Below are 52,531 nucleotides of genomic sequence, written 5' to 3'. Positions count from 1 at the left end.
CATTCTTGTAGGCATAGTATCTAACGCTGATGCCCAATCTGTTAACAATCCAATGATATCTGTATCAGCTTTAGTAAAATCAGCTGTTGCTTGATGATCTTCTGGCACTCCATAATCTACGATTAAATCAAGTTCGTTTTCATCAAGTGTTACAGTACCATTTGCCAATACTTCCATACGCATCTTTTCAACACGAGCATTTACAGAGCCAACCATTGAATCTATATCGTTGTATACTTCTTTTTCTAGATAACTTTGTTCTTCTGCGGTACGAGGGTTGCGTAAAGCAATAAGATCCTTTTCTTTTAATTGGATTTTACGCTTAATAAATGCTAATTCTTGCGCACTTTTTGACCCTACACGAGATGCGATTTGCGCCTCTGTGTCAAATGCATGCACACTAGCAATTGTAGGGATTTTTGAGCCTGCTTTTAAAACATCAAACTCTAACCCTTGCACTTTACGAGCTGGGAATAATGACTCCCCAAGTAAAATTGGTGCTTGTCGTCCGTTTACATAATCTAATACATTTTTTTGTGAAAATAATTCTGCAATATTTGCCATTTGTTTATTCCTCCTATTTTATCCTTATTGTCCGCCACTTGGTGCAGTAGGTAGTGCTAACATTTTCCCTGTAGCATCATATAACTTAATTTCACGCATTGCTGTTTGTGCTGCATCCGTTGGTTTAACTGGTAAACGCTCAATCAAGATATGCCCTTCTACAATCACTCCAACAGGTTGCGGACCACTAGAAACATCTACATCGTTTATCGTAATACCTTCTGCTGTTGCATCATTTTTAGGGTAAACAGAACCAGCTGGCAATACGCCATCCACCACTCCTGCATGTGTATCATCCACTTGTTTTGTGAAAGATAAGAAAGTAGCACTTTTTAAAATATTAATATCTTTGTACGTTTGAGTTTTCTTTACATAGACCATTTAAATTCCTCCTATTTTGTTGCCCAAGGATCAAACTCAGGCTTTTTACTTTGATTGTTTATTGCTTTTGCCATTTGAGCACCACGAGAAAGAGTAGTTGATGTTGTGCCATCCATCGGCAATTTAGACCCTAAACGTTTTTCAAAATCCGCTTTGATGACTTCTCGTTCTGCATCGATTAATTCAATAAACGCTTTTACGCTCTCTGATGTGGCTTCTGCGCTTTCTTTGACAACAAACGAAAGAATACCCTCGCTAGCTTGAACACCTTTGTCAGCAAGCATAGAAGTAGCTCTTTTTGCCATTTTTGCTAGAGTCTTCTCTCTTCTTAGATTATCGACTTCTTCTTGCAATTTCTGTTTCTCGTAATCCGTTTTTTCTTTGTCGTCCATTTCAGCTAATTTCTTTGCCTCATCCTGTTCTTTTTGCTGTTCTGCCTTCCATTTAGCAAATTTAGCATCAATGATTTTGTTGACGTCCTCATCCGAATATTTTTTATCAGATTCGTTCGTCTCTTGCTCATCTTTTGCTTTTTCAACAATTTCGCCGTTAGTGGTGTTATCCGGATTATCACCACCACCGTTAGATCCTGTATCTTCCGCAAAAAACTGCAAGTTCATTCCTAATTTCTTTCTTTTCATGATAATCGTTCCTTTCCCATATCTTTTAACGTGGATAAATGCTTGCACTTCCATAGCTTTTAATGTCATCAATGCTTGGACATAACAAAAGTTAAATTACTAAGATTTGATTTCCCAATCTTCTGCAAATATATCTCCAATACTTGGCACCCACATCGCATGAGTTCCATCGGCATTTTTGATTTGTAAATACGGATTGACTTTAAATAAATCACCTTCTGATAAATCCCAAGCTTCAGCAGTCTGCTTGTTACAAGAGATACCTTCTGGATACCCTTTTTGGCGAACTATAAACATTCCTCTTCCGTTCCAACCTGTGCGGAATACTTTTTTTCCTTCTTTTAAGAATGGCAAAATCTGTTCGAATTTCATTTAAATTTCCTTCTTTCTTTTCTTACAATAAAAAACCTACTGATCAGGCAGACTTAATCTTGTTCATAATGTATTCCATCAATTAACTTAGATTTTAGTGCGTCGAGAATACCTATTAGTTCTAATCTATTGTCTAGAGAGTAACCAATCACCAGTTCATCGTTTTTATTAATTCCTACAACAGCTATCTGCTCAAGTTCAACTGTTTGTAAATCTTCAACGATAGCTTCTACTGACACACCTCGTTCTTTTTCTTGTCTTGCAGCTGAAAGGTTCATCATAATCCTTTACCCTCCAAATACTTCTCGAATTCATCCCGATTAAAATACGGCGCTGTGCTACATCGGCAATTAGGATGTATTGGTGCCACGTTCACTCCAACTTCAAACTTATCAATAGATATCGGTTCTGTTGATACAGCTTTACAAATTGGACAAGCTGTTGCTTCCCTAATAAAAACGAACTTATCTATCTTGTTAGACGTATAGGATTGTTTCTGCACTTCGGATTGGACTCTTGCTAATTCAGTTCGAGCCAAACGCTCTGCTTGATTTTTAGCAACATCAAAAGGTTTCCTCAATTGCCTAGCTATTTCACGAGGGTTTGAACCTTGAACAATTGCTTTTAACAAAAGTTTTTCTAAAGCTGTTCTTAAATCTACTTGAATAATTCCCCAAATACGATCACTAAAGTAAGCATTTTTGTATGACCCATTAACTATGGAATCAATTTTGCTTTTGTAGTCTCCAGTGACATTTCCTAGAATCCCTGATTGTCTGTCAAATTCGCTTCTTGCTTCCGATGATAGGTATTCTTCAAATATTTTCTGCAACGTATCACTAGAGGCTGTTAATTCCAGTAATAAGTTAGAGCGCAAGAGCTCTAAGCGATTCAGTTTCATTTTAAGGTTATAGATTTTCAATTCTCGATTCGCTTGAGGGGAGAAGTCTTTTTCCTTGACATACTTCTTAGCCTTTGTTTCAAATGCTTTGACATCCATTTCAGAAACTCTTTTTCTAGCATCTTGTATTGATATGCCTTCTTTGCTCGCATACCTTCCTAAAAAACCATCGATTTCCTTTTGGATTTCTGTAAGTGTATCAACATACAGGTTTTCAATCTCTTTCGCAATTTGTTTATCAGTTTTTTTACGAGCATTAATATTTTTTTCTTCTCGATCTTTCCAATAATTAATCTGGTTGTTCTTCGTCATCGTTCACATCAACCTCTTTTTCAGGTTCTCCATCATAGACCCGATTAACACTATCATCAGTTTCTTTCTTGATTCGTTTAATTTCTGTTTCTGCTGGAACTCCAGTCAATTTAGCAGCCATTTCACACAATGTTTCATCTGATACAATCCCGACCATGCCAGCAATAACTTTCATGATCTCCTCATCAGATTGTGGAACATTAGGAGTAAATAGGATTTCAATTTCATTAACTTTGTCATACAGTGACTCTTGTTTCTTATCTGCAGACATAAAAATAGACTTTACTTTGTCAGCAAAGCCTTGCGGTTTATTCAAATTGTCTTTTAGTGACCAGGAGTGGGTAAGCAATCTCAGACGTCGCATAATAGCTTTTTTAATCATGCGTTCTTTGTTCTTGCGATCGTTATCATTTCCCCAGCCTTTAAACCTAAATCCAATACCAGATTGATTACCACCCATATTTTCATCCGTAAAGTCAATTAATGATGTAAAACGTAACATGTCAGACACTAACCGATCGTTATAAGCTTCTGTTCCTGCTGTATCGTATTCTTTTTTGAGATAGTAAGCATCAGGTTCACTTCCTGTTTGTCCCTCGCCATAATGCTTTTTATCCCCTAAAACTAATACTCTTGCTTTAATCATTGCGTTTAGGACTTCTAACTTAGTATTTTTTCCCTCTTCATCCGCTGCCGTTTCTGGATTACCTTTAATTACCAAATAAGCCTCTGATGAATCCTGTTGAAAGTTGGCCATAGATGATTGAGACAAATCATAAGCATCAATATTATCCAAAACTTTTTCAAAGTCTCCCAATCGTTCCTCATTATTTACCCATTCGTTAATTTGAACGGTATTAAAATAGGTTTGATCGTGATCATAAAGAGTTAAGTTATCGTAATCCTGTTCTCTTGACCCAAACTGATATAGAAAACCGTCATTTGCGTATATATCTACATAACTTGTTGTCTCATCATTAAACTCAACATCATAATAATTTACACCACAAATAGAATTAGCATTTTTAGTTGTATCATAGATAACAAACGTACATTCCGGATTGAACTTAATTAATGTTTCTTTTCCATATTCATCACGACCTACATACTCATAGGCTCTTCCTAAAGCGAGTAAATCGTCTGCCATTAGTTGGTTGTGATAGTCTTCGTTTGATTGACTAGCAAACTCATTAATTTTATTAGCAATTGTTTTTTCTCCGCTATACTTTAAAGGATTTCCCAGTAGTACACCTTTTTTAAAATTTACAATAAAACTTGCCCAATCGTTAGCAATCTTATTATCTGCCCTGTCAGCACTTTTATCTTCTGTAAATTTAATATTATTTTGTGCTAACGAATACCGCTTTAACTCCTGTAACCTTGGAACTTGCTTTTCTTTGTGATGACGGATAAATTTAACGATCATCTTCAGCATATCTTCGTTTTCGAAGTCGATTACTTCTTCTGCATAACCGTCAGTTGAGCCCATCAATCTTTTTGGTAATTTATTTACTGGTAAACGGTAGACTTTATTTGCTTCTTCATCAAACCTTGAACCGTTCAAAAGTTTCTTTTCCATTTAATCACCTACCTAATCCTAATTTCTTGAATGTATCTATCGTTTTCTTGACGTTTATTGGTTCTGGTTGTTTTTTCATATCCTCGCTAAACGCATAACGTGTTGCATCAATCGTATGATTGTCTTTATCCTCAAGTCTCGGCTTAGGATTCCCATCTTTATCTGTTTGATAATCAATGTTTTCAAACTCTCGGGCAATGTTTGGTGTTCTTAGTGGATCGATGCATATGAAATCTAAATCATCTAACCATTCCTCCCCGTATTCCACTGAGTCGGGACCTTTCTTAACACCAGTTATCTTTTTAATACCATGTTCATTTACTAACTCAGCAATAGATTTAGGCTCAGCAGAATCAGCAAACATCCTATCTGACTGGTAACCTTTATCGCTTAATTTCTTAGAAAACTCACGATTGCTGATTTTAACACCATATATTTCATCAATTGCATAGATGCCATTTTTCTTCTTGTCATAATGCCAGCGCACAAAAGCCAGTGGATCGGTAGCATAACCGAAATCGACAGCATTTCGGATGTTATCAAAGTTAGCCACCATATCATCTGTGATTGATCCAGCTTTGACTTGTAAGTTATCAAACGGTACTACACCAGAGCCAATCGCTTTACCATCATATTCCCATTCAGCACGTCTATGATTGCGTTCCCTAGTCGCTTCTACCTCATTGAGAAACTCTTTAGATATATAAGGATTGTCTCTATAAGTAGAATGATGTACGAATGTATTTTTAGGTTGAAAGCTTGTCTCGTACTTTTTATTAACCCATGATTGTTTTCTTTTCGGCGGGTTATAGCTGTAGAAAAACTTATAAAAAAGACCATCTTCTAATTCTCCACGTAGCAGAGAGTTAGTGATCGTCGTTACTTCATCTTCATTCTTAAATTCCGCTAATTCCTCAATCCAGCCTATGGCAAATGGAAACCTAGCATCTTTTAACGATTTAATTCGTTCAGGATTCTGCGCTCCTCTGAAAATCATGTAATTACCGCGAGGTATATAAGTTATCCTCAATGGTGACTTATTAAACTTAAATAGATGAGTAACTCCTTGTTGCTCAATAGCCCACTTCATTTGCTCGTAGAGTGATTGTTCAAGCGTATTGTCAACGTAACGAATACCAACTGCATTTATGGCGTAGCGCATTAATAACTGCGTGATAATGTGTGCGATGTCAGATGACTTCCCTGAACCACGACCGCCTTTGCAGATAACGTTTAAAATATCCGAATTGAGAGTTGCTCTCCAGACTGAATGAAATCGTTTAGGTAGCAACTCGGATAGCTTTTTAACCATCGTCATCACCACTTATATCATCGACGAAGGTCGGAGCTTCGGAAATTTCAACTTGCTGCTTGTCAATAAATGCAGCATTGATTTTATAGAAGTGTTCTAGTGCCTGGTTCCGTTCTTTAAATCCTGCTGAATACTCGTTTATTTCTTCAGCGATTATTTCTTTAGTATCAGGATCTCTTTGTCTAACAACGAACGACTGAGGCTCACCTTTTGCGATTGATGCTGTGATTGCCAACGCTTCTTCCATCGTTAAATGACGCTCAATCTGAACCTCTTTTAATTTGTTTTTGATGTACTCAGATACCTTTCCACCTTTTTCCACCAATTTCTCTTGAGCATTCTTTGCATAGTTTTCTTTGTAACCAGCTTTCAAAGCTGATTGATAAGCATTCCCCGTGATGATGTACTCATCAGCAAAAGCCTGTTGTCTTGGATTTAATCCACTCATTTTCCATCACCACCTTTCTTTATAGTTGATTATGATATACTTACTACTGGAATACTTTGTTTGCATGCCGTAGGAGGCATCATCATATTAGATATACTGTTTAAAACTTTATCCATGATTAATATACTGCATGATATCTATCACCGTCATAAGGATAAGCAGTATAAACCAAAGCACAAGAAAAGGAGATAGCCGTCAAGCTGTCTCCTTGTTTGTTTTATAATTCAATCAGTCAATAAAAATTCTTGATTCTTGTGAACAGCTTTAATAGGTGTTTCTGCTGCTTGATTATTTGTTACATCAAAAACTACATTTAAACTTTGTTCTTGTTCCGGATTTAGTTCTGAACTAAAATAAACATTGTTACCGTTTGCTACCCTAGACCTTTCACTTGATGGTTTGAAAGTTTGATCACCTATCTTAAGATTAAAAGGGTAACCAGTTGTAGTTTGGGGATGATTAGAAATATTTTTAAATCTCACCTTTAAAATAATATCTGATCTCTCACCGTAATCTCTTTCTTTAATTTTGTAGCTATCAATAGTATAGCTTATACCATCCAGAGTAACTGACTCGCTTATCTTCACAGGAGAATTACTTCGCGGATTTTCAAAAAGTAACCAAATTATTAACAAAGCTATTAACCCAAAAACTATTTTTAAAATTCTTTTCTGTTTTTCGCCTTTCAAATAATCACCTCGAAAGCATTATATCAGATTTATATAATCTTATTCAATTAATGTTAAAACACCCACAGGCAAGAATGAAATAAACTCTATGAGGGAGAGTATTCACCATCCTTATTTTTAGTTTTTTGTTGTTAGCCTGTGAGTGATTATAAACTACCTACAGCAGTAATCAGCTCTTGTCATAATTTGGGAAAGATGTGTGTAATTCTTTGCTATAGGTGGTTTATCTTAATATTTCATAATATCAATATACCATTATCAATGTACCATTGTGGGGCATCATTTGGACATTTACAATTTATTAAATATAACATCGACCCCAAACACCATTATAGATAAGTCTTCTACACCTTTATCTTCCCATCTTTTTATTGTGCGGCGGTCTACATCGTATTTACTGCCTATAAGCTCGTCGGACATTGAGTTAAATCTAAAATATTTATTTGCCAGTACATCATATTTTATTGGGTCTAAGATTTTGTATGCCTCTAAAGCTCTATCGACATGATTCATCAATTTTACAGTTTTGGCTTTATGTTCTAGTAGCGAATCAAGATCAAATCTCCAATCGCTCCATAAAGTACCTAATTCTGATGAAACTTGTTCGTCTACGATCTCACAGTGTTTCTTTAATTTATTGTAGTTCCGAAGAAGCATTCTTGTGTTGTGATAAGCGTTACTCACTAATCTTCGCTTCTCATCTTCCCTATCCTGTCTAGCGAGGTTATTAATTTCTTTTGCAAGTGTTTTTAATTGCTCTTCTGATAATTCTGTAATTTGATTCAATTCGCTACCCCTTTCTATCTAAATAGATTTTCTTAATATCTAACACATAATCTTTTATAGCAATTACAGCACTTCGATTACCTTTGATATATTCATTGTCTTTATATGCTTTTTGCAACTCAGTAATAGCGTCTGAACAATCATCTAAATGCAGTTCTAACATTTCAAAAATTTTAGTCATTAGTTTCCGCTCTATATTAAAAGCAATATTAACTCCTGCAGCAAACGACACAACCACTAACACTACCATCACAAAATAAGTCGTCATCTATTTCCCTCCTGCATTATTTAAATAGTCCACCAAACGCTTGCTGCCTGCTCATGGTGCCGTTGCGTTTGTCGCCTTTTGTTTTAAAGTCTGGTTGTTTAGGTAATTCATGCCACTGGACTTGATCTACTGTCCCGCTGCTTAAAAGACGGGCTACCTTTTCACTCGCTTGTGTTGCTGTCATACCTGTATATATTAGATCACTCATTACCGTTGGGTATCTATCTGGATATGGTCCGTACATCGTTATCCCTCCTGTACTTTAACAACTTTCTGAACCGCTTTGCACTCCATAGCCCACTTGATAGCTGCCTTTCTAGTTGACTGTTCAAGTGTCAGTGTCCCAAAGTCACCCTTGTGTGATTTGCAAATTAGTTTGTAAGTTTTCATACCTCTACCACCTCGCTATGTCTACACAGCAAAGAGTCTTGTTTCCAAATCCCGCCATTCTCAATCGCCACTTGATGTCTGTCGGCTTTGGGGAAATACAGGATCACACAATTCTTACCGACAGACTTTACTTCTAGTAGTTGACCAGTATATTTACGTACCCCTGTTCCGATATATTTTACTTTTTCGCCTTTTTTAATCATCGCTTACCTCCTCTAGCTTTCTGCCGCACATTGGGCAGAATTCGATATTCGTCATGATTGCCCCATAATCGTTATGGAGAAATAATTTACCATCACTTGTTGCATAAACTTTTACTGTGTCCTTTAAATCTTCGCTTTCATCAAACTTAATCAATGGCTCGTTGTCTATAAAACTGTTACCTCTACAATACTCACACATCAGCTATCACCTCTAACTTCACAGGTACAATTTTATAATCTTTCCCGCATCCTCTGACCATAAAATCAATCTCTGCGCTTTCTATATGTTCATAGGTTAGCGCACGATCAAAACTTGTTCGTTGTTTTCTTGGATCACATCTATAGTCTGTGCCACAAACCCGTTTCTTTGTTTTTTTGTTTCGAATTGCGTACATCAGCTATCACCTGCTTTCATAAATACAATCCAATGAGTTTTCGCTCTTTTGTTGCCGTAAAGTGGTTCGTAATCAATCACCTTTAAAATCTCAGCTAGTTTTATCTGGTCCTCGTTCCACTTAAAAACAAGTGTACCGTTAGTCTTAAGTACTCTCATACACTCGTCAAAACCTTGTTTGATATCGCTTTTCCAATTCGATTCGTCAAGCTTTCCATATTTCTTGGCCAACCAACTACTTTCACCCGCTTTGATTAAATGTGGTGGATCAAATACCACATGATAAAAGCTATTATCATCAAACGGCATGAACCTAAAGTCTGCTACCACATCAGGCTCAACCTTTAATGATCGACCATCGCAGAGAGTATCATCTAGTTGTCGGTTATCCATGTACAGGACATCTTTATTTTGTTTGTCATACCAAAACATACGACTGCCACAACAGGCATCTAGTATTTTTTTCATCAGCTATCACCATCCAATCTAACAGCAACCGTCCTCTTGCCTTTGTCTCGTTTTTTCAAATGTTTATCGAAATAATCGATCACAAAGCCAATCTCATATGAGTTAAATTTTTCGACTGACACCATATTGATTGGATCACCTGAACTATTATCTATTAAGTAAATCGTGTAAGAATACAAATTACCGTCTGTAGTAGAACCGTTTTCTTTTTGGTTTACTGCATCTATTTCGACATGAGTTTTATCTGTATTGTATAATTCAATGAGTTCGTACATCTTTAATCACAAAGGAGTAAAAAGCTTTTTAGTGTCGGCCGACAAATCTCCACTCCTTTCTTGAATTAATATTCAGTTGATGCTAATAAAAATGGTACTTCTGCTAACGTTTTATCCTTAAAACGATTTTCGAGTTCTTGTTGCATTGAGTATCTGTAGTAGAATTCAAAAGTCTTAGTAATCATTACTTCTTTGTCTCCTGCTTTTAACGGCTCATGCAATTTATGAGTACGCCCAAAATTCAATCTTAAATAGTCTAATTTCTCTTGATCACTAACATCACTATCTTGTTCTGCTACATATTTTTTTGTTCCATCAATTACAAATGCAGTGACTCCACATTCCTCATCACCATATTCATTTTTTGACCATTGCATAGCTTGTTCTTCGCTGACTGCAGCTACTAAGTCGCAATCATCTACTAGATAAATATTTACTCTTGATAAATTTGCTTGCATTCCTACTCATTCCTTTCGTTAAATCCAGTTAAAAACACATTGCCATTTTTACGTTGTATTTTTTCATATGTTCCAATGAGCTTGCCATCAATAATTAGACTCTTTGATTTGTCAGTATAAGCACATTTATAATAGAGTACAGACAACTTTGCGCCTTGGCACTCATGACCTTTACGCATCGCTTTACTAACTGCTTGCTTAGTCGCTCCTAAAAAGTCCGCAACTTGTTGTTGATTTTTAAATATCTTGACTTCGGCATCTTTAACTACTTTTATTTGATTCGCCATCCTCTACCTCCTGAAGTTCTTCGGCAAATGCCGTATTTTTATCACTGATCGTTACCATGTTTTCTGTTCTGCCATACATTGGATAGTAAATAGCGGTTTTTATTGCTTCATCTTCATCATAAGCATCTATTTCAATAACTGTTTCACTTTTTAAAGTAACTTTATATTTCATGATTGCAACCTTGCAGTTCTTCGGCTGTTTGGATTAATTCAAAATCTTTATACTGGAATTCTCTAAAACTGTATTTTTGATATTTGAAAATAATAATCAGCTCTTTCCCTCTGATTTCAACAATTTTCCCTTTTGATCCGTCAGAGTGAAAAACTTTATCCCCCACCCGAAACTCATCCAACTTACGCCCTTTAGCAGCAAACTGCTCAGCACGCTTAAACGTTGCTATCTGTTCGGCGGTGGCTGGTTTAGCTTCTTTCGCAAAAGTTGAATCTAAATTAAATGCACCCTCTTTTAATTTATAAAACCATGTGTCCAATTCTAAAACTTTGATAGTCCCATCATTAATTTCAAGCGCTTTAAAGATAAAGTTCGCCTCTTCCTCTGCGTAATACTCCCCAACCTCAAATGTTGGTTGGTGGTCTGACTGACCTTTTATAGCATTAAGCTTATGCAGTAAATCAGCTTTGCCTAATCTCAAATAAGGTATTCCATTAGTTTCACCAGCAGGCGCCATGCATTCAATTTCAAAAATCAAATCGTCTATTGTTGTTTTCTCTGTCATTGTGATTCCTCCTTATACAACTCAATCCCCATCACTACATAATTATCTGGCAACGGAAAATCGGGAATGTAAGTGACTAAAACCTCTGCCTCATTGCCTGTGTATTCTCCATCCTCGAATTCTTTCAGTATTAAGTGATCACCTTCTAAAAAATTTCGATCATTGACACGGATTTCAAATTTCTTTTTACCAGATACCACATCTCGATAAAATACTGGTGCGATTTTTAGGTAGTGAGTTTTCATATTTTGTCCTCCTCTGCTGGTACAGCAAACGCCCAATACCGCTTGTCATGATTTTTTATCTCTTGTTCAGTCAATCTCGCCGTATTACCTGAGTATTCCGCATTTGACGATCCAAACCAAGTGTCCCCACTTACTTTGCCTTTCCTTAAATAATATGTTTTTATATGATTCCCCTCGTTAAACGGCAACTGGACATAATACAACTGCTCTTTTTCCACGGTGTAGCCGATCAAGTCCATTTTTGCTATCACTTCTTGAGCGTTAGCTCTTTCGTTAGCGTGGCGACCTTGGCAATTGTCATACCATTTGCGCACCCTCTCGTCCTTATCTACCTGAGCTCTGCTAAATTTAGCCTCTAAAGTGTCATACTTGTGTTTCTCGTACCAATCGGCTATATATTGTCTGACCACTACCTTGTCCTGTTGTGTCGGTAGTCCGTTAACTTTGACGTGATCGATTAACGCATCAATTGTTTTACCAGTTAAATTTCCCAATGTGCCGACTTTGTCTGATAATTCACTGTAATCCTTAAGAGATTTTGACAATTTTTCGCACTCTTCTTCGGTCGCTTGGGTTGGTAGTGATGATTTGAGTTGTTGCATATCCGATAAAGCAATATTGATAAATAGCCCAGATTGGTTTGGGTAGCAACTACTTTTTTCGTCTTGACGTTCCCAATATTTAATTTTTTCGTCTATCAATTCCTCAATCTTTCCCATGTGTTGTGTCCTCCTTCTGGTAAATGCTACTAAGCAAGTCAAATATTTCATCATTCGCTTTTTCTTTATTGATCAAAATTCTAAGCAACATTTTACTCAAGTTATAAAGTTGTTCGTTTGAATAATCCGTATTTTCTAGCTTGCATAGCATCGCTTGATATTTTTCAACGCTAATCATCTACTCCTTAAAACGGTAAGTCGCCATCTGAAATGTCAATTGTCGATCCTGTGCCGCTAAACGGATCATTCTTATATTCCAAATCAGGTAAATCATTTCGACTATTATTTTGCGATTTAAACGTGTTGTTTTGATTTGATGAATAATTACCCTCGAACTGGTTTGAAACGCCTGTATTTTGATTCTGTTCACTCTGAACGACATTCTGGCTATTTCCACCAGGAAAACTAAACGATTGACAATTGATTTCTGTAATGTACTTCTTTTCACCTTGTTGGTTTTCGTAGTTTCGTGTTTGAATTGACCCAACAATCAGAATCTCATTACCTTTCCTAAAATGATTCGCAACGGTTTCTGCTTGCTTACCCCAGAAAACAATATTGATCCAGTCAACACCATAGTTTCCTTGACTATCTGGAAAGTTCTTTTTAACAGCAATACTTGTTGTCGCTACTGCTTTCCCCGATTGGGTATATCTGAGATCAAAGTCCTGACCTAATTTTCCTTGTAGTACAACATTGTTAATCATCAATACCTACTCCTAACTTGATTTCGTTTTTGAAGGCTGTCACGATGTCGTCACACGCTTTTCTGTATTCCTGTATAGTTTTTATCGTAACTTCATCTGAAAGCGTGTAGTCACGCACTATGCCGTTCAAAGCATGTTCTAGCGTTCCGTAGTACCCAACGAAAGCCAGTGAATCTTCTTCCTCTTTCGTTTTTCTAACGTTTCCTTCTTCATCTCGTCTCAGCTTGTTTACCACTATTTGCGAATTATCACTTGTAATTCGATAATCCTTTACTTTCATATCGATCATTTAATTCCCTCCATTTTCTAATCAATCCCAAAAGACAGTTCTACTTCTTCAAGAATCCAAATGTGATACATATTCGCTTCGTCAATTAGCTCTGACTGTTTGGGGAAAAATTCGATTGCTTGTTTTTCCTCGCCAAAAAGTTCATTTTTAATTCTCTGCTTTTCGCTCCAAGGGATATCGGTAGATGTAACATTCCTGATAGCTGCATGCTTAACTACTCCTAATTCCTTAGTCTCGATAAGTCGGACTAGAACAGCATATTCACCATTCTTGTCTCTATAGGCTTCGTTCATTTCTCTAACCCAGCCATGAACTTTAGAACCAACCGTGTTAGGTGCTGGCACTCGTTGCCAATTTTTAGCCATCTACATTCCCTCCAAATGTTTTCTTAATCCGTGAAGCCCTTTACCTCGCTTCTTGGTTTTACGAGCAATCCAAGTGCCTGTAGTTCCCCAGTAATCAATAATTCCTTCCTTCGTCTCGATCGCAAATTGATGGTTGCTCTCGTAATGTGTGTAAGGGTAACCCAATTTTTCAATATTTCTATTCGCTGAAGTTCCCATTCTTTCGACATGCTTTTCTCTTCGTGCTTTTAGCATCGGCTTTACATCACGCCAGTATTCGCCCATGTCCCCCATCTATATTTCCTCCACTTCAATTTCGTCTAAAATAGTTCTCTTGCCTTGTATAATCTCAATTGCTTCAGTCACATTTCTGGCTACTCCGTTTAGAATTCCATTTTTCTGTGCAGCAAGTAAAAACGCTTTTTGATCATCACTCAAAACTCCGTCTGATTTTTTAACCTCAACGAAAAACAGTTTGTTATCGCCTTTACGAGACCCGAATAAATCAGGGAATCCTTTTTCTAATCCAAAGCCACGAGTTTTATAGGTGACTTTCTTCCCGCTGTCTACTTGCCAACAGCGGTGACCAATTGTGACTAATGAGTTCTTGATTGATTTTTGAATATCTAATTCTTTCATTTTTTACTCGCTTCCCACGCTGCAATTTGAGCGTCTAGTGCTGCTTGTTCCTCTGGTGATAACTTAGCTTCTGGTGTTGGATTGGTTACCGATTCTGGCATAGTCTCTTCTCTAATTGGTTGGCGTTGATAAGTGCCTGTCGGTTTTGGTGGCTTTAGGTCATACTCATCGTTAAATCGATCGTCACGTATCCATCTGAATAGTTCTTGCGGATGATACCACTCGTTAAGTTCAATATATTTTAGGTAATCCGCATATCCTTTATTAAACTGTTCCAAATCATCTTCAGTCTTTATTTTTTTAATGAATTGTTCTTTCGCTTTTTTCTTGTTCGTTTTCTTCGGAAACTTTTTCCAAATCTCTTCAAACGAATCAGACACGGTTGAACTCTGTTCAACACTATTCTTTTTATCTAATGTATTATTAACTGTATTATTAATAACTGTATTATTATCTGTGAAGTTTTCTTCACTAGGGGTGGTGAAATTTTCTTCACTACCCTCGTGTTGATTTTTTCCATAGGTGATGAAATTTTCTTCACTAGGTTCATAAAAATCTGATTCAGTCGGAAACGGTAATATATAGATATGTCTGCGTTCTACTTGCTTGCTATTCGGCTTATAGAAAACACGGATATTAATATATTTCTTTTTTTCAAGCTGCTTCATCCACGAGATGATTGTTCGTTTGCTTACTCCATATAGATTTGCAAAATAGAGGTTTGTAGCCCAGCAGTAGCCTTTTTCATTAGCTAGTGCTGTTAATTCTCCATATAATAACTTTGCGTTACCGTTTAAATCATTGTCATACCTTACTATTGCAGGGATGATAGCAAAGTAACTTTTTTGATTTTGCAATCGTCACCCTCCTATCCTTAATTTCTTAATTATTTCGTTATTTAATTTGATACCTTTAACATGATATTTAGCTTTAAACGCTGTTAACCCAATTGTGTGTTTCTCCGCATGGTGACCATGGCACAAACCAGCAAAAGTGTATTCAGTATGATCCACTTTTTTCCTATTTCTACGCCCTAGCGCTTTGTCGAAGTGATCAATCTCGGCTCCTGTTTTACCGCAAATACAACACACTCTTTTTGTGATACATTTGTAAAAATAATACTCTTGGTTAGCTGGTAGAATCTCATAGCCTTTTTTAAACGGAATGTTATTTTCAAATATAAAATCAAGGATGATATCTGCTAACAAATTAGCATCACTTACTGTAGATTTCGAATCATCAGCAAGGCTTATATTCCGTCCGCTGATGCCTTCAAACAAAAAGTAGAAGTATTCCTTCAAGTCTTCTGTTGATTGCCCGTAGTAGAGAAAAATATCACCTATCAGAGCATAGATAAAATTACGTTGTTGAACTGTGAACCTCCGAGGGTCGATAAAGCGAATTTCAATGATCCTGTCGCCTTCATAACCCTCGTACATGGTTCTTAGTCGATCGATGTTCACTTGCTCGTTAATCTCTGCTTTTATTTCGTTACCTTTAAAAAAATGAAGCACTGCAGAGTATGTGTCTAGCAAAGGTTTAAGCATTTAAATCACTTCCACTTTGATTCCTTCATTTCCCATAAATTTGTTTAATGCTGATAACTGTTCGTGTGTTCCCGTTACTTTAAGAGTGTATGTTTGAGTATCCTCAATTTCTTGTCTAGTGAGTTCTGTGTCTTCCTGGATGATTTCGCCAGTTTCAGTATCGATCACTTTGTCATCAACTGTACGTTCACGTAGTTTTCTCATTTCTTGGTCATATTCTTCTTTTGCTTTTCGGTCAGCTTCTTCTTGCGCTATACGTTGTTCTTCTGCGATTCTTTTCTGTTCTTCACGAGCTTTTTTATCTTTGACAGCTTGATCGATTTGTTTCATGACTTCTGCTGATGTATGCCCTTTGTCGATCCAAGAAGACCAACCATCGGCATCTAATCCAACTGCTTTGGCATAATTAAAGATGATTGCTTTATCGTCTTTGATACGTTGGTTTTCTTTAGCGATTAATGTCATGATTCCAGCAATTTCTTCCAGTACTTTTTTAGTTAGTTCACCTTTTGCGGTAAACGATCCTTTATTAAGCCACGTTGTTTTGATTTCAACTGCAGCGATATCTATCCCGTAGTTCGGTGCCATTTCAGATAGTGTCTCAATCAGTTTTTCTTCTCTTAATTCTTTTTGTTTCTCTTCATAGTCAGAAATACCCACGTTGATATTATCTGAAACACCTTTGATTTGGTCTCTTAATGCGTTAATTTTCGTTTCAAAGGCTTTTAGTGGTTCGCTATAACTTTTCTTCACTTCTTTTCGTTGGTCATCCAACAGCTTAGAAATGCCGTTCAGTTTTGTTTTTGCTTCCTTAGCTTCTGGAATATTTTCATCTGTAAAAACTAATGAAGAATAATGTTCGACCGTTGCTGCTACTAACTTATTAAGTTGTTCTTCATTTTGAATAGTAATTTCTGACGGTTTGAAATCTACGTTAAATTTTATATCTTTCGTTAATTCGTTCATTGTTTTTGCCCCCATGGAATGTCTTTATTATTTTGACCAGCGCTGTTATTCGGTATGTCTGGCTGCTTCGCTTGTTCATTATCGTTTTTGTGACTATTTTTTTCATAGCTACGTTCCCAATTGACTAACTTAGCCATAGCTTGACTAAAACTTTTGTATGCTAGCTGATCTATTGATTGGATTTCGAAAAGCTCACATAATTTATTTAAAAAGTCGTCTGGTTGGATCCCAGTAATGTCGGTTATCTCACTGGCTTTTTTTCTTAATAGTGAAAGTTGCTTACCATCGATTAATTGAACGTAATTAGTATTGTCGTGCCTATCTGGATCAATCTTGCCGTCGTCTATCATTAACAAATCCTGTAATGCATATTTCTTCGCATACGAGCCTGCTGAACCAGATACTTGGGGTTCGCTCATTTTTGGTAGTATGTTGGGTTCTCTTGCATAAGCTACTGATTCTTCTGTATGTTCCCCATCAGTTATTGAAGCAGTCGCTTCTGTATAGAAACGATCATCAATTTTCACAATTTTTTTCGTTGTTTTTATATATAGTCCTAATTCTATTGCTGATGGCTTAACAGCACGCATGATCGCTTCAGCATCTCTAAAATTAAAATCGCCGAACTCGTTCTTCTTATCTTTCGGTACACTAAACTGTGCTATCAACTTCATTAATTTTTGATAGAATCCATCATCTTTACTATCAGTCATTTATTTTTCAACCACTCTTTCCCGCTTATAATTTCTAGCTTTTCTTTTGCTAATCTATCTGAACCTTTGTCTTCTAATAGGTCTAAAAATCCGTTTTGTCCCACTACATATTTCTCGTACACTTCTGCAAACAGTTTGTCTGTTTCGACCGCATACTTTTTGAAGTAAGCAACAAATACCCAGTCGTTTTCAGATACAATGTATCCGAAATCATCTTTATTCCAGTTCTCCGTCTCATCTACTTCATCTACATCATTTACTTCTTTGTAAAACTCCTCTGGCGGAGTAGTCAAATAATGGTCCAATGCTTCTGCTTCTTTTGGTGTCATTGTCAAAACCCACCTTTCCGTGGTATAATTTTTTTAAGTTTAATTTCGTTAGCGACTGACAGGACTGCCATCCTATCGGTCTTTTTTGTGCAATCACGCTGAATCACGTAAATCATTAATGATCGTGATAGTTGCGGTAGATGGTTGCCAATTATTGATATACTCGTTTACTTTGTCAAAATCTTTTTGGCGTAACTGGCTACGTGTAGATACTCCTGTAATCTGTTTTACTCCTGTGTTGATATCCTTATAGAGCATCGCTAATTGATCTTTGCTATTTGCGTTATACCCTCTAGCAATTTCTTTTACTCTTTGATTTACTCTGCGTCCGATATATCCGTAATCACTGGCATCAATCTTGGTGTTTTCTTCAATTTCTGTTACTCGATTGGCTACTTCATCAACCCGTTGGTTTGTTTCTTCGTTAGCTGATAAAGCAAGTAAAGCTAACTCACGTTTTGACTTTGGAATTTCAGCATGTTGTTTAATCTGAGTTTCCATATCGTTGAAACGCTCAATGTATGCTATAGCGAAATGTGTGCCTTTTACTCCTGTCATTCTCGAGCTATATAACTCACAACCTTTTTTAGTTGTTTGGAAACAAGGACGATACTCGCCTTTAGAATCTTTATAACTAGACTCAATAAAATAATTTGAAATGTTAACGGGTTGTGATTTTGCGCTTGTCATTTGGTCAATCAAATTTCGTACATCTCGTAGTACTTCTTTGTGGTTTCGACCAACCATTTTTGCTACTTCACGACTATCTAATGTTTGTTCCAATGCTTCCATACTTATTCTCCTTTCTTAAATGTAAAAATTTGTTCAATCGGCACACCGAAAACATCTGCGATATCATGAGCCAGTAATAATGATGGGTTGTATCTATTTCTTTCTAGCTGAATGATCGTTTGTCTAGATTTACCTACCTTGTCTGCCAATTACTGTTGGGTCATACGTTCCATTGCTCTGTATACGTGAATTGAGCTTTCAAATTTCGACTCTTTCTTAGCTGTTTCTTTAACATCTTCTGCCATTGTTATTCCCTCCTAATTTACATTTTTTCTCGGGCGCTTATTTACCCAAATAATCTCTGGTAACTCAAAAACTTTATTGATGACATACACCACGATCATGAGTAGCCCTGCCCAAATGGATAACCATGAGACAACGGCTAGTAAGATTGCAAACGGCGTGTCTAGTAGTGCGTTAACTAATTTGTGTTTCATTTTCTATCTCCTTTCTGGTTTCTGCTTCGACCTTAAGCAAGACATCAGTGTAACGGTTTCCGCCTTTTTCAAGTTCAACGTCTAAAAATTCTAGGAATAGTTTCTTTTCGCTAGCTGTTAATCCATTCATTTCGGTTGCTCCTTTCTGTATTGTTAGAAATCGTTCACCTTGGTATACTTTATCTATCAGCAAGTGGTCTGCTGAAATAAATTAAGGTGGTGAAATATATGAATAATTTTGATGATTTTGTGAAAACGTTAACGTCAGAAAAAATGTCTGAAATTTCCGATCGGGCAGTTAACTATGGAAATGATAAAGGGTCTATCTCGATTTCTAATGATTCAACGGACTTAGTAAAAACCATCAATGCTATATCGATTTTAAATAGTCTTAGTATGGTCGAAGCTTATCATGAATGGCTTCAACAACAGAATCAGTAACCACTTTAGAATCAATCTCCAATCTGACTTTTTGTTCCTTGCTACTCACAATAGCTTGGAGCATTTTTTGTATCTCTTCCTGAGCTCCTTTGATTGTTATTTCCATTCTTCTTCTCCTCCTGTTTTCTGTATTCTGTCTACTACCCAAGATGTATATATCACCGCTAAAAACGCATAGCCTTGCGTAGTCTCGCCTGCGGTAAAACAGATGATCGATACTGCTAGTAGGATTAGGTTGGCTGTGGTGATCATTTCATAATCTCCTTAAAATTCGTTTCCAAAAAATCAATCATCTCTGACCTCAAAAATGAATACGCATCACCACCACCTCTTGGATAGTGGACAAATCCACCATCATTTAACACATCCAACTTTTTACGATATTGAGGTTTTTCTAGAACCTGCTCACAAAACCATTTACTTGATCGGTTGATCCTAGAGACTACCTCTTTTAAAGACATCCATCTGCCTCGATCGTCTGCTTTCTGTAACTCTTCGTAATCAGTCCGAAGGATCATTACATATTCTTGAGGTACTTCGATTACGGTTTCGACCTTAATTTTTTGGGTAACCGAATTATTCATTGGCTATCTCCTTTCTATGCTGTTTGTTGTTTACTATTCAAATGTTCAAATTTTTGAACTTTTGTATTAAAAAAAAACTTGGGAATATCCTTTTCGGCAATCTTTAATAATCTAACTGCTTTCATTATTTCAGTATCTTTCCAGCTCGTCTTGTTATTTAGTTTTAAAGATAAACTTCTTTCTGATAAACCTATAGCAATAGCAAAGTTATATTGAGTTCCGTACTTCTCTACGATCTTACCTGACAGTCTAGAATAATCGAATGTCATTGCTTGCGCCTCCTTTCTTAGTTCAAATATTTGAACTTTATAACTAGATAATAGCAAAGTGAATAAACGCTGTCAACAGAAATGGTTAAAAAATTTGAACTTTTATATTGAATTTAGGTTCATCGTGCTTTATACTAATATTATCAAGGAGCGTGACTATGAAAACAAACACAGCAGCAAGATTAAAACAAATTATGTCGGAACGCAATTTAAAGCAAGTGGATATTTTAAATATGTCTAAACCTTATCAAGAAAAACTAGGTATTAAACTATCTAAAAGCCATTTGTCTCAATATGTAAATGGAAAGTCATCACCTGACCAGTACAAGTTGTATCTACTTGCTGAAACTTTAGGGGTAAACGAAGCATGGCTAATGGGGTATGACACTTCAAAAGATCGAGAAGAAAAGATCAAAGCCTTTCAAGAAGAGATATCGAATATCGATAATGTGGTATTAGCAAATCTTTTGCTAGATGATGAAAACGAATATACTTCCGTTATAAACAAAATAACTAAACTATCTCCTGAACAATTAAAAGCAGTAGAATATCTACTAGATTCTTTTGTAAAATAAACAAGCAGATTAGGGGTTAATCTGCTTGTTTTTAATTATTTCCAAAACTACATACAATTTTTTTAGAAATTTCAAGTTAGTAATCTCATCCAAGTCAAAAATAATTTTTTGTTTAATTGAATTGAGTTCAATTTGTTTAATACGTTTTCTGTTTTCCATACTTTTCACCTCGTCATTTTGTTTAGAGTACCCTACTATCCTTATGTACAAAAAGAGCTAATGCATTTGTAGTATGCATTAGCTCTTTACTCGTAGCAATCAACAACACTATACAACAAATAGACTATAAATCACCACTAATTGAAAAAAATGATGATATTAGGACAATAGTTTGTTATACTTAATATGTTGTAGCGATAGCTACAAGATGAGAGTAGCACACTAAAGTTCGTACCTTTAGTGTCTGGTCCTAACAATCGACATGGGTTGGTAGCCCGTGGATGTTAGGATCAGCTCTTTTTTTATTACGCGCTTTTTATTTAATAACAATTATGACTGTTTTTTATTTTAAACTCCTGATGTAATAACGTAGACTGAAATAAATCCACTAACCGCAGCTATCAAAGTAATCATTGTATCCACCCCTTTACATTTATTAAGAAACGTACGCTTGCAAACTAATATGTCTCTGTAGGTAAAGTTTAGCAAACAACATCCGTTAAATAAAGAACAATTTGACGAATTGTGAATTTAACATCAAAAACAACAGTTTTTTATTAATTTTGTCTTATTTTAGTTTTTTTATGTTTTTCTCATGCTAAAATCACATTAAGAGAGGGTGAAGCTTATGAATATTGGGGATACTTTACGTTTTTTTAGAACTAAGTTAAAAATATCTCAAAAGGACATGACTCCAGAATATATGGATGCATCAGCTTATTCTAGAATAGAAGGTAATGTTAGGAGCATAAAACTAGATGAACTTCAAAATATTTTTGAAAAAACTGGCATACACTCAAGTGAGTTTTTTCGTTTTTATGATTTAGATTACAGACAAACAAAATTTAAAGAGCTATATATTTATTGCGCTACCCATTTAGAAAATAAGAGTAAGAAGAATAAATTAATAGATTATTATTATAAACTAAAATCAAATAATCATAAAAACTCAACAGAACTTTCAAATTATATAGCGATAAAGAATTTTTTCGGTCCTCATTGGGATGAAGTTGAAGAAATAACTCAACAAGAAGTAGATCATATCTTCAGCATTCTAATAAATAAAAAATTCTATTTACATCACGACTATGTACTAATTTCGAATATAGTCAGATTATTTTCCGCAAAGCAAACTGACTTAATCGTTCCTAGAATTATCCCGATCCCGTTTGATAAAAATAGAAATATTGAGACAAAAAAGTTTGCGCATAATACTTTGATTAATATAATATCGCTCAAACTTTATGCGATGGATCACTCAGGCGCAGAAAAATATATAAAATTAGCTAAAAAACAAAATAAGCTAGAGACGGACTACAATTTCAAACTCAACTTGCAGTATTTGAATAACTTACTTCAATACTTAATGACAGGTGAAATGGTCTATATAGAGAGAGTTCATGATTTTATCCATATCCTGGAAGATATAGGTGATGATTTACACGCTGAACAAGTGAAAAAAGAAGTGAAAATACTTACCCATGATAAGGACAGCAAAAAAATGCTTGATAGCTATGAAGTTGGTTTGTTTAAACAAGATTAGTTCTTCCGTAGTTTTCCTAAACTAATTCATGGTATAATCAATTTGAAAAAAAATATAGCATTCGAAAGAGGTAATTAACATGTCTTTTTGGGGGAAAAATAAAAAAGCGTTAAACTCAGATTTGAAATTATTCGATCCTTATAAAAAAATTGGTAAATATATTTGGATTGACAATAAAAATAAATTATTAATGATTTCTACAAAAAATATGATGAAACCTAAATACCTTTTGAGATTTGATAACATTATTGGATACGCCGTTTATCAAGATGACAAAGAAGTGACAAAAAAATCAGGATTAGGCAGAGCAGCGGTTGGCGGCTTATTGTTTGGTGGTACAGGAGCAGTTGTCGGCGCGCTCACAGGTTCTGAAACAACTAAAAGCTACGTAAAAAATCTATGGCTTGTTTTAGAATTAGACGGTAAGAATACAGAGAGCAAGAAAGCCATGATTCCTTTCATCGTTATGTCGAAAACAGATATAAGTTCTCAATTATTTAAAGCTTACGCTAGAGATTTAGAAAGCTGTATGTCAGCGTTAGACGGCATCTTATCATTAAATGCTTCTTCAGGTAACTTTGATACTCTCAGAAAGATGAAGCAACTATTAGATGATGGCATAATCACTCCAGCTGAATTTGAAATAAAGAAAAAAGAGTTATTAAACTTATAAGATTAACCTTAGGGGTTACCTTTTTACGCTGCAATGAAAGGAGTTCAGTTTATGGCAAGACTCGTTAAACGAGGTAATTCATGGCAGTATGAAATCTCATATAGAAAAGAAGACGGTAAATTTACTAAGCTTAGAAAATCCGGCTTTAAAACAAAAAGTGAAGCGAAAGCTGCAGCTGTTGAGTTGGAATACGAAATTCAAAAAGGTCTTTCTGCTGAAAAGAAAAACATGTTTCTGGCTGATTATTTTGAAGACTGGATGATACTTTACAAAAAAGACAGTATCTCCCCAGTGACTTACAAAAAATATGAAGACACACTAAAGAGCTTGCAGAAACTGGCTCCATTTTTAAAACTCTCTGAAATGGACAGAGACAGCTACCAGAAGCTTTTAAATAAGTATGCAAAGAATCATGCCAAAGAAACTGTAATCAAGTTTAACAATCATGTGAGGGCCTGCTTAAAGGATTCTATCGATGATGGTGTTATCAATAGAGATCCTACAAGAAAAGCTGTAATTAAAGGTAATAAGCCGTCTAAACCTAAAGAAGACAAGTACCTTGACTATTCCGAGCTAAAACTTTTACTTAAAGAAACTGAAAAACACTTAAATCCTGAATACGCTTCTCCGTTTTTAGTTATCACTGCAGCTAAAACGGGTTTGAGATTTTCCGAGTTGTTAGGTTTAACTTGGGATGATATCGATTTTGATAAGCGACTCGTTGACGTCAACAAGACATGGAATTATAAGATCAAAGAATTCGGTCCAACAAAAAACGAGTCATCTATCCGCAAAGTAGTGCTAGATGACAGAACAACAGAAATGCTGGCTGAATTAAAGATTAATCAGTCTGAGATATTTAAGAAATTTGGTATCATAAATCCCGATAACTTAGTCTTTTATAATTTAAAAAACGGAATCGTCTCAAATAATGCAGCTAACAAATTTTTAAAGAAGATGCTTAATCGTTTGAACATTGATACAAACTTAACTTTACATGGATTAAGGCATACATATGCATCAGTTTTATTGTACAAACAAATAAACATCCTCACAGTATCCAAATTGTTAGGACATAGGGATACAACTACAACTCAAGAAACATACGCTCATATAGTAAAAGAATTGGAAGACCAAGACCTAGAAAAAATTAGCGATATTATGAAATACTTATAAGCGATTTGGCACAAAGTTGGCACAAATAAATTGAAACACCTATCAAATCAACGTTTGACAGGTGTTTTTTACGTTCCCGACTGGAATCGAACCAGCGACCTATCGCTTAGGAGGCGATCGCTCTATCCTACTGAGCTACGAGAACATTCCTTATTTATTTTAGAAGTCTTTTCATTCAGTGTCAATAAAAATAAAAAAAGAGACAGGCATATCACTCTGCGAGTCATATGCCTGCCTTAAAAATTCGAATAAACAATGTGAGCAAAAGCTACTCCTTTAGAAGTAAACACTTCTGCCTCATTCTTTGTTTTTCTTTTTTATTTTTTGATTGCCTTTTTACCTTTCAGCATTTTGACTAAATAAAGTCCACCTACCACAACAGCTAATGTTTTACCGATTTTACCATTTCTTGCTACTTTTTCTTCTTTTGTTTTGCTCATGTTTCTCACGACCTTTCAGTTTTAACTTTTGTCTGTTTCCCTATACTTGTATTATAAGGAGTTAAAGATCGTTTTGCGAATCATCTGCTTGAAATCAAAACGCTCGTAAAGTCAGTGTATGGATGTTATGCTTACCTTAAATCTTTAAGGGTAAATGAACGTATGGAGGTAATATGTATGACAGACGATTCAAAAGAAAAAGTTATTGCAGAGCGTCAAGATGATTATCAACAGAAAAAAGAGGACATTATCAAAGAAGCTTTAGAAGAACATGAGGAAAAAAACGATAATGACAAACAAAACGTATAACCACTGATAGGCTAAGTGAGTATTAAACCAATGAACTCACTTAGCCTATTTTTAAAAGTAATCTACTAAAATTGGTTTGCCTTTCGCTAAGCGTCGATCTAACAACTGAATCCACTTCTCTTTTCCACCGATTTTTCCATAGAAATTCAACTCACTAGCTGTTCGATACTCCATGAAAAGTTGCGTTGTGGTTTGAATCGTACTTACAATAAGTTCTTCTTCACTCACTGTAAGTGAACTGGAATCAATTTTCTTCACAATTCCCTGTCCTTTTTCATCTATTGCTAATTCCCAGATTCCTTCAGTCCATGAAGCTTACTCGTCCGCAACTTTAAGATAATAAACTTCTCAATTTCCTGCTTAGAAGGGATACTTAAGTAAAAACCCCCTCTAAATCAATAATTCTACCCATCATATACATGGAGTATAAATAATTTGACTCTTTAATGTATCTTCTAAAAAGCACCCACAATTCGATGAGTGTGCAACAATTTTCTTAAAATGCTCTTTGCGTTTATCTGTTGTCTCAGCATTAAAAGCATAGACAGCTAAATCAAACATTTCATCCAATCTTTCTTCGCCCATAAGACATACTTCTTTTTCCATGGTGCTCCACCTCATCTACAACAAATTATTTATTGTTCATTTTACGCTAATATAAAATGATGTGCAGAAAAATAGCTAACCTTTCTACACAAAAAAAGGCCAAAACATGACCTTAAAGATCATATCCCAGCCTTTCTATTTAATTCACAAAAGATTAATTCCACTCTATTCTTCTGGCTCACCAAGATTTGGATCCATTTTATTCGCAGCAATAACAAACGGAGCCCAAATTACAAATGCAACAGCCAAATTAACGATTGTTAAAACAATTGCTCGCCAATCACCTGCTGTGGCTAAGAAACCGCTGATGATCGTCGGCATTACCCAAATGACATTTACAACAACAGGATTGACTAATCCAGCCATTGTAGCAAAATAAGCGATCGTAGCTGTTACTAATGGCGCCACAATAAATGGAATCAACATAATAGGATTCAATACAACTGGCATCCCAAACATGACTGGTTCATTGATATTGAATAAACCTGGTCCTATGCCCAATTTTCCGACTGTTTTATAATCTGCACGTTTAGATAAGAGTAGGATTGAAATAATCAAGACTAATGTCACACCAGCCCCGCCAGGCCAAACAAATGCTTCAAAGGAACCAGCAACCCATTTATAAGGGATTTCTTGTCCTTGTTGATATGCATTTGTATTATCAACCATTGCTACTCCATAAATTGACTGTAAAACTGGTGACATAATATTCGTTCCGTGAAGTCCAAAGAACCATAAGACATGCACTAATAACACAATCAACAGCACAGCACCATAGCCCTGAGATAATCCAAGCAATGGCGTTTGAATCGATTCAGAAATCCAATCGATCAATAATTTCCCAGTTAATTTTTCAAATACATGATAAATCAATCCTGAAACATATAAAGCTGTTACACCGGGAATAATAGCAGCAAATGCTTTTGAAACTGCTGGTGGTACTGAATCAGGCATTTTAATTACAATATTTTTCTTAATTAATTTAGCAAATATAATAACAGAAATAAACCCAAAAATCATTGCTGTAAACAAACCTGTTCCACCCATGTACTTACTAAACGGGAAAAACCCCCAAGCACCTGCGTCAACAGCAGAAACACCATCAACTGTGTTGACAGTCGCACCGGCATCCGTAAAAAGTTGAGCGATATTCTTTGGTAACTTTTCAGCCAATGTCACTGTTGCTGTTGCACTTTGCGGTAATCCAATGAAAAAAGCCGCTAATGACACCAACATACCAGATAAAGCATCGACATCATATGCTCTTGCAACATTGTATCCTAGCGATGCTGCAAAAACAACGGCCATGATCGCTAAGGTACCTGTCCAAACCAACCCATTGATTGCAATAACAGGTTCAAAGAAACTGGTGATTCCATTACCTTCGCCTAAATATGTGTTAGGAAAGTCACGCATAAACGCATTTAACAAAACCGCAATAGCACCTGCCATCGTAACTGGCATCATGCCGATAAACGCATCTCTAAGTGCAACTAAATGTTTTTGTGCTCCGATCTTCGCAGCTACAGGCAAGATGTACCTTTCCATCCAAGCTGTTAATCCATTCATTTTTTATCCTCCTAATAATTTATTTATTTAAAAAGTTTTTACTTTCTAAAACAGATTTATATATCTAAATACAATAAATAGCCTCTCTAAACATAGCATCAATATAATCTTACATTCTTATAATAAGCAAAAACTATGCCAAATTGATCTAGACCAAAACCAAGCGGTATGAAGCGCTTTCTTTACACAGATGAATACACAGTGGTTGCACTGTGCGTTTTGTGTGTAAAAATGCATAAAAAAAAGAGTGCCTCTATGACACTCTCCTCAAAATGACTCTTCCATCATTTTTAACATTTTAGTAAATTGACGCTTTTTGAAAAACATAAGAATAGTCCCAAGTACTGCATCATTCATTTTCTGTAAAAATCCATATGATTCCATCTTCTCATTATAACGAATCTCACAAGACTTTTCATCCAACGGCTTGATATCATACTGCACTAAAAAGTCGTTTTTTGTTGTAGAGGTGCGAAAATGGTAAGATGTATTCTCAACAAGTTTTTCCACTTTGATACGAGCCCGGCTATTTTTGGAAAATTCCTTCACATATTCAAAGTTGTTTAATTGTTTTCTTGTTAAACTTTTGCCTGTATGCTTCCGTATATCAAACAAAACAGAATCCATGACTTGGTCATAAAAAACAGATGCAGGAATATTCATTTTTTTTATAATTTCCATTATCTTTTCACCTCGTTACTATTTTTCTTATTTTGTTCTTCTTTCTTCCTGCCTTTGAAGAAAAAATATCCTCCAACGACTACTAAGAATATACCTGTAGTCATACTTAACAAATCATACGTCATTGATGCAGGATTAAGCGCATATAAGATTATAATTAAACCGATACTGCATACGAATAAACCATTTCTTACCATTTTACATCCATCCAATCTTTTTAAACTGCAACTGCTTGGAAGAACAAGACACCGCCCCAAGGTTGTGCTTTAATTAGTTCTTTTGCTTTCTTAGCTGCTTCTTCTTTATCTCCTGTTACGTCGAATGCTAGTTTGATGCCTTTTTTTTCTTTGAAAGTGTATGTAAAGTCGCCACCATCATAGCTTTCTAATAAGTTCTTGATTTCTTCTTGTTGCATTGCACTCGCAATTGTGATCATTTTAACCTCTCCTTAATCATAAAGCAGTTGCTCTCACTTGGTTAAAAGTGAAAGCAACAAACTATTTAGTTTTTTATTCAAAATCAGTTGGTTCCATTCTGTTAGCCGCAATAACGAACGGTGTCCAGATTAGGAATGTTACAACCATACATACAATTGTTACAATTGGTGCTCTCCAGTCAGCTCCTGTTGCTAAGAATGAAAGCAAGATTGGAGGTACTACCCATGTTACTTGTTGTGACACTGGTGCTACTAAACCAAAGTACGTTGCTAACCAGCCGATTGTTGTTGCAACAACTGGAGCGACTAAGAATGGCACAAACATGATAGCATTTAATACAATTGGTAAACCAAACATGATTGGTTCGTTAATATTGAAGATACCAGGTCCTAATGATAATTTACCAACCGTTAGGTAATCTGCACGTTTAGAGAATAACAAGATAGCGATGATCAAGACCAGCGTACCACCTGAACCACCAAACCATGCGAATGCATCAAATGAGCCACGAACCCACATGTAAGCTTTCCCTTCATCAATGGCTTTCAAGACAGCTGGGGTACCAGTCAAGCCTTTGTAGCCTTTTTGGAAAATATCAATATTGATTAATTGTGCTTGTCCCCAGATCCCTTCTAAAACTGGTGCCAATACGTTTGGACCATGGATACCAAAGAACCAGAAAATTTGAACAAAAATCGTTACGATCAATACAGCACCTAGCCCTTGAGATAAGCCCAAGAATGGTTCTGCAATATACTTTTGAACAAGATCGATGATCAATTGTCCATTCGTTACTTTCCCTACAACATAGTTAATAATTGCAATAACATATAACGCAATCGTCGCTGGTAAAATAGCTGCGAACGCTTTTGAAACTGCTGGCGGAACTGAATCAGGCATTTTGATTGTGATATTCGCCAACATTAATTTACAAAAAATGATAACTGAAATCGCGCCCATGATCATTACAGTAAAGTATGCGTTACCATTTAAGTGATCTAGTTTTAACCAACCCCAACCGCCTGCTGTTAAACCTTCAGCTGTTGCTGACCAACCAGAATCTGCAGAGCCAGCATTGATTGTGTTCATCAATTCTTTAGGTACTGCTGTTTCTAATGTATTAGAATAAGCAAATGCAATTCCTTGGATCAATGTCGCTAACCCAACGATACCCCCAGCTAAATCATTTACTTTGTATGCTCTTGCTAGATTGTACCCCCAAGAAAAGGCAAAAATCAAACCGGCAATCGCCAAAGTTCCATTCCAAACAAATCCGTTGATTCCAATAATAACATTAATAACTGCAAAGATTCCCTTGTCTGCTGCAAGGTTTGTTGCATAGTCTGAGAAAAATTGTTGTGGCAAGTCACGAATTATCGCGTTGATCATTACTGCAATCGAACCTGCCATTGTTGCTGGCATTGTCCCAATAAAAGCATCACGTAATGCAACTAAGTGCTTTTGCGCACCAATTTTGCCGGCCACAGGTAGAATATATTTCTCCATCCAGGCTGTTAATCCATCCATTTTTTAATTCCTCCTATAAATAATATTTATTTAAAGAGCGGTTAAACTCCTTAAAACAATGTCATCGTTAAAGTCCCGTTCAAAAAACTTTAACATCCATCTTCTTCCGTTCAAAAAAGAAAATATCTTCTCTTACTCATTATCCATACGACGATACAAATCGACGATCTCTTTTGCTAAATCTGTAAAAGCAATCGACGTCATCAAGTGGTCTTGACTATGATCTGTCAATAATGTGACTTGACTGTGATTTCCTTGAGCTTCTTGCGTTAACATTCCCGTTTGAGAATGATGTGCTTGAACTAAAGATTCTTCTGCATCGGCAATTTTTTGATCCGCTAATTCGAAGTTTCCTGTTTCAGCATATGCAACCGTTTCCATTGCATCGTTTTTTTGCATTTCCTCCGTACATGATCAACCCTATTATTGCTTCTAAATGTTGTTGCTCCTCCACGTTTGTAGCTCCGTTCATTCATATTATTTTTTACTCACCTATTAAAGCGATTGCTTGATCTAACACTTTTTCGCCGTTCATCATACCATAATCTGACATATTGATCACATCAAATGGAATACCTTTAGGTGCTAACTTTTGTTCGAACTGTGATTTCATGAAACGTACTTGTGGACCTAAAAGTAATACGCTTACATCTTTAGCTTCTAAATTATTATCTGCATCTGATGCGGATACTGCAAAAATATCTGCTTCCATTCCGCGCTCTTCTGCTGCTTTTTGCATTTTTGTTACCAATAAACTTGTACTCATTCCTGCTGAACAAACTAACATAATTGTTTTTTTAGCCATTTTTTACACTCCTTCAAAATTTGTTGTACTTACACTTTTATATAAAGCAAGAAGTGTGCCAAAGAAACATATAGACCAAACCTCACAACGACAGGGTTTTGGTCTATACAGATTGTGTACACACTATTTACTTAACTACTGCACGCTAATATTTGTGTGCGCTTTCTTTGTTGATATATTAATATTTAAAATGATTTATCGTTTCATTAGAGATCCTATATTTTTAGTTAAAACCATTATTTTTTGTGAGCTCTTTAAACCAATAGCCACTTTTCTTAATCGTTCTTTTAGCCTCTTGATCTAAATCTACTGCAATGAATCCGTACCGGTTTTTATAGGCATTTAACCACGACCAATTGTCCATACATGTCCACATATGATATCCCTGAACTTGACTTCCTTCTTGAATTGCTTGATAGACCCATTTTAGATGATCTTTTACAAATTCGATCCGATAATCATCTTCGATCATTCCCTCTGCATTTATAAAACGTTCTTCACCTTCTACCCCCATACCGTTTTCAGAAATGTAGCAACGAATATTGTGATAGTTTTCTTTCAAATTCATTAAGGTATCATAAATCCCTTTTTCGTAAATTTCCCAACCGCGATAAGGGTTCATTTTTTTCCCTGGCATATCATACACATCATAAAAATCTTCTGGTAAAATACCATTGCTTGATATTTCAATTGGTGATTCTTTGGCTTTTACTCTACGTGGTTGGTAGTAATTCACGCCTAAAAGATCAATCGTATTTTCAGCAATCGTCGCTAAATCCTCTAGTGTTGTTTCAGGCATCAAGTCCTGTTCTTTGAGCCATGCTACTATATCTTCTGGAAAATGACCTTTTACAGCTGGATCTAAAAACGAACGATTGAACAATCCATCTACCAAACGGGCAGCTTTAACATCTGCCTCATTTCCAGGATCTCTAGGATAACTTGGTGTCAAATTAAGAACGATTCCGATTTCACCTGTTAAAGCCAGACTATGGTAGACTTCTATCGCTTTTGCACTTGCTAAAGCTTCGTGATAGGCAACTTGAACACCATGCTTTAAGTTTACTTCTTCTGGATAATGCCAGCCATATAAGTATCCACCTTCGACAGGCACGATTGGTTCATTGTGCGTAAACCATTTTTTCACACGGTCGCCAAATAATTCAAAACAAGTCTTAGCATAAACAACATAGTAATCCACTACTTTTCGATTCAACCAGCCGCCTTTTTCTTGTAACACCATCGGCATGTCAAAATGGTATAAATTCATGAACGGTTCGATACCTTGATCCAGCAAACAATTGATTACATCATTATAAAATTCAACAGCTTTTGGATTTACTTCGCCTGTCTCTGGATCAGGAATCAATCTGCTCCACTGAATCGACGTCCGAAAAGAGTTATGCCCAGTTGCTTTCATTAGTTGGACATCTTCATGATAGTTCTTATAAAACTGAGAAGTCTTATCTGGACCTACTTCATTGAAAAACTTTTCAGGTTTCTCTTCATACCAAAAATCCCATATATTTTGTGCTTTTCCATCCCCTTTAAAAACACCTTCTGTTTGAGGGCCACTAGCTGCTGAACCCCACCAAAAACCTTTTGGGAACTGATAATTCATGCTCGTCATCTCCTATATTAAATTTATTTAAAAAGAGATAAAATCCCTCAAAATGCAAGATAAAACAATGACTTTGTTTTGTCTCGCTGCTCTTGAAGAGATTTTATCTGTTGGTTATATCATTAAGCTTGTGTTTGCTCTTCTTGAGCTAAGGTTGCTGCTTCCTGTTTTACAAATTGATCCGTTGCGACTTTGACAAACGGAATATAAATCAATATAGAAATCACTAAGTTCACGGCAGCTAATACACCACCCGCAATACTCTTAGTTGCTAAGAATCCACCAATGATCGGCGGAGTTACCCATGGTGGCATAAATGTCGCAGCTGGTACAAGTCCTGTTGAAGTTGCAATATACGCCGTTGTTACAAGAACCATTGGCGTAATGATAAATGGAATAAACATGATTGGATTCAATACGATCGGAAGTCCAAACATTACTGGCTCATTAATATTAAAAATACCTGGTGCTAAACTTAAGTTTGTGATTACTTTAAATGGTTTATTTTTACGTCCTACTAAGAAGATTGCAATCAGCAATCCTAATGTAGCACCTGTTCCACCTAGGTTTACAAATGAATCAAAGAAAGGTTTATTTACGATATAAGGAATTTTTTCCCCTGCTTCTAACGCTTTGATATTGGCATCGATCGCTGGTACATTGATTGTTTGCATCAATGGATCAACCATATTGGCGCCATGTAACCCAAAGAACCATAAGAAAGGTGTAATAAACGCTAATAGTAATGCTGATGGATAGCTGTTTGCTAATCCCATAAATGGTTTTTGAACTGCTTCATAGAATGACACTACGATATTTTCAACACCAAAGCCTAATAAAATTGATGTGATCAAACTAAAAAAGCTGATTGTGATCATTGCAGGTAATAAAGCCGCAAATGATTTGGCTACCGCTGGCGGAACACCATCGGGCATTTTGATTACTAATTTATCATTTCCAACTAATCTTTGGAAAATTTCTCCTGAAATAAGTGCAATAACTAGAGCAATGAATAATCCTGTAGCATCTGTTCCACTTAATCCACCAACTGCAAAGAACGAAGCAACTGAAACTGTCCCTGCCGCAATTCCGTCTTTACCGTAAGATTTTACTAAGTTATATGCTACTAAAAAGGCAACTAAAATTGAAAAAATAGCAAATGTTCCATTCCAAATATTGCCACCGAAACTTTTCCAAATCGGTGCATCGTTGACAATCATTGGGAATAATTTATCCATTAATTCTGGAAATCCAGGTATTGGTAAATTGTTGATAAGTACCGCTAATGCTCCTAAAATCATTAATGGCATCGTAACGACAAATGCATCACGAATTGCTACTAAGTGGCGTTGAGCCGCAATTACTGAAGCTTTCGGCATAAAATGTTTTTCCATCCATTGTACAAATCCGTCCATTTCTTGTAAATCCCCCTAAATAATATTTATCTAAAAAGCCTGTACACTCTTCAAATCTATTGTAACTACTGTTCCGTTTTCTATTACTAGTTATCCATACGACGATACAACTCGATGATCTCTTTTGCTAAATCTGTAAACGCAATTGCAGTCATCAAATGATCTTGACTATGAACTGTCAGTAATGTGACTTGGATATGATTTCCTTGTGCTTCTTGTGTTAACATTCCTGTCTGAGAATGATGTGCTTGAACTAAAGATTCCTCTGCATCTACAATTTTTTGATCTGCTAATTCGAAGTCTCCTGCTTTCGCTGCAGCAATCGCTTCCATTGCATCGCTTTTAGCATTTCCTCCATACATAATCAATCCCATTACTGCTTCTAAATTTTGTTGCTCTTCCATATTCAAAAACTCCATTCATTTTTTATTTTGTTGATTATTCACCCATTAAAGCAATTGCTTGATCTAACACTTTTTCGCCGTTCATCATGCCATAATCTGACATATTGATTACGTCAAAAGGAATTCCTTTAGGTGCTAATTTTTGTTCAAATTGAGCTTTCATGAAACGAACTTGTGGACCTAAAAGTAATACGTTTACATCTTTGGCTTCTAAGTTATTATCTGCATCTGATGCGGATACTGCAAAAATGTCTGCTTCCATTCCACGATCTTCTGCTGCTTTTTGCATTTTTGTTACTAATAAACTTGTACTCATCCCTGCTGAACATACTAACATAATTGTTTTTTTAGCCATTATTAGTCACTCCTTCTAAAATTGTTATATTTACACTTTTATATAAAGCAAGAAGCGTGCCAAAAAAAATATAGACCAAACCTAGTCATAATAGGTTTTTGGTCTATACAATTTGTGTACACACTATTTATTTTCAATCTACACACTAATCAATGTTGCTTATTTTCTGTGATCATTTCAATTCTATTTTCTAAAAACAGTTGTGTCAGATGTGCGATATCCGACTCGGTAAATGCTACACGATAGGCTTTTTCAATAGTCATTAAATTAGTCCTAGTGACATCAGTTTCTAGTCGGTTCCTTTTCATGAAGTCTGCTAGATTCTCGAATTCTTTTGATTTTTCACCTTTCAAGATAGCATCTACTAAAAATGCTAAGTGGATCACAATACCAGCATCCACACCAGGTTCTACTATAATATGCATATCCGTTTGAATTTGATGAACCGTTTTTTGCAACATAACAATCAATTTCTGTAATGAATCGACTGCAGTAATTGTTCCACCTAATGATTTCACGATCTTCTCTGTTGGAACGTCATCACCAGCAATTCGTTTAAGAACATTTAATTTCTCGTCATCGAAAATGTCGTAGGCTGAAAAGAAAGGAATATTTTGATATTCTACATCGACTGTTCCTGCGATTGCTTTGATTTCATACTCTTCCATTAAACTGTCGATATGTTTTTTAAAGGCTTCTCGTTCTAAAAACTGCATCTGTATAATTTCTACTTTATTTTCATCGATCACTGGTAAAATCCGTTGATATAGTTTTGCTGCAACGCCTTCACCAGTGAAACAAGTCACAACTACAGCTTTTTTTACGTCCTCACGATTTTGTGGACTGGTACGAAACTGCTCTCTGATGATACTTTCAAATGACATTTGGATGTTTTGATAAATATCTTCTAAACTGCGTCCCACACTCGCCATACGAATCGCTTCTAAAACAATCATTGTACTCGTCATTGTGATTGCTTTTGTCCGAATACCGGTTTCTTCAAAAATCAGATTTCCAAATGAATTCAATGAGCCCATATCTGTTAAAAGAAGCATCCCATTTACTAATTTATCACGATAATTTAAGACAAAGCTTTTTAGTTGTTCGTACATTGTTTGAACTTCCATCGTAAGCGGCATGTTCATCGCAACACCGGTTTCTGTTCCTAGTAATTCCTGAGCCGTTTTCAACATACTGGAAGCTGTTGAATCCCCATGCATCAAAACTACCACACCAACGTTATTGGCATGAACTTTTTCTTTACTTCCAACATTGATCGACAAAAACATACTGATAAAGCCAATTTCATCAAAAGGAATTTCGATATTGTTTTCTTCTTCTATGATAGCAGATAGATCCATCGCTACCTGAAATTCTTTCTTCATTTTCTTGCGAACATTGTTTAAATTAGGATGAACGATTACGTGTCCTTCTCTCACTCGATCGATCGTACTTTGTAAATGTAAAGCAAAAGCAAAACGGGCTTTTTCGTTATAGGTACGTTCTAATCTCTTTTCAGCGATATCATATAACTGATCCGTCAATCTCCAAATCGGTTCTGGTAATAATTCCTTATGCACAGGATTTTGTGTCAATTCATCTACATATGTTTGAAAATAAGCATCCATGTCGCGTGATATCAGCTGTTCTAAATCCACATTTTCTAATTCATTCGCTGACAGTGTTGCTACTTTCTCTTCAATTTCATTATAGACTTGCATATCACGAGCCGGATCTTGAGGCCAAACCACTTCATTTGTTCCTGGCTCAAAACTCAAATAATTGCTTTTACTATCGACAAAACGGTCTAAGCGATCAGAAACTTCTTTGATTTTTAATAGTCCTTTTTGAACTTGCAGCGGTAAATCTCGTTTTTGAATCACCAAACTGGATTCATCATGCGTTCGATAATGAAGAAACGACTTGGCACAGACGAGTTTTAAATCCCGTTTCACTTGACCGATATTCCCTTCAGCGTCATAGAGCATAAAGGCTAGGATTGCTTCTCTTTTAATGTCGATTCGTTGGTTCAAACGATTCGCTTCTTGTTTAATAAATAATGAAATAATATCATACCGTTCATCAAGTGAGCGCGCGTCTAGAGACGGTAATGTGATTGCCATTGGAATTCTGCGATTAAACGTTGTTAAAAAGCTTTCAGACGATTCAGTTGTTGCACCAATAATTTGAACCGAGGCTTCATAGGTTTTACCACTTTCACCAAGCGGACGGTAAATACCTTTGTCAATAAAGGTGAACAGCATTTCCTGACCTTCTGGCGGTAAGCGATGAATTTCATCAAGGAAAAGTATTCCTCCATCGGCTTTCGACATCAACCCAGGACTATCTTCATTTGCACCGGTATATGCTCCTTTTTTGACCCCAAAAATATGACCAAAAAGTAATTGTGGATTCTGAGCGTAATCCGCACAGTTAAATGAAACAAAAGGCGCATCAGCTGCCAAGGTTTTTGAATCAACTGCAAAACGATACATACATTCGGCAAATAGGGATTTACCCGTTCCTGTTTCACCAAAAATAATTGTGTGTAAGCCACGTGGAGGATATAAAATCGCGGCTTTTGCTTGTTGGATGCTGACCTTTAAAGAATCTTGCGCTCCTACTAAGTTATCGAATGTTACCTCACTGGAACTATCCACGTGCACTTTGGCTTCTTCCGTAACAACTGAATAGATGACGGGGCGACCATCACTTTTAATGATTTTGTTCTCTTTGAACAATTCACTTAAATAGCGGCTAGCATTGCTACGATCAATTGCTAGCTCACTAGCGACATCTGCTGCTGTCATGCCTTGTTTTTTTAATTCTAAGACTGCTAAAATCTCGTCTTTTCTAGATTTCATGGATAGCCTCCTTAAATCATGACGTCTTCACTTATCCTTTATTGTTCAGGTTTAGACGATTTTCGTCTAGCCCCTTTGTTTTTGGTATTTTTGGGACGGTTTTTAGGTTTTGGTATTTTTTTCGTTGGAAGTGATTTTGACGTTTGTTCTTTTTTTACGGTCACATTCGCAGAACTCGTTTTTTCTTCTGTTGAACTTTTTTCTTTTCTAGTCAGGTGGATTGCGCCGTCGTAAAGAAAGATTTCTTGGAAAGGGCGTTCTATTTTTTTCATCAATCGTTGATAATCTCTCTTAGTTGCATCATTGACAAAGGTAATAACAGCACCATCTGCACCCATTCTTCCTACGCGCCCTGCTCGGTGTATATAGCTCTCCTCGGATAGTGGAACTTCAGCGTTCACAACAAATGGAATCGCATTAAAGTCTAACCCTCTAGCCGCAAGATCTGTTGTTAAAAGCATGATTGCCCGCTCTTTAGCGAATTGATCGATTGCCAATTTACGCAAGGTTTTATTTTGATCAGAAGCAAGACCTGCTACTGTTAGTCCTTCATAAATCAATTTTTCTTCTACTGAACCTAAATCAGCCACTTGATTAAAGAAAACCATTGCTCGAAAATTAGGTGTATAAGCTAAACTTCTTAAATATTCGCTTTTCTTTCTTGGAGACAATGCCATAAAATAATGTTTCACTGTGCCACCAGATTGATCTTCATCTGTTACATCAATAATCATTAACTGATCCGTTAATTTCTGAGCTTCTTCTATGACTCGATCGGCAGTGGCTGAATAAAAGACTAATTGAAATTCTGTCGGTGCACTTGCTAGAATTTGCTTTGTTAAATTTAGTTCTTTTTCGTGAAATAGCTGATCCACTTCATCCATTACAACAGTCTTTAGCAAATGACTTTTGATTTTTTTCGTTTTGATCAACTCTAGCACACGTCCTGGTGTCCCAACTAAAATCTCAGGCTTCTTTTTTAATTTTTCAATTTGGCGGCCGACATTGGCTCCACCAATCAAGCTTTGTGTCTTTAATTGAAGCAAGCTTGCCCAATCACGAACAACTTGACTGATTTGAACCGCTAACTCTTGTGATGGTGCCAAAATCAATAACTGATTGCCTTGTTCTTTTTCTACATTTAAAAGCAATGGTAAAACATACGCTAAGGTTTTACCCGACCCTGTTGGGGAAATGCCCAAGACATTCTCTTTTTCCTTCAAAGGCTGAAAACTTTTTTGTTGAATCATTGATGGCTCGCTAAAACCAGAAGCTCGCCAATGTTCTTGCCAAGCTTCTGGTAAATTTTTGTTAAATGTCATAATAGTCCTTTCTTCGTTAACGCTAGTTATTTTGTGTCTGCATCAAAAACGATACCCGCACTTTTTCTTAAGGTTGTTACTACTTTGTTCACATTACGTGATAATTCCACCCATTCTTCATAACGTGCTCCTATAGTTGGATCATTGGGATTCTCAAGAACATCCGCGAAATCATTGGCTTCTTCGATCATTGGATTTTCTTCGGTTGTTAAAGAAATGATCTCGCGTTCTTGATGGTTTCGATCATGAAATTCTGCTTTAGAGATGGCATTTACACTGTCTAAAATCAATGTACCGCCTTCAAAATAAATTTCAGAATCTAGGAAAGAATCTGCATTTTTACCAGTCTGTAACGTTACATCAAACAAATCATATCTTAAGATTGCTGTACCTAGTCCATCTACATCTGTCGGGATTTTTCTTGCAAAATAATGGCTTTCATTCGGCATACCAAACCAACCAACAGCGGCATAAACCAAATAGACTCCAAGATCCGCCATTGCGCCTCCAGAAAAATGGGGTGAAAAGATATTTGGCTCTTGCCCGTTAAGTACTTGATCATAACGAGATGAATATTTCATATAAGTAAAGTTTGCACCGATAATTTGATTTTTCAATGGTAATAAGTCGCGAATTTTTTTGAAGCTTTTCTCATGGATATTACGAGCTGCTTCAAAAAAGAAGACGTTCTCTTGGTTTGCTAACTCAATGATTTCTGCCATCTCTTCAGGTGTTGAGAAGGCTGGCTTTTCGACAATGATATTTTTCCCTGCCAGAATCCCTTGTTTCGCTTGTTCAAAATGAAGAGAATTAGGGGAAGCGATATAAATCGTATCCATATGCGCAATACCAAAAAATGTTTTTAAATCTGTTGCGTATTCAACATCGCCGTACTCTTTACCAAATTTTTGAGCGGTTTCTAATTTGCGTGAATAAACCGCTGTCAAATCATAGCGATTCGTTTCCAATGCTGCGTTGACAAATTGATGGCTAATCCAGTTTGTTCCAATAATACCTAAGTGAATCATCTTTACCCTCACCTTTCTGAATTTGGATCTTCAAACGTTGTTTTAACATCGAATGGTACTGGATGTTCTATTGCTATTGTATCAGGTGTGACACTGCAATTGTAAGCAATGACGCTTAATCCTTGTGTTTGCCCTGATAAAATCATTTCTGTTAAAGCTGGTTGCATATTTGTATGGATTGTCGCAGCTTCAACCTGTTCAAATTGGACTATAAACAATACATAGCTTTGATACCCTTCTTTCATGGCTTCGATCAACTCGGTCACATGCTTTAAGCCTCGAAGTGTTGGTGCATCAGGAAACGCACCAACTCCATGATTTTCTAAGGTCATGCCTTTCACCTCAACAAATGCTTGATTTCCAGTATCTGTCTCAACTAATAAATCAAATTTTGACTGAGCAAATCGTTTTTCTCTTTTTATGGAAACAATATCGCCTTTTAATCCAGGCAAAATAATCGTACCGTCTTGGATACCATCCGCTGCTAACGCGTTAGGAACTTGGCTATCGATATTAAACCAAGCTTTGTCTTTTTTGACAGCAATCAGATCATACGCTGTTTTTCTCTTAGGCGAAGGTTGGTACGACAGAGCAACCTCTACTTCTGGATGAAATAGTTCTTTGCAACGGCCGGTATTTTTTACGTGAACCGTTACCATTTCGCCATTTTCCTGCAATCGACATTCTGCTATAAAACGATTTGGTCTATTCATAAAATGTGCTAAATGTACGTTCGGATATGCAATCATTGTAACACCCTTTCATCAAAACAATACCATATTTTGAATGAAAAAGCATCGTCAAACTTTTCATCCATTTTTTTGAATGTATAACGAAAATATTCATGAACAATTACCTTTTTTTTAATCATTGCGACTTCATTAAATTTTCTTTTAGGAGAAGATTTTCGAATAGTTTGTTTTTTAATTTCGTGCTATGATTGTTTTGGAGGAGAATGATAGTATGAAAAAAAATTGGTCATTATTTTTAGGCGCATCACTTATTACAGGGATTGCAGGTTCATTGTTCTTAAAAAAGAAACAAGAAAGACAGCGATCTGATTCAGATATTCCTAATTTATATAAAAGTTATTTAGGCAGTTGGTGGTTTGTCAATAAACAAAAAGCCACCCAACATACCTTGACGATCGAAGATGATTTACAGATCACGATTGATGGAAAAAAATTAAGCTACATGTTAGTTGAATTGACTAATAAACGCTTAGTTGCGCAAGATGAATACGGCTATCATTTGATCGTTCAGTGTTTAAAAGATAAGCCTGCATCATTATATGATGAAGCGGATGATGCTACTTATGTTTTAGAATCTACTGATTCTTTAGAACGTCCATAAAAAAGACGAGGTTGGGACGTAACTCATAGAGTTATGTCCCGGCCTGGTCTTTTTTAATACTCTGATCGTTTAAAGTTCATCGATTTGTTTGCGTTCCTTCGTCTTGCTCAATTTTCCTTCTCGTTTCTGTAGTTCATTTTTAATTGCTTCTAAAGAGACATCTTTTTCAGCAAGCAAGACTAACATATGATAAATCAAATCCGATGTTTCAGTAATCAGTTCTTCTTGATTATTTTTAGCTGCAATGATCACTTCTGTCGTTTCTTCTCCGACTTTCTTTAGAATTTTATCCAATCCTTGATCGAACAAGTAATTTGTATAGGAGCCTTCTTTTGGTTCTTTTTTACGCGCTTGTATTTCTTCATAGAGTGTCTTGATCATACTATTTACCTCCTTACTTTTATATGAAAGACTAACTTTTATAGTTAGATAATGACATTGAAAAAACAGCTATGTTCACCAGTGTGACAAGCGGGACCCTTTTGTTCCACAGTGATAAGCAGTGTATCTTTGTCGCAATCCATAACCAGACTTTTTACGTGTTGTGTATGGCCACTCGTTGCACCTTTATTCCATAATTGTTGACGTGAGCGTGAATAAAACCATGTGGTTCTAGTTTCAAGTGTTTTTTTATAGCTCTCTTCGTTCATATAAGCCAACATCAAGACCTCATTCGTTTTTTCTTCTATAATAATTGCAGGTAATAGACCTTTGTGAAAATCAGGTTTCATCTTCGCACCACCATCCCAACTTGTTTCAAGACTTCTTTCAATTCCGGAATCTTTACTTCCCCATAGTGAAAAATACTCGCAGCTAACGCTCCACTTGCTTTGGTTTGCTCAAATACGTCTATAATATCTTCTGCACTACCACAACCACCTGATGCAATCACTGGAACAGTGACAGCTTGGCAAATCGCTTGATTCAAGGCAAGATCATACCCGTTTTTTGTCCCATCTGCATCCATGCTTGTTAATAAAATTTCACCTGCACCTAAAGTCACCGCTCGCTTAGCCCATTGTATCGCATCTAATCCCGTATCTTCTCGACCGCCTTTAGCAAAAACATGCCAGGAATCACCTTCTCGTTTGGCATCAATTGCGACAACGATACACTGAGAACCAAATTTTTCAGCTCCAGCCTGAATCAATTCCGGCTGTTGAATCGCTGCTGAATTAAGAGAAATTTTGTCAGCTCCTGCTTGTAGCATTTTTTTCATATCTGAAACGGTTCGGATTCCCCCGCCAACTGTTAAAGGGATAAACACTTCTGCTGCCGTTCGTTCTACTACGTCAATCATCGTATCACGATCGTCGCTAGTGGCAGTAATATCTAGAAAAACCAACTCATCTGCTCCCTGTTCATTATACGCCTTGGCAATAGCTACTGGATCTCCCACATCTTGAAGATCAATAAAATTGACTCCTTTGACTACTCGACCATTAGTTACGTCTAAGCATGGAATAATACGTTTAGTCAGCATTTTTTTCTACCTCCAACATATCCGCTAGCGAGATAGTGCCATTGTAAAAGGCCTTGCCGACAATGGTTCCATAAACGCCCAATTCGGCCAATTTTAACAGGTCTGCTTTTTTACTAACACCACCTGAAGCAATGATTTGTACATCAGGTACAGCTTGAGTCAACTTGGCGTAATCTTCAAACGTTGGTCCAGCAAGCGTTCCGTCTTTCGCAATATCTGTGTAGATAATCGTCTGCACTCCGATTCTTGCCATTTCTTCAGCCAGTTGTAGATAATCCGTTTCACTAACATCAAGCCAACCACTAATCGCAACTTTCCCATTCTTAGCATCAATACCGACAGCGATTTTATCCCCATATTTTATAACAGCTTTTTTAACTAATTCTGGATTTTGTAAGGCTGCTGAACCAATAATAATTCGATCAATTCCAAGTGAAACATAGGCATCAACTTGTTCCAGTGTACGGATTCCCCCGCCAACTTCTATCTTTAGCCCCGTTTCTTTTTTCATTTCCTCAATTAACGGGGCATTCGTTGCTTTCCCCATTAAAGCGCCATCTAAATCAACAATATGCATCATCTCAATCCCTGCTGCTTTAAATTCTTTTGCCTGTGCTACTGGATTGGGATGAACAACTGTTTTTTGTAAAAAGTCACCTTGTATCAATCGAACAGCTTTTCCTTCTCTAATATCAATCGCTGGTAAAACGAACATGATCTACCACCTCCTTAAATCCTCTTAAAATCCTCAAACCAACATCACTACTTTTTTCTGGATGAAACTGAGTCCCATAAATATTGCCACTTGAGATCATTGCAGGTATTTTAATGGAATACTGTACAAGAGCATCGATTTTATCTGGTTCACAATCTGCATAATAAGAATGAACAAAATAGACATACTGCTCATCCACCTCTTTTGTTAGCAAGTTTTCCTTTGTAGTAATCAATTGATTCCACCCCATGTGAGGAACAGGTGAATTGGGATCCTCTGGAAGTTTTTCGCAAAGTCCTTCAATCAAGCCTAATCCTTCAGTAAAACCATTTTCCATACTTCCTTCTAAAAGCAACTGCATACCCAAGCAAACACCTAAAATAGGCATACCTTTTTGAGCAACATCTTGAATCACGCTGATTAACTCGCGCTGTTTTAATTCCTCCATTGCCAATGAAAAAGCGCCTACCCCAGGTAAAATCAGCCCATCTGCTTTTAGGATCTCATAAGGTTCTGCAGAGATTTTACTTTCCAAGCCAACGTACTCTAACGCTTTTTGAACATTCCGTGTATTTCCAGTGTCGTAATCAATGATAATAATCATCTACAGAATTCCTTTCGTGGAGTTGATTCCTTGAATCGACGGATTTTCCGTGATTGCTTCCCTCAAAGCTCGACCAGTTGCTTTAAATAATGCTTCTATTTTATGATGGGTATTTTTACCATGTAAAATTTTTAAATGAAGTGTCATTTTAGTGTTAAAAGCCAATGCTTGGAAGAATTCTTCTGCTAATTCTGTATCAAAATCACCAAGTTTAGGATTAGCAAACGATGCATCAAATACTAAATATGAACGCCCACTTAAATCTAAAGAAGCCATACCTAAAGATTCATCCATCGGTACAAAGCTAGTCCCATAGCGATTGATTCCAGCTTTATCTCCTAGCGCCTCTCGAATACATTGGCCTAAAACGATCCCAACATCTTCTACCGTATGGTGACTATCTACATCTAAATCTCCTTCTACTTTCACTTCCAAAGATATTCGACTGTGACGAGCAAATAAAATCAGCATATGATCAAAAAATCCAACGCCTGTTTCGATCATAACTGGTTCTTGACTGTCTAAATCAAGTCTCAATTCAATTTTTGTTTCTGCAGTTTTTCTTGTTAAAGCGGCTGTTCTCATTCCTTTTCTCCCCCAGTTATAAAATCTATTTTATAAAATCACTCAAAGCGACATTCGACTGCTCTAGCATGTGCTTCTAGACCTTCTTTTCTCGCTAAAAGTGCAATGGCATCCTTAGCCTTTGCTAAAGCATCTTTTGTATAATAAGTGACTTGACTATACTTCACAAAATCATACACACCTAAAGGGGAATAAAATTTTGCTGTACCACTTGTTGGCAATACATGATTGGTTCCTGAAAAATAATCTCCTACTGGTTCTGATGCATACGCTCCTAAAAAAATCGATCCAGCATTTTTAATTTCATGTAAATAACTGATTGGGTCCGCCAGCTGGACTTCTAAATGCTCTGGTGCTATTTCATTCATAATCGTAAACATCGCCGATACAGTTGATACTACAATAATCAGACCATTATTTTTAATGGATTGTTCGGCGATTTCTTTTCGCGGTAGTGTTTCTAACTGTCGATCAATTTCTATTTCGACTTGTTCTGCAAGTTTGACTGAATCTGTCACTAGTATCGCTCGGGCAAGCGTATCATGTTCTGCCTGAGACAACAAATCGGCCGCAATATAAATGGGATTTGCTGTTTCATCTGCTACTATCCCAATCTCTGAAGGTCCTGCGATCATATCGATTCCTACCGTACCAAAAACTTGTTTTTTTGCAGTTGCTACATAGATGTTTCCTGGTCCAACTATTTTGTCCACTTTGGGAATTGTTTCTGTTCCATAAGCAAGGGCGGCTATACTTTGTGCTCCGCCGATTTGAAAAATTTTGTCTACTCCTGCAATTTTTGCCGCTGCTAAAATAACATCTGGAATTCCTTCTTTCGACGGCGGTGTGACCATAATGATTTCTTTAACCCCAGCAATTTTTGCTGGCAGTACATTCATTAAGACTGAGGATGGGTATGCCGCCGTTCCACCTGGAACATAGACGCCTACACGAGCTAGTGGCAATACTAATTGTCCACGTAACACTCCTGATTTTTCTGTATCCATAAAATCATATTGTTTTTGTTTTTGATGGTAACTGATAATATTCTCTTTGGCTACTTCTAAAGCGGCAATCACCTCTTTTTCTACATTCTGATAGCCTAACTCTATAGTTTCTTTTGATAGAGATAACTCCTGCAGTTCCACTTGATCAAACTTCTTAGAATACGCTTTTAAAGCCTGGTCTCCGTTTTGAATCACTTGTTGAACGATTTGACGAACTTGTTCTTCTATTTGCTGATTGTCTTTTTGTATCATCTGGACATCTTCATTTAGTGCCCTTAAAATTTCTGTTGTTTCTCCCTTCAGCCATTTCATTTCTATCTCCTCCAATCACTGTTTCTAATTCATCAAACAATTGAAATATTGCTTGGCGTTTTCTTTTCAACATTGCTTTATTGACAATCAAGCGAGCAGAGACTGAACAGATATCTTCAAAAATTTCTAACCCATTTTCTTTTAATGTCGTACCTGTTTCAACGATATCAACAATTGCATCGGCCAATCCTAAAACGGGCGCAATTTCAACAGATCCTTCGATCTTGATTATTTCAACATCTTCCCCTTTTTTACGAAAATGTTCCGAGGCAACTGTGGGATATTTCGTTGCAATCCGTTTTCTTTTATAATCATCTGGTTGGTAGTTTTTTGTGGAAGCAACTGAAAATTTACAGACACCGATTTTTAAATCCAGCATCTCATAATAACCAAAGGGATGTTCCATAAGGACATCTTTGCCCACAATTCCAATATCAGCCACACCATGCCGTACGTAAGTCGTTACGTCAGCTGCTTTCACTAATAGAAACTTAAACCGTTGATCTGGGCTGGTGAAAATCAATTTACGTTGCTTGTCTTGCATAAAGGAGACATCGATTCCTGCCTGTTCAAATAGAGAAAGTGTCTTTTTTTCCAACCGCCCTTTTGTCAATGCAATAGTCAATTGTGTCAATTTCAATCACCAACCTTTATCTTACGTATAGTGTCTTGGGTTACTTCTATCACCTGGTGGTATCGCCATTTTTTTCCATAGCTTATCGCTTCTTCGACTGTTTCAAATAAAGATAATTGATAATCTGGATTCTCCTTCACTAACGCTTCGGCTTTTGACAAGAGGGCCAAAGAGCTGTGGACTAATGTTGTTGGCTGTTCCAAAGAAGCAAGATTATTGAGTTGATATTGTAAAGTAACCAACGTATCTAAATTAATTCCCAACCCAACAGCTGGAATGATCGAATGACCGAATTGTTCTGCCAAATGATCATACCGTCCACCTCTAAGAAAAATATCTGGCACCAAATCAGCATATCCACTAAATAAAACACCTGTGTAATAATCCATTAGTGCTACTAAGCCTAAATCTACCGTTAATGAGATTTTCGAGTGTAGTGATTTGATAATTTGCACAACTCTATCTAGTTCATCGATGACTTGTATGATTTTTGATGATTTTGGCAATAGTTCTCTTGCGATTGATAATACCTCGTGAGGTTCACCAAAGAGTTTAGGAATCGCACAAATAAACGCATCCAATTCACTTGGATAGAGCGCAACAAATTGGTTGAGATCAGTTAAACTTTTATTATTAAAATAAAGTTGAAGATTTGTTTTTGCTTGGTCATCCAACTTGAGGAATCGTACAATTAAACGAAAAATTTGAGCATGTCCCAATTCAAAATGAAAATTAGGAATTTTCAACTCTTCCAAAATTTCAACCGCACAAGTAATACATTCAACGTCGGCTTTTAAAGAGGTGTAGCCAATCAATTCAATTCCAACTTGTGTTACTTCATTTTGTTCTCCCAGCATAGCATCATTTGAGCGAAAAATTTTTCCACTATATGATAATTTTAGCGGTGGTTGAATGCCCGTTGTGGCAATCACTCGACCGATTGGCATCGTCATATCAGGTCTTAATACTAGTAGCCGGCCCTGCTTGTCAAAAAAACGGTAAAACTCTTTTTCATTTTTTTCTTCACTGTAAAATACATCTTCAAACTCGATTACGGGTGTATCGATTCGTTGATAGCCTCTTTTTTTTACGATATCGTTGACTTGTTTTTCTAGTTGATACGCGCCATTAGCTTCCCGAAATAATTTATCTCTTGTTCCTGATGGTAAACTACGATTCCATTTCATTTAGTTCCCTCCTTGTTTTTAGATAATCACTATTAGCCTAACATTTTACATACAATCCAATTTCATATTTTTTCATCGAACAAGCCTATAAAAGTAAATACAAAAACGCCCCCTTGGCAAATAAGCCAAGAGGACGAGAAAATTTTCACGTGGTCCCACCTCAGATTTACTTTTACTTCACAATAAAAGCCTCTGTTAGTTCGATAAACTAAGGAGTGATAACGGACTCTCCGATTTTTCCTACTGATTTAGGTAACAAATACTGTCATCCATAAATCTATTATTTCAGAAAAACAACTTACAGGCGTGTTCGATGATGATTTGTTATTTCCTTACAGCGAACGGAAACTCTCTAAAACAAATCACTTCACCTACTATTCTGATCATCGTTTTTTCATTTAATTATCATTTATTTCTAAACAATTTATCACGAAAATGAAATTTAGTCAATAGTTTTTGAAAAAATTGATTGCTCTCTATTTTATTTTTGTTCTCTGACTAAAGTTATCACGACAGACGCACTTTATAATCCTCTCTTTCTTTTCCTCTACTAGTAGCCTCTATTTTCGGTGTAAGCAATTCAAAAAAGACTGAGACATAACTCTACGAGTTACATCCCAGCCTTATGGAATCCGAATAAATAGCGAAAACAAAAATAGCTCTTATTTCAACTACTCAACGAATCAATTTAAAGAGTGTCAATTTTACCGTTAAAATCAATATAGTCGGTCATCGGTGTAATAAACTGAACGCTATTTTCTGATAAGTAAACATTAGGTTTGCCTTGGTCTTCGTAGACTAATACTTCTAGTTCCATATTCATAGAAACTGCTAGCGATAAATCTTTTGTCGCAAACATAAACGCCTTTGCTTGTTCTTCACTTAATTTACCAAGATCAAATTGTTCTTTGATCAATTGCCACTCGCCCTCTTCAAGTCTGTCACGAATTGCGGCAGAATCCGTAATGATCTGACTCGGTTCGCCTAACTTACTGATTACTTGCTCTTTATTGTATTGTGAATAGTCTGGAACAAAAGCAGAGATATTACCATCACCTGATGACTGATAACTTACTTCTTCATCATCATCTTCTGGATTTGGTGTAAAAAACTGCTCATTTACCTCTGTTTTCTTTACTGCTTTTTTCTCTGTTGCTTTTGTCTTACTGCCTTCAGTTGAACTTGTAGAAGTCTTTGTTTCTTTTGTCGTACTTTCAGTGAGAGCAATAGAAGTGCTTGTCTCTTTTGATGTATTAGTTGCTTTGGAATTAGCCTCTTTTTTCGTAGCACATCCGCCCATTAATACGATAAATACCCCACAAAGTAATAGTATCTTTTTCATTTTACTCTCCTTTATTTAATATTAACCAACCATACTCAAGCTTATCATAACTTTAAAGTAAAGAAAATAGTGAAAAGGAGGGGATGACTTAAAAATAAATTCCTTTACCTTCTTCTCTTTTGTAAAAGTATTATTATATAGAAAAAAAACGACAATCTTCAAAAAATGCATGGGCAAACTGATGTGATTATCCTGCTGATGAATCTTTCTATCAAGATGCTGAACGTGAATTGCTAGAAGAAACTGAGATTCGTGTTGATTTGAGTACTATTCCAAGCCGTTTGACTGTCTCATTTGAAAAAGTTCGCGAAATGAAATAGGGAACGGAAGAAGACTATCTAACCATGCTTGCTCAAAATGAATTCATCCCTTACATTTACGCAAAATCGATTTTTGATTTTTACCGTAGCCAAAGTGAATTTCTCAATTAAATAATTATCTTACCTCATACTCTCAATTTTGTAAGGCTTTTGTTCGTTGATTCATAGGACTTGACAAGTTATTTTTTATATACTTTAAAAGTTAAAAATAACATTTACTTAGGAGAATGAAATGAACGGAAATCAATTAAAACTATTTATGATGAGCTTGATGTTATTAGATCATCTTATCCCACTATTACCACCACAATTTGCTACACCAATTCATATGGTCACGCGCTGTGTTGCTGTATTCTTCGCCTTTATGGCAGTCGAAGGGTTTCATTATACGAGAAGCCGAAAAAATTACCTACTTCGTCTTTATGGTTGGGCTGCAATCATGTTTACAGGAAATACGTTGATCAACTCACTGATTATCAAAGACCCAATGTATTTTTCTTACAATAATATTTTTCTGACATTAGCTGTAGGTGTCACTATTTTATCCTTGATTGATTTCGCAAAACATGAAAAAAAAACTGTCTTTAAAATCATAACTACTATCCTAACAATCATTTTAACATTAGCTGTTTGTCTAGGCTTGATTCCAGCAGAAGGCGGATTTGTCATCATTCCTTTTATGTTGCTTAGTTATTTCTTCAGGAATAATGCAAAAAAAAGAGACACTTCCTATATGATTTTTGCTATTCCTTTATTCATAATGCCTCTTCTTGGATTGTCCAACTATTCTTTTGAGATGATTAAAGAGCAGATTGGAGGTAACCCTGACTTTTTATTTATTTTAGTGATTCCTTTTATTCATCTATATAATGGGAAGAAAGGGAACAGCAATCCAGCTTTTAAATATTTATTTTATATCTTTTATCCAGTACATTTGTGGATTATCACATTGGTTAACTTTTATCTACATCAAGGGTGATTCAAAAACGTCGTTTTAAGACTTTCATCTTAAAGCGACGTTTTTACATCCATTCATAAATACTTTATTTGTACTTTTTTGGTATTTTTTTAATACTAATGCGTATGATTTTTATGAGAACACAACTAACTGATCTTCTGTAAAAGATGAATTTTCTAATAGATAAGAATTCCAGTGTGTTTTATTCGCATAATATCCTGAAACTACATCTGGGTATTGCTCTCGTAACACTTCATTTTCTTTTGGATAACCTTTGACCGTCATCACCCAATCACCTGCTTTATTGGTTCCGAGCATACAAAAACATTTCTTCTCGATCCCAAAGTAATCACAATTCCAATCTTTCCGGTAATCAACTGAAGTACCCGGCCATGTTTTAGCGATCTCTTTTAAGTACTGAATTTTATTTTTCATTAGTTTCTCCCAATTGATTATTACAAAATAAGCTCAACAGGTTTCCATCTGGATCTTTGATAATCGCGTAATACTGACCCCAAAATGCTTGCCATGGTTCCTTAAAAATTTCATAACCAGAACGTTTCATTTTTCCACATAGCTGATCGATCTCGCTAGGAGAATCACAAAGAAAAGCCAATTCTATTTTATCCCCTTCACTTTTTGGTAGGTATCCATAGATCCCTTCAATCATGTTTTTAGTATTTAAGGATATTCGCATGCCATCATTGTTCAATTCTACGTAATCTGCATCTTTTTCGCCTACAACCTCAAAACCTAAATGTTCGTAAAATAAAATCGCTTGTTCCATTGATTCTACAATAATCCCAACCATATCTAATTTCATACTACTAACCTCCGTTCTTTTCCTTCATTCCTGAACTATATTTTCACTTCTTTTGCCCTATATCTTAACTCTGATACGTATAAATTCGTTGTATTAGCATAAATAACTTTTCCCAATATGACGATTCTAACAAATTGAGACAGTACAGTTTTCCACTCAAAATCAACTATCAAATAGATAAGATTAATGATTGCAATAACCATTAACACTTTTGTTAAATGATAGCCCAAAATACTTCCTCTGATTAAAAGCACACCCACAACAACGGAAAAAATGACACTCATCAAACTTATCCACATTAGCATTCCAAACATAGAAAAAATAAAATGAATACCAAATTCCATAGCTACTCTGAACAGACCAACTAAACCAAGCAATGGAACAACTACTAAAAACCAACCCAATCCCTTCCAAATCCATGGTACTTTCATTTTACCTCTCCTTTATTATACAGTTGCTTGTTTATTTTAAAGATTCTCAAGGAAATAATCAATAGTCCTTTTATCTACCAAAGCGCAATTTATCTTGTCCAAGCTAGCGATATTTTCTAATCTTTCTTTAATAATAGATTTTTAGATAATTTCTGATTTCCACGTTATCCATCGTTTTGATTTATTTCTATCTTAGAAAACGTTATCAACTCTACGGTTTTTTACCCTCTTTTTGTATTAAAAAAATACTGACCATTTTTTTTTAGATTAACATATTATTAAATGGTCAAAAAAACAATTTTCTGATAAACTTATCTTGATGGCTTCTTTGAAAGGATGAACTATATGACCCCGAATCGTGAAGACTACCTAAAGCTTATTTTTGAATTAGGTGGCGATGAAAATAAAATCAATAACAAACAAATCGTTTCTGGCTTAGATGTCTCCGCTGCATCTGTCAGTGAGATGATTTCAAAGTTAGTCAAAGAAAAACTAGTGGAACATTCTCCTTATCAAGGGGTTCAACTAACAGAGATAGGGCTAAAAAAAGCAAGTACGCTTATTCGCAAACATCGATTATGGGAAGTATTTTTAGTGGAACATTTGAACTACTCGTGGAATGAAGTTCATGATGAAGCTGAAGTCTTAGAACATGTTACCTCTCAAACCTTAGCAAATCGATTGTCTGACTACTTGAATCAGCCTAATTTTTGTCCTCATGGTGGTGTTATCCCAGGAGATGATCAACCTGTCCATGAAGAAAAACGACAAACTTTAATAGA

General features: G+C 36.1%; 80 protein-coding genes, 1 tRNA gene, 2 pseudogenes and 1 other annotated feature (2 of these 84 only partly in view). Of the genes and pseudogenes, 9 read left to right on the top strand and 74 right to left on the bottom strand.

What is annotated here, in order from left to right; genetic code table 11:
* The 39 genes and pseudogenes from BCR22_RS13355 to BCR22_RS15505 all read right to left on the bottom strand — a co-directional run.
* A protein-coding gene (locus BCR22_RS13355) for a major capsid protein (RefSeq protein WP_069655374.1) crosses the window boundary here: on the bottom strand, nt 1-564 show its 5' portion. It extends 465 nt beyond the left edge of the window; the window shows 564 of its 1,029 coding nt (coding positions 1-564); it begins with the start codon at nt 562-564; its stop codon lies beyond the left edge, outside the window.
* 24 nt (nt 565-588) lie between these two features.
* On the bottom strand, nt 589-945 hold the full coding sequence (locus BCR22_RS13350) for a hypothetical protein (protein WP_069655373.1): 357 nt from the start codon (nt 943-945) through the stop codon (nt 589-591).
* Nucleotides 946-956: 11 nt separating this feature from the next.
* Nucleotides 957-1,586: a DUF4355 domain-containing protein gene (locus BCR22_RS13345; protein ID WP_069655372.1), complete on the bottom strand. Its 630-nt coding sequence runs from the start codon at nt 1,584-1,586 to the stop codon at nt 957-959.
* Nucleotides 1,587-1,685: 99 nt separating this feature from the next.
* The gene (locus BCR22_RS13340; RefSeq protein ID WP_069655371.1) at nt 1,686-1,958 is read right to left on the bottom strand and encodes a DUF2829 domain-containing protein; all 273 of its coding nucleotides are present in this window, start codon (nt 1,956-1,958) and stop codon (nt 1,686-1,688) included.
* A gap of 53 nt (nt 1,959-2,011) precedes the next feature.
* A complete protein-coding gene (locus BCR22_RS13335) occupies nt 2,012-2,239 on the bottom strand; it encodes a hypothetical protein (RefSeq protein ID WP_069655370.1) in 228 nt (75 codons plus the stop codon).
* Nucleotides 2,236-3,171 carry a minor capsid protein gene (locus BCR22_RS13330; protein WP_069655369.1) on the bottom strand — a complete coding sequence of 312 codons (936 nt, stop codon included), beginning with the start codon at nt 3,169-3,171 and terminating at the stop codon, nt 2,236-2,238. The genes BCR22_RS13335 and BCR22_RS13330 overlap by 4 nt, the downstream gene beginning before the upstream one ends.
* Nucleotides 3,149-4,750 (bottom strand): phage portal protein, encoded by a 1,602-nt coding sequence (locus tag BCR22_RS13325; RefSeq protein WP_069655368.1) that lies wholly within the window; start codon nt 4,748-4,750, stop codon nt 3,149-3,151. Before BCR22_RS13325 ends, BCR22_RS13330 begins: the two co-directional genes overlap by 23 nt.
* 4 nt (nt 4,751-4,754) lie before the next feature.
* Nucleotides 4,755-6,062: a PBSX family phage terminase large subunit gene (locus tag BCR22_RS13320; protein WP_069655367.1), complete on the bottom strand. Its 1,308-nt coding sequence runs from the start codon at nt 6,060-6,062 to the stop codon at nt 4,755-4,757.
* Nucleotides 6,055-6,510: a terminase small subunit gene (locus BCR22_RS13315; RefSeq protein ID WP_069655366.1), complete on the bottom strand. Its 456-nt coding sequence runs from the start codon at nt 6,508-6,510 to the stop codon at nt 6,055-6,057. The genes BCR22_RS13320 and BCR22_RS13315 overlap by 8 nt, the downstream gene beginning before the upstream one ends.
* 224 nt (nt 6,511-6,734) lie before the next feature.
* Nucleotides 6,735-7,199 carry a DUF4352 domain-containing protein gene (locus BCR22_RS13310; protein ID WP_069655365.1) on the bottom strand — a complete coding sequence of 155 codons (465 nt, stop codon included), beginning with the start codon at nt 7,197-7,199 and terminating at the stop codon, nt 6,735-6,737.
* A gap of 291 nt (nt 7,200-7,490) precedes the next feature.
* Nucleotides 7,491-7,985, bottom strand: coding sequence for a hypothetical protein (locus BCR22_RS13305; protein WP_083241842.1), 495 nt, complete (start codon nt 7,983-7,985; stop codon nt 7,491-7,493).
* 4 nt (nt 7,986-7,989) lie between these two features.
* The gene (locus BCR22_RS13300; RefSeq protein ID WP_069655363.1) at nt 7,990-8,253 is read right to left on the bottom strand and encodes a hypothetical protein; all 264 of its coding nucleotides are present in this window, start codon (nt 8,251-8,253) and stop codon (nt 7,990-7,992) included.
* Nucleotides 8,254-8,269: 16 nt separating this feature from the next.
* Entirely contained in the window at nt 8,270-8,497 is a 228-nt protein-coding gene (locus BCR22_RS13295; RefSeq protein ID WP_069655362.1) for a hypothetical protein, read from the bottom strand.
* A 142-nt stretch (nt 8,498-8,639) separates the two neighbouring features.
* A complete protein-coding gene (locus BCR22_RS13290) occupies nt 8,640-8,846 on the bottom strand; it encodes a hypothetical protein (RefSeq protein ID WP_069655361.1) in 207 nt (68 codons plus the stop codon).
* A complete protein-coding gene (locus tag BCR22_RS13285; protein WP_069655360.1) occupies nt 8,839-9,045 on the bottom strand; it encodes a hypothetical protein in 207 nt (68 codons plus the stop codon). Before BCR22_RS13285 ends, BCR22_RS13290 begins: the two co-directional genes overlap by 8 nt.
* Nucleotides 9,038-9,241 (bottom strand): hypothetical protein, encoded by a 204-nt coding sequence (locus BCR22_RS13280; RefSeq protein WP_069655359.1) that lies wholly within the window; start codon nt 9,239-9,241, stop codon nt 9,038-9,040. Before BCR22_RS13280 ends, BCR22_RS13285 begins: the two co-directional genes overlap by 8 nt.
* Nucleotides 9,241-9,708 (bottom strand): class I SAM-dependent methyltransferase, encoded by a 468-nt coding sequence (locus BCR22_RS13275; RefSeq protein WP_069655358.1) that lies wholly within the window; start codon nt 9,706-9,708, stop codon nt 9,241-9,243. The genes BCR22_RS13280 and BCR22_RS13275 overlap by 1 nt, the downstream gene beginning before the upstream one ends.
* Nucleotides 9,708-9,983: a hypothetical protein gene (locus BCR22_RS13270; RefSeq protein WP_069655357.1), complete on the bottom strand. Its 276-nt coding sequence runs from the start codon at nt 9,981-9,983 to the stop codon at nt 9,708-9,710. Before BCR22_RS13270 ends, BCR22_RS13275 begins: the two co-directional genes overlap by 1 nt.
* 65 nt (nt 9,984-10,048) lie before the next feature.
* The gene (locus tag BCR22_RS13265; protein ID WP_069655356.1) at nt 10,049-10,441 is read right to left on the bottom strand and encodes a hypothetical protein; all 393 of its coding nucleotides are present in this window, start codon (nt 10,439-10,441) and stop codon (nt 10,049-10,051) included.
* 2 nt (nt 10,442-10,443) lie between these two features.
* Complete coding sequence (locus BCR22_RS13260; protein WP_069655355.1) at nt 10,444-10,728, bottom strand: hypothetical protein; 285 nt, start codon at nt 10,726-10,728, stop codon at nt 10,444-10,446.
* The gene (locus BCR22_RS13255) at nt 10,703-10,900 is read right to left on the bottom strand and encodes a hypothetical protein (RefSeq protein ID WP_069655354.1); all 198 of its coding nucleotides are present in this window, start codon (nt 10,898-10,900) and stop codon (nt 10,703-10,705) included. Before BCR22_RS13255 ends, BCR22_RS13260 begins: the two co-directional genes overlap by 26 nt.
* On the bottom strand, nt 10,890-11,465 hold the full coding sequence (locus tag BCR22_RS13250; RefSeq protein ID WP_069655353.1) for a hypothetical protein: 576 nt from the start codon (nt 11,463-11,465) through the stop codon (nt 10,890-10,892). The genes BCR22_RS13255 and BCR22_RS13250 overlap by 11 nt, the downstream gene beginning before the upstream one ends.
* On the bottom strand, nt 11,462-11,710 hold the full coding sequence (locus BCR22_RS13245) for a DUF3850 domain-containing protein (RefSeq protein WP_069655352.1): 249 nt from the start codon (nt 11,708-11,710) through the stop codon (nt 11,462-11,464). Before BCR22_RS13245 ends, BCR22_RS13250 begins: the two co-directional genes overlap by 4 nt.
* Nucleotides 11,707-12,429: a DUF1642 domain-containing protein gene (locus BCR22_RS13240; RefSeq protein WP_069655351.1), complete on the bottom strand. Its 723-nt coding sequence runs from the start codon at nt 12,427-12,429 to the stop codon at nt 11,707-11,709. The genes BCR22_RS13245 and BCR22_RS13240 overlap by 4 nt, the downstream gene beginning before the upstream one ends.
* Entirely contained in the window at nt 12,416-12,607 is a 192-nt protein-coding gene (locus BCR22_RS15510) for a hypothetical protein (protein ID WP_069655350.1), read from the bottom strand. The genes BCR22_RS13240 and BCR22_RS15510 overlap by 14 nt, the downstream gene beginning before the upstream one ends.
* 7 nt (nt 12,608-12,614) lie before the next feature.
* Nucleotides 12,615-13,136 carry a single-stranded DNA-binding protein gene (ssb, locus tag BCR22_RS13230; protein ID WP_069655349.1) on the bottom strand — a complete coding sequence of 174 codons (522 nt, stop codon included), beginning with the start codon at nt 13,134-13,136 and terminating at the stop codon, nt 12,615-12,617.
* On the bottom strand, nt 13,129-13,425 hold the full coding sequence (locus tag BCR22_RS13225; RefSeq protein WP_069655348.1) for a hypothetical protein: 297 nt from the start codon (nt 13,423-13,425) through the stop codon (nt 13,129-13,131). The genes ssb and BCR22_RS13225 overlap by 8 nt, the downstream gene beginning before the upstream one ends.
* A 17-nt stretch (nt 13,426-13,442) precedes the next feature.
* Nucleotides 13,443-13,790, bottom strand: a complete 348-nt coding sequence (locus BCR22_RS13220; protein ID WP_069655347.1) for a DUF7694 domain-containing protein — start codon at nt 13,788-13,790, stop codon at nt 13,443-13,445.
* Nucleotides 13,791-14,063 (bottom strand): hypothetical protein, encoded by a 273-nt coding sequence (locus BCR22_RS13215; protein WP_069655346.1) that lies wholly within the window; start codon nt 14,061-14,063, stop codon nt 13,791-13,793.
* Nucleotides 14,064-14,408: a VRR-NUC domain-containing protein gene (locus BCR22_RS13210; RefSeq protein WP_069655345.1), complete on the bottom strand. Its 345-nt coding sequence runs from the start codon at nt 14,406-14,408 to the stop codon at nt 14,064-14,066.
* A complete protein-coding gene (locus BCR22_RS13205) occupies nt 14,405-15,265 on the bottom strand; it encodes a helix-turn-helix domain-containing protein (RefSeq protein ID WP_069655344.1) in 861 nt (286 codons plus the stop codon). The genes BCR22_RS13210 and BCR22_RS13205 overlap by 4 nt, the downstream gene beginning before the upstream one ends.
* Nucleotides 15,266-15,268: 3 nt before the next feature.
* On the bottom strand, nt 15,269-15,955 hold the full coding sequence (locus tag BCR22_RS13200) for a putative HNHc nuclease (RefSeq protein ID WP_069655343.1): 687 nt from the start codon (nt 15,953-15,955) through the stop codon (nt 15,269-15,271).
* Nucleotides 15,956-16,936, bottom strand: coding sequence for a DUF1351 domain-containing protein (locus tag BCR22_RS13195; protein ID WP_069655342.1), 981 nt, complete (start codon nt 16,934-16,936; stop codon nt 15,956-15,958). It abuts the gene before it with no gap.
* Entirely contained in the window at nt 16,918-17,634 is a 717-nt protein-coding gene (locus tag BCR22_RS13190) for an ERF family protein (protein ID WP_069655341.1), read from the bottom strand. The genes BCR22_RS13195 and BCR22_RS13190 overlap by 19 nt, the downstream gene beginning before the upstream one ends.
* Nucleotides 17,631-17,963, bottom strand: a complete 333-nt coding sequence (locus tag BCR22_RS13185; RefSeq protein ID WP_069655340.1) for a hypothetical protein — start codon at nt 17,961-17,963, stop codon at nt 17,631-17,633. Before BCR22_RS13185 ends, BCR22_RS13190 begins: the two co-directional genes overlap by 4 nt.
* A gap of 93 nt (nt 17,964-18,056) precedes the next feature.
* Entirely contained in the window at nt 18,057-18,755 is a 699-nt protein-coding gene (locus tag BCR22_RS13180; protein ID WP_069655339.1) for a Rha family transcriptional regulator, read from the bottom strand.
* Nucleotides 18,756-18,757: 2 nt separating this feature from the next.
* A pseudogene (locus BCR22_RS13175) lies at nt 18,758-19,000 on the bottom strand (helix-turn-helix transcriptional regulator).
* A 12-nt stretch (nt 19,001-19,012) separates the two neighbouring features.
* Nucleotides 19,013-19,192: a hypothetical protein gene (locus BCR22_RS13170; RefSeq protein ID WP_069655338.1), complete on the bottom strand. Its 180-nt coding sequence runs from the start codon at nt 19,190-19,192 to the stop codon at nt 19,013-19,015.
* The gene (locus tag BCR22_RS15505) at nt 19,173-19,322 is read right to left on the bottom strand and encodes a hypothetical protein (protein ID WP_167351538.1); all 150 of its coding nucleotides are present in this window, start codon (nt 19,320-19,322) and stop codon (nt 19,173-19,175) included. Before BCR22_RS15505 ends, BCR22_RS13170 begins: the two co-directional genes overlap by 20 nt.
* A gap of 98 nt (nt 19,323-19,420) precedes the next feature.
* On the opposite strand from BCR22_RS15505, the gene BCR22_RS15305 reads away from it, so the two are divergent.
* Entirely contained in the window at nt 19,421-19,633 is a 213-nt protein-coding gene (locus BCR22_RS15305) for a hypothetical protein (protein ID WP_141706582.1), read from the top strand.
* Nucleotides 19,634-19,729: 96 nt separating this feature from the next.
* Here the strand turns inward: BCR22_RS15305 and BCR22_RS15500 are convergent, their stop codons facing one another.
* From BCR22_RS15500 to BCR22_RS13160, 3 genes are read right to left on the bottom strand one after another with little or no spacing between them, the layout of a single operon-like run.
* Nucleotides 19,730-19,885 carry a hypothetical protein gene (locus BCR22_RS15500; RefSeq protein WP_167351537.1) on the bottom strand — a complete coding sequence of 52 codons (156 nt, stop codon included), beginning with the start codon at nt 19,883-19,885 and terminating at the stop codon, nt 19,730-19,732.
* Complete coding sequence (locus tag BCR22_RS13165; RefSeq protein WP_069655337.1) at nt 19,882-20,217, bottom strand: DUF771 domain-containing protein; 336 nt, start codon at nt 20,215-20,217, stop codon at nt 19,882-19,884. Before BCR22_RS13165 ends, BCR22_RS15500 begins: the two co-directional genes overlap by 4 nt.
* Nucleotides 20,218-20,231: 14 nt before the next feature.
* Entirely contained in the window at nt 20,232-20,486 is a 255-nt protein-coding gene (locus BCR22_RS13160; RefSeq protein ID WP_069655336.1) for a DUF739 family protein, read from the bottom strand.
* 158 nt (nt 20,487-20,644) lie between these two features.
* On the opposite strand from BCR22_RS13160, the gene BCR22_RS13155 reads away from it, so the two are divergent.
* The 4 genes from BCR22_RS13155 (at nt 20,645) to BCR22_RS13140 (ending at nt 24,612) form a co-directional block, all read left to right on the top strand.
* Complete coding sequence (locus tag BCR22_RS13155) at nt 20,645-21,061, top strand: helix-turn-helix domain-containing protein (protein ID WP_069655335.1); 417 nt, start codon at nt 20,645-20,647, stop codon at nt 21,059-21,061.
* A gap of 787 nt (nt 21,062-21,848) precedes the next feature.
* Nucleotides 21,849-22,763, top strand: a complete 915-nt coding sequence (locus BCR22_RS13150) for a helix-turn-helix domain-containing protein (RefSeq protein WP_069655334.1) — start codon at nt 21,849-21,851, stop codon at nt 22,761-22,763.
* Nucleotides 22,764-22,842: 79 nt separating this feature from the next.
* The gene (locus BCR22_RS13145) at nt 22,843-23,436 is read left to right on the top strand and encodes an SHOCT domain-containing protein (RefSeq protein ID WP_069655333.1); all 594 of its coding nucleotides are present in this window, start codon (nt 22,843-22,845) and stop codon (nt 23,434-23,436) included.
* A 51-nt stretch (nt 23,437-23,487) separates the two neighbouring features.
* Nucleotides 23,488-24,612, top strand: a complete 1,125-nt coding sequence (locus BCR22_RS13140; protein WP_069655332.1) for a tyrosine-type recombinase/integrase — start codon at nt 23,488-23,490, stop codon at nt 24,610-24,612.
* A gap of 71 nt (nt 24,613-24,683) precedes the next feature.
* Here the strand turns inward: BCR22_RS13140 and BCR22_RS13135 are convergent.
* Together BCR22_RS13135 and BCR22_RS15875 are read right to left on the bottom strand one after the other, a co-directional pair.
* Nucleotides 24,684-24,757, bottom strand: a tRNA-Arg gene (locus tag BCR22_RS13135).
* Nucleotides 24,758-24,929: 172 nt separating this feature from the next.
* Nucleotides 24,930-25,052: a hypothetical protein gene (locus tag BCR22_RS15875; RefSeq protein ID WP_276205066.1), complete on the bottom strand. Its 123-nt coding sequence runs from the start codon at nt 25,050-25,052 to the stop codon at nt 24,930-24,932.
* A 177-nt stretch (nt 25,053-25,229) separates the two neighbouring features.
* On the opposite strand from BCR22_RS15875, the gene BCR22_RS15870 reads away from it, so the two are divergent.
* Complete coding sequence (locus tag BCR22_RS15870) at nt 25,230-25,361, top strand: hypothetical protein (RefSeq protein ID WP_258379364.1); 132 nt, start codon at nt 25,230-25,232, stop codon at nt 25,359-25,361.
* Between the two features lie 51 nt (nt 25,362-25,412).
* On the opposite strand, the gene BCR22_RS15790 is transcribed toward BCR22_RS15870, so the two are convergent.
* The 17 genes and pseudogenes from BCR22_RS15790 to sfsA all read right to left on the bottom strand — a co-directional run bounded on the left by BCR22_RS15790 (nt 25,413) and on the right by sfsA (nt 40,741).
* A complete protein-coding gene (locus BCR22_RS15790; RefSeq protein WP_069655331.1) occupies nt 25,413-25,619 on the bottom strand; it encodes a sterol carrier protein domain-containing protein in 207 nt (68 codons plus the stop codon).
* Nucleotides 25,620-25,772: 153 nt separating this feature from the next.
* Entirely contained in the window at nt 25,773-25,967 is a 195-nt protein-coding gene (locus BCR22_RS15785) for a GNAT family N-acetyltransferase (protein WP_069655330.1), read from the bottom strand.
* Nucleotides 25,968-26,132: 165 nt separating this feature from the next.
* Nucleotides 26,133-27,536 carry a PTS sugar transporter subunit IIC gene (locus BCR22_RS13120; protein WP_069655329.1) on the bottom strand — a complete coding sequence of 468 codons (1,404 nt, stop codon included), beginning with the start codon at nt 27,534-27,536 and terminating at the stop codon, nt 26,133-26,135.
* A 267-nt stretch (nt 27,537-27,803) separates the two neighbouring features.
* Nucleotides 27,804-28,217 (bottom strand): DUF3284 domain-containing protein, encoded by a 414-nt coding sequence (locus BCR22_RS13115; protein ID WP_069655328.1) that lies wholly within the window; start codon nt 28,215-28,217, stop codon nt 27,804-27,806.
* Nucleotides 28,217-28,414 (bottom strand): DUF3188 domain-containing protein, encoded by a 198-nt coding sequence (locus BCR22_RS13110; RefSeq protein ID WP_069655327.1) that lies wholly within the window; start codon nt 28,412-28,414, stop codon nt 28,217-28,219. Before BCR22_RS13110 ends, BCR22_RS13115 begins: the two co-directional genes overlap by 1 nt.
* A 20-nt stretch (nt 28,415-28,434) precedes the next feature.
* On the bottom strand, nt 28,435-28,653 hold the full coding sequence (locus tag BCR22_RS13105) for a hypothetical protein (protein ID WP_069655326.1): 219 nt from the start codon (nt 28,651-28,653) through the stop codon (nt 28,435-28,437).
* A gap of 73 nt (nt 28,654-28,726) precedes the next feature.
* Entirely contained in the window at nt 28,727-30,160 is a 1,434-nt protein-coding gene (locus tag BCR22_RS13100) for a PTS sugar transporter subunit IIC (RefSeq protein ID WP_373681208.1), read from the bottom strand.
* Nucleotides 30,161-30,313: 153 nt separating this feature from the next.
* Nucleotides 30,314-30,635: pseudogene (locus BCR22_RS13095) on the bottom strand (PTS lactose/cellobiose transporter subunit IIA).
* 30 nt (nt 30,636-30,665) lie between these two features.
* On the bottom strand, nt 30,666-30,986 hold the full coding sequence (locus BCR22_RS13090) for a PTS sugar transporter subunit IIB (protein ID WP_069655324.1): 321 nt from the start codon (nt 30,984-30,986) through the stop codon (nt 30,666-30,668).
* Between the two features lie 223 nt (nt 30,987-31,209).
* On the bottom strand, nt 31,210-32,607 hold the full coding sequence (locus BCR22_RS13085; RefSeq protein WP_069655323.1) for a glycoside hydrolase family 1 protein: 1,398 nt from the start codon (nt 32,605-32,607) through the stop codon (nt 31,210-31,212).
* 122 nt (nt 32,608-32,729) lie between these two features.
* Nucleotides 32,730-34,022 (bottom strand): PTS sugar transporter subunit IIC, encoded by a 1,293-nt coding sequence (locus BCR22_RS13080; RefSeq protein WP_069655322.1) that lies wholly within the window; start codon nt 34,020-34,022, stop codon nt 32,730-32,732.
* Between the two features lie 86 nt (nt 34,023-34,108).
* The gene (locus BCR22_RS13075) at nt 34,109-34,426 is read right to left on the bottom strand and encodes a PTS lactose/cellobiose transporter subunit IIA (RefSeq protein ID WP_069655321.1); all 318 of its coding nucleotides are present in this window, start codon (nt 34,424-34,426) and stop codon (nt 34,109-34,111) included.
* Between the two features lie 34 nt (nt 34,427-34,460).
* Nucleotides 34,461-34,781 carry a PTS sugar transporter subunit IIB gene (locus tag BCR22_RS13070; protein WP_069655320.1) on the bottom strand — a complete coding sequence of 107 codons (321 nt, stop codon included), beginning with the start codon at nt 34,779-34,781 and terminating at the stop codon, nt 34,461-34,463.
* Nucleotides 34,782-34,930: 149 nt separating this feature from the next.
* Nucleotides 34,931-37,645, bottom strand: a complete 2,715-nt coding sequence (locus BCR22_RS13065) for a sigma-54-dependent transcriptional regulator (RefSeq protein WP_069655319.1) — start codon at nt 37,643-37,645, stop codon at nt 34,931-34,933.
* 38 nt (nt 37,646-37,683) lie between these two features.
* Nucleotides 37,684-38,967: a DEAD/DEAH box helicase gene (locus BCR22_RS13060; RefSeq protein ID WP_069655318.1), complete on the bottom strand. Its 1,284-nt coding sequence runs from the start codon at nt 38,965-38,967 to the stop codon at nt 37,684-37,686.
* 26 nt (nt 38,968-38,993) lie between these two features.
* Entirely contained in the window at nt 38,994-39,995 is a 1,002-nt protein-coding gene (locus BCR22_RS13055; protein ID WP_069655317.1) for a Gfo/Idh/MocA family protein, read from the bottom strand.
* Between the two features lie 8 nt (nt 39,996-40,003).
* Nucleotides 40,004-40,741 (bottom strand): DNA/RNA nuclease SfsA, encoded by a 738-nt coding sequence (sfsA, locus tag BCR22_RS13050; RefSeq protein WP_205634373.1) that lies wholly within the window; start codon nt 40,739-40,741, stop codon nt 40,004-40,006.
* Nucleotides 40,742-40,958: 217 nt separating this feature from the next.
* Between sfsA and BCR22_RS13045 the strand changes: the two genes are divergently transcribed.
* Nucleotides 40,959-41,348, top strand: a complete 390-nt coding sequence (locus BCR22_RS13045; protein ID WP_069655315.1) for a DUF4828 domain-containing protein — start codon at nt 40,959-40,961, stop codon at nt 41,346-41,348.
* Between the two features lie 69 nt (nt 41,349-41,417).
* On the opposite strand, the gene hisE is transcribed toward BCR22_RS13045, so the two are convergent.
* The 10 genes from hisE to BCR22_RS12995 all read right to left on the bottom strand — a co-directional run bounded on the left by hisE (nt 41,418) and on the right by BCR22_RS12995 (nt 49,217).
* Complete coding sequence (hisE, locus tag BCR22_RS13040; RefSeq protein WP_069655314.1) at nt 41,418-41,729, bottom strand: phosphoribosyl-ATP diphosphatase; 312 nt, start codon at nt 41,727-41,729, stop codon at nt 41,418-41,420.
* A gap of 44 nt (nt 41,730-41,773) precedes the next feature.
* Entirely contained in the window at nt 41,774-42,079 is a 306-nt protein-coding gene (gene hisI, locus BCR22_RS13035) for a phosphoribosyl-AMP cyclohydrolase (protein WP_069655313.1), read from the bottom strand.
* Nucleotides 42,076-42,831 carry an imidazole glycerol phosphate synthase subunit HisF gene (gene hisF / locus BCR22_RS13030; RefSeq protein WP_069655312.1) on the bottom strand — a complete coding sequence of 252 codons (756 nt, stop codon included), beginning with the start codon at nt 42,829-42,831 and terminating at the stop codon, nt 42,076-42,078. The genes hisI and hisF overlap by 4 nt, the downstream gene beginning before the upstream one ends.
* On the bottom strand, nt 42,821-43,546 hold the full coding sequence (hisA, locus tag BCR22_RS13025; protein WP_069655311.1) for a 1-(5-phosphoribosyl)-5-[(5-phosphoribosylamino)methylideneamino]imidazole-4-carboxamide isomerase: 726 nt from the start codon (nt 43,544-43,546) through the stop codon (nt 42,821-42,823). Before hisA ends, hisF begins: the two co-directional genes overlap by 11 nt.
* Nucleotides 43,524-44,150, bottom strand: coding sequence for an imidazole glycerol phosphate synthase subunit HisH (gene hisH / locus BCR22_RS13020; protein WP_069655310.1), 627 nt, complete (start codon nt 44,148-44,150; stop codon nt 43,524-43,526). Before hisH ends, hisA begins: the two co-directional genes overlap by 23 nt.
* Nucleotides 44,151-44,735 (bottom strand): imidazoleglycerol-phosphate dehydratase HisB, encoded by a 585-nt coding sequence (gene hisB, locus BCR22_RS13015; protein WP_069655309.1) that lies wholly within the window; start codon nt 44,733-44,735, stop codon nt 44,151-44,153.
* 38 nt (nt 44,736-44,773) lie between these two features.
* Nucleotides 44,774-46,054 carry a histidinol dehydrogenase gene (hisD, locus tag BCR22_RS13010; protein WP_069655308.1) on the bottom strand — a complete coding sequence of 427 codons (1,281 nt, stop codon included), beginning with the start codon at nt 46,052-46,054 and terminating at the stop codon, nt 44,774-44,776.
* The gene (gene hisG, locus BCR22_RS13005; RefSeq protein WP_069655429.1) at nt 46,005-46,688 is read right to left on the bottom strand and encodes an ATP phosphoribosyltransferase; all 684 of its coding nucleotides are present in this window, start codon (nt 46,686-46,688) and stop codon (nt 46,005-46,007) included. Before hisG ends, hisD begins: the two co-directional genes overlap by 50 nt.
* A gap of 2 nt (nt 46,689-46,690) precedes the next feature.
* Nucleotides 46,691-47,875 (bottom strand): ATP phosphoribosyltransferase regulatory subunit, encoded by a 1,185-nt coding sequence (hisZ, locus tag BCR22_RS13000; protein ID WP_069655307.1) that lies wholly within the window; start codon nt 47,873-47,875, stop codon nt 46,691-46,693.
* Nucleotides 47,876-48,001: 126 nt separating this feature from the next.
* Nucleotides 48,002-48,271, bottom strand: a binding site (T-box leader).
* 292 nt (nt 48,272-48,563) lie between these two features.
* A complete protein-coding gene (locus tag BCR22_RS12995; RefSeq protein ID WP_069655306.1) occupies nt 48,564-49,217 on the bottom strand; it encodes a DUF4947 domain-containing protein in 654 nt (217 codons plus the stop codon).
* Between the two features lie 552 nt (nt 49,218-49,769).
* Between BCR22_RS12995 and BCR22_RS12990 the strand changes: the two genes are divergently transcribed.
* Entirely contained in the window at nt 49,770-50,516 is a 747-nt protein-coding gene (locus BCR22_RS12990) for a TraX family protein (RefSeq protein WP_069655305.1), read from the top strand.
* A gap of 111 nt (nt 50,517-50,627) precedes the next feature.
* Here BCR22_RS12990 and BCR22_RS12985 read toward each other — a convergent pair whose 3' ends face one another.
* From BCR22_RS12985 to BCR22_RS12975, 3 genes are read right to left on the bottom strand one after another with little or no spacing between them, the layout of a single operon-like run.
* Nucleotides 50,628-50,930 (bottom strand): MmcQ/YjbR family DNA-binding protein, encoded by a 303-nt coding sequence (locus BCR22_RS12985; protein ID WP_069655304.1) that lies wholly within the window; start codon nt 50,928-50,930, stop codon nt 50,628-50,630.
* Nucleotides 50,920-51,318, bottom strand: coding sequence for a VOC family protein (locus BCR22_RS12980; protein WP_069655303.1), 399 nt, complete (start codon nt 51,316-51,318; stop codon nt 50,920-50,922). The genes BCR22_RS12985 and BCR22_RS12980 overlap by 11 nt, the downstream gene beginning before the upstream one ends.
* 35 nt (nt 51,319-51,353) lie before the next feature.
* Nucleotides 51,354-51,749 carry a hypothetical protein gene (locus BCR22_RS12975; RefSeq protein WP_069655302.1) on the bottom strand — a complete coding sequence of 132 codons (396 nt, stop codon included), beginning with the start codon at nt 51,747-51,749 and terminating at the stop codon, nt 51,354-51,356.
* A gap of 345 nt (nt 51,750-52,094) precedes the next feature.
* On the opposite strand from BCR22_RS12975, the gene efaR reads away from it, so the two are divergent.
* Nucleotides 52,095-52,531: the 5' portion of a transcriptional regulator EfaR gene (gene efaR / locus BCR22_RS12970; protein WP_069655301.1), read on the top strand. 211 nt of this gene lie beyond the right edge of the window; only the first 437 of its 648 coding nucleotides appear in the window; its start codon is at nt 52,095-52,097; the stop codon falls past the right edge of the window.

The organism is Enterococcus plantarum (assembly GCF_001730295.1).
GTDB classification, from domain to species: Bacteria; Bacillota; Bacilli; order Lactobacillales; family Enterococcaceae; genus Enterococcus_L; species Enterococcus_L plantarum.
Note: the sequence above shows the minus strand (reverse complement) of the source record. Positions and strands in the feature narration are given on the sequence as shown.

Excerpts from the sequence above, each read along its gene's own strand:
- BCR22_RS13350 (WP_069655373.1), bottom strand. The coding sequence starts at position 945 with ATGGTCTATGTAAAGAAAACTCAAACGTACAAAGATATTAATATTTTA.
- BCR22_RS13345 (WP_069655372.1), bottom strand. The coding sequence starts at position 1,586 with ATGAAAAGAAAGAAATTAGGAATGAACTTGCAGTTTTTTGCGGAAGAT.
- BCR22_RS13340 (WP_069655371.1), bottom strand. The coding sequence starts at position 1,958 with ATGAAATTCGAACAGATTTTGCCATTCTTAAAAGAAGGAAAAAAAGTA.
- BCR22_RS13335 (WP_069655370.1), bottom strand. The coding sequence starts at position 2,239 with ATGATGAACCTTTCAGCTGCAAGACAAGAAAAAGAACGAGGTGTGTCA.
- BCR22_RS13330 (WP_069655369.1), bottom strand. The coding sequence starts at position 3,171 with ATGACGAAGAACAACCAGATTAATTATTGGAAAGATCGAGAAGAAAAA.
- BCR22_RS13325 (WP_069655368.1), bottom strand. The coding sequence starts at position 4,750 with ATGGAAAAGAAACTTTTGAACGGTTCAAGGTTTGATGAAGAAGCAAAT.
- BCR22_RS13320 (WP_069655367.1), bottom strand. The coding sequence starts at position 6,062 with ATGGTTAAAAAGCTATCCGAGTTGCTACCTAAACGATTTCATTCAGTC.
- BCR22_RS13315 (WP_069655366.1), bottom strand. The coding sequence starts at position 6,510 with ATGAGTGGATTAAATCCAAGACAACAGGCTTTTGCTGATGAGTACATC.
- BCR22_RS13300 (WP_069655363.1), bottom strand. The coding sequence starts at position 8,253 with ATGACGACTTATTTTGTGATGGTAGTGTTAGTGGTTGTGTCGTTTGCT.
- BCR22_RS13295 (WP_069655362.1), bottom strand. The coding sequence starts at position 8,497 with ATGTACGGACCATATCCAGATAGATACCCAACGGTAATGAGTGATCTA.
- BCR22_RS13290 (WP_069655361.1), bottom strand. The coding sequence starts at position 8,846 with ATGATTAAAAAAGGCGAAAAAGTAAAATATATCGGAACAGGGGTACGT.
- BCR22_RS13285 (WP_069655360.1), bottom strand. The coding sequence starts at position 9,045 with ATGTGTGAGTATTGTAGAGGTAACAGTTTTATAGACAACGAGCCATTG.
- BCR22_RS13280 (WP_069655359.1), bottom strand. The coding sequence starts at position 9,241 with ATGTACGCAATTCGAAACAAAAAAACAAAGAAACGGGTTTGTGGCACA.
- BCR22_RS13275 (WP_069655358.1), bottom strand. The coding sequence starts at position 9,708 with ATGAAAAAAATACTAGATGCCTGTTGTGGCAGTCGTATGTTTTGGTAT.
- BCR22_RS13270 (WP_069655357.1), bottom strand. The coding sequence starts at position 9,983 with ATGTACGAACTCATTGAATTATACAATACAGATAAAACTCATGTCGAA.
- BCR22_RS13265 (WP_069655356.1), bottom strand. The coding sequence starts at position 10,441 with ATGCAAGCAAATTTATCAAGAGTAAATATTTATCTAGTAGATGATTGC.
- BCR22_RS13260 (WP_069655355.1), bottom strand. The coding sequence starts at position 10,728 with ATGGCGAATCAAATAAAAGTAGTTAAAGATGCCGAAGTCAAGATATTT.
- BCR22_RS13255 (WP_069655354.1), bottom strand. The coding sequence starts at position 10,900 with ATGAAATATAAAGTTACTTTAAAAAGTGAAACAGTTATTGAAATAGAT.
- BCR22_RS13250 (WP_069655353.1), bottom strand. The coding sequence starts at position 11,465 with ATGACAGAGAAAACAACAATAGACGATTTGATTTTTGAAATTGAATGC.
- BCR22_RS13245 (WP_069655352.1), bottom strand. The coding sequence starts at position 11,710 with ATGAAAACTCACTACCTAAAAATCGCACCAGTATTTTATCGAGATGTG.
- BCR22_RS13240 (WP_069655351.1), bottom strand. The coding sequence starts at position 12,429 with ATGGGAAAGATTGAGGAATTGATAGACGAAAAAATTAAATATTGGGAA.
- BCR22_RS15510 (WP_069655350.1), bottom strand. The coding sequence starts at position 12,607 with ATGATTAGCGTTGAAAAATATCAAGCGATGCTATGCAAGCTAGAAAAT.
- ssb (WP_069655349.1), bottom strand. The coding sequence starts at position 13,136 with ATGATTAACAATGTTGTACTACAAGGAAAATTAGGTCAGGACTTTGAT.
- BCR22_RS13225 (WP_069655348.1), bottom strand. The coding sequence starts at position 13,425 with ATGATCGATATGAAAGTAAAGGATTATCGAATTACAAGTGATAATTCG.
- BCR22_RS13220 (WP_069655347.1), bottom strand. The coding sequence starts at position 13,790 with ATGGCTAAAAATTGGCAACGAGTGCCAGCACCTAACACGGTTGGTTCT.
- BCR22_RS13215 (WP_069655346.1), bottom strand. The coding sequence starts at position 14,063 with ATGGGGGACATGGGCGAATACTGGCGTGATGTAAAGCCGATGCTAAAA.
- BCR22_RS13210 (WP_069655345.1), bottom strand. The coding sequence starts at position 14,408 with ATGAAAGAATTAGATATTCAAAAATCAATCAAGAACTCATTAGTCACA.
- BCR22_RS13200 (WP_069655343.1), bottom strand. The coding sequence starts at position 15,955 with ATGCTTAAACCTTTGCTAGACACATACTCTGCAGTGCTTCATTTTTTT.
- BCR22_RS13195 (WP_069655342.1), bottom strand. The coding sequence starts at position 16,936 with ATGGGGGCAAAAACAATGAACGAATTAACGAAAGATATAAAATTTAAC.
- BCR22_RS13190 (WP_069655341.1), bottom strand. The coding sequence starts at position 17,634 with ATGACTGATAGTAAAGATGATGGATTCTATCAAAAATTAATGAAGTTG.
- BCR22_RS13185 (WP_069655340.1), bottom strand. The coding sequence starts at position 17,963 with ATGACACCAAAAGAAGCAGAAGCATTGGACCATTATTTGACTACTCCG.
- BCR22_RS13180 (WP_069655339.1), bottom strand. The coding sequence starts at position 18,755 with ATGGAAGCATTGGAACAAACATTAGATAGTCGTGAAGTAGCAAAAATG.
- BCR22_RS13170 (WP_069655338.1), bottom strand. The coding sequence starts at position 19,192 with ATGAAACACAAATTAGTTAACGCACTACTAGACACGCCGTTTGCAATC.
- BCR22_RS15505 (WP_167351538.1), bottom strand. The coding sequence starts at position 19,322 with ATGAATGGATTAACAGCTAGCGAAAAGAAACTATTCCTAGAATTTTTA.
- BCR22_RS15305 (WP_141706582.1), top strand. The coding sequence starts at position 19,421 with ATGAATAATTTTGATGATTTTGTGAAAACGTTAACGTCAGAAAAAATG.
- BCR22_RS15500 (WP_167351537.1), bottom strand. The coding sequence starts at position 19,885 with ATGATCACCACAGCCAACCTAATCCTACTAGCAGTATCGATCATCTGT.
- BCR22_RS13165 (WP_069655337.1), bottom strand. The coding sequence starts at position 20,217 with ATGAATAATTCGGTTACCCAAAAAATTAAGGTCGAAACCGTAATCGAA.
- BCR22_RS13160 (WP_069655336.1), bottom strand. The coding sequence starts at position 20,486 with ATGACATTCGATTATTCTAGACTGTCAGGTAAGATCGTAGAGAAGTAC.
- BCR22_RS13155 (WP_069655335.1), top strand. The coding sequence starts at position 20,645 with ATGAAAACAAACACAGCAGCAAGATTAAAACAAATTATGTCGGAACGC.
- BCR22_RS13150 (WP_069655334.1), top strand. The coding sequence starts at position 21,849 with ATGAATATTGGGGATACTTTACGTTTTTTTAGAACTAAGTTAAAAATA.
- BCR22_RS13145 (WP_069655333.1), top strand. The coding sequence starts at position 22,843 with ATGTCTTTTTGGGGGAAAAATAAAAAAGCGTTAAACTCAGATTTGAAA.
- BCR22_RS13140 (WP_069655332.1), top strand. The coding sequence starts at position 23,488 with ATGGCAAGACTCGTTAAACGAGGTAATTCATGGCAGTATGAAATCTCA.
- BCR22_RS15875 (WP_276205066.1), bottom strand. The coding sequence starts at position 25,052 with ATGAGCAAAACAAAAGAAGAAAAAGTAGCAAGAAATGGTAAAATCGGT.
- BCR22_RS15870 (WP_258379364.1), top strand. The coding sequence starts at position 25,230 with ATGACAGACGATTCAAAAGAAAAAGTTATTGCAGAGCGTCAAGATGAT.
- BCR22_RS15785 (WP_069655330.1), bottom strand. The coding sequence starts at position 25,967 with ATGGAAAAAGAAGTATGTCTTATGGGCGAAGAAAGATTGGATGAAATG.
- BCR22_RS13120 (WP_069655329.1), bottom strand. The coding sequence starts at position 27,536 with ATGAATGGATTAACAGCTTGGATGGAAAGGTACATCTTGCCTGTAGCT.
- BCR22_RS13115 (WP_069655328.1), bottom strand. The coding sequence starts at position 28,217 with ATGGAAATTATAAAAAAAATGAATATTCCTGCATCTGTTTTTTATGAC.
- BCR22_RS13110 (WP_069655327.1), bottom strand. The coding sequence starts at position 28,414 with ATGGTAAGAAATGGTTTATTCGTATGCAGTATCGGTTTAATTATAATC.
- BCR22_RS13105 (WP_069655326.1), bottom strand. The coding sequence starts at position 28,653 with ATGATCACAATTGCGAGTGCAATGCAACAAGAAGAAATCAAGAACTTA.
- BCR22_RS13100 (WP_373681208.1), bottom strand. The coding sequence starts at position 30,160 with ATGGAGAAATATATTCTACCTGTGGCCGGCAAAATTGGTGCGCAAAAG.
- BCR22_RS13090 (WP_069655324.1), bottom strand. The coding sequence starts at position 30,986 with ATGGCTAAAAAAACAATTATGTTAGTTTGTTCAGCAGGAATGAGTACA.
- BCR22_RS13085 (WP_069655323.1), bottom strand. The coding sequence starts at position 32,607 with ATGAATTATCAGTTCCCAAAAGGTTTTTGGTGGGGTTCAGCAGCTAGT.
- BCR22_RS13080 (WP_069655322.1), bottom strand. The coding sequence starts at position 34,022 with ATGGACGGATTTGTACAATGGATGGAAAAACATTTTATGCCGAAAGCT.
- BCR22_RS13075 (WP_069655321.1), bottom strand. The coding sequence starts at position 34,426 with ATGGAAGAGCAACAAAATTTAGAAGCAGTAATGGGATTGATTATGTAT.
- BCR22_RS13070 (WP_069655320.1), bottom strand. The coding sequence starts at position 34,781 with ATGGCTAAAAAAACAATTATGTTAGTATGTTCAGCAGGGATGAGTACA.
- BCR22_RS13065 (WP_069655319.1), bottom strand. The coding sequence starts at position 37,645 with ATGAAATCTAGAAAAGACGAGATTTTAGCAGTCTTAGAATTAAAAAAA.
- BCR22_RS13060 (WP_069655318.1), bottom strand. The coding sequence starts at position 38,967 with ATGACATTTAACAAAAATTTACCAGAAGCTTGGCAAGAACATTGGCGA.
- BCR22_RS13055 (WP_069655317.1), bottom strand. The coding sequence starts at position 39,995 with ATGATTCACTTAGGTATTATTGGAACAAACTGGATTAGCCATCAATTT.
- BCR22_RS13045 (WP_069655315.1), top strand. The coding sequence starts at position 40,959 with ATGAAAAAAAATTGGTCATTATTTTTAGGCGCATCACTTATTACAGGG.
- hisE (WP_069655314.1), bottom strand. The coding sequence starts at position 41,729 with ATGATCAAGACACTCTATGAAGAAATACAAGCGCGTAAAAAAGAACCA.
- hisI (WP_069655313.1), bottom strand. The coding sequence starts at position 42,079 with ATGAAACCTGATTTTCACAAAGGTCTATTACCTGCAATTATTATAGAA.
- hisF (WP_069655312.1), bottom strand. The coding sequence starts at position 42,831 with ATGCTGACTAAACGTATTATTCCATGCTTAGACGTAACTAATGGTCGA.
- hisA (WP_069655311.1), bottom strand. The coding sequence starts at position 43,546 with ATGTTCGTTTTACCAGCGATTGATATTAGAGAAGGAAAAGCTGTTCGA.
- hisH (WP_069655310.1), bottom strand. The coding sequence starts at position 44,150 with ATGATTATTATCATTGATTACGACACTGGAAATACACGGAATGTTCAA.
- hisB (WP_069655309.1), bottom strand. The coding sequence starts at position 44,735 with ATGAGAACAGCCGCTTTAACAAGAAAAACTGCAGAAACAAAAATTGAA.
- hisD (WP_069655308.1), bottom strand. The coding sequence starts at position 46,054 with ATGAAATGGCTGAAGGGAGAAACAACAGAAATTTTAAGGGCACTAAAT.
- hisZ (WP_069655307.1), bottom strand. The coding sequence starts at position 47,875 with ATGAAATGGAATCGTAGTTTACCATCAGGAACAAGAGATAAATTATTT.
- BCR22_RS12995 (WP_069655306.1), bottom strand. The coding sequence starts at position 49,217 with ATGAAAAAGATACTATTACTTTGTGGGGTATTTATCGTATTAATGGGC.
- BCR22_RS12990 (WP_069655305.1), top strand. The coding sequence starts at position 49,770 with ATGAACGGAAATCAATTAAAACTATTTATGATGAGCTTGATGTTATTA.
- BCR22_RS12985 (WP_069655304.1), bottom strand. The coding sequence starts at position 50,930 with ATGAAAAATAAAATTCAGTACTTAAAAGAGATCGCTAAAACATGGCCG.
- BCR22_RS12980 (WP_069655303.1), bottom strand. The coding sequence starts at position 51,318 with ATGAAATTAGATATGGTTGGGATTATTGTAGAATCAATGGAACAAGCG.
- BCR22_RS12975 (WP_069655302.1), bottom strand. The coding sequence starts at position 51,749 with ATGAAAGTACCATGGATTTGGAAGGGATTGGGTTGGTTTTTAGTAGTT.